Here is a 54,753-nt window from a genome sequence, read left to right as displayed (position 1 = left end):
CCGCGCTCGCAGCCTATGGCGGCGTGCTCACCGTCGATCTCGACGCCATCATCGCCAACTGGCGCAAGCTCGAGAAGACGGCGGTGCCGGCCGAATGCGCGGCGGTGATCAAGGCCGACGCCTATGGCTGCGGCGCCCCCGAAGTCGCGCGTGCGCTGAGCAGGGCCGGCTGCAAGACCTTCTTCGTTGCCACCATCGAGGAAGCGCGCAAGGTGCGCGCGGCTGTGCCGGAGCCCACGATCTACGTGCTTGGCGGCTATTTCCAGAACACCGGCGAGCACTATGCGAAGATCAACTGCCGGCCGGTGATCGGCGATCTCAACGAGCTCGCCGAATGGGACGTGTTCTGCCGCCGCAGCGGCTGGACCGGAGGCGCCGCCGTTCACATCGACACCGGCATGAACCGGCTGGGCCTGACGCTTGCTGAAGCGCAGGCCATCATCCCCCGCATCAATGCCGGCGATCACGGCATCACGCTGGTGATGAGCCATCTGGTCTCGGGCGAGCAGCTCAACAGTCCGGTCAATGCAAGACAACTCGCCGCCTTTCGCGGCATCGCCAGCGAGTTCTCAGGCGTGCCGGCCGCGCTCGCCAACTCCTCCGGCATCTTCCTCGGTGCCCCCTTCCAGTTCGACATGGTGCGGCCGGGGGCTGCGCTCTACGGTGTCAACCCGACGCCGGAGGCCGACAATCCGATGCAGCAGGTGGTCGACCTCAAGGCGCGCATCGTGCAGATCCGCACCATCGATCGCGGCGAGAGCGTCGGCTATGGCGGCACCTGGACCGCACGGCGGCCGACCAAGCTCGCGATCATCGCGGTCGGCTATGCCGACGGCTATTTCCGCGCCGCCAGCTCCAATGACGGCACCCGCGGCGCCGAAGTCATCGTGGCCGGAAAACGCTGCCCGGTCGCGGGCCGCATCTCGATGGACCTGATCGCGATCGACATCACCGACCTGCCGCCGAACGCCGCGCGGCGCGGCCACATGGTGACGCTGCTCGGAGACGGCATCACGGTCGACGAGCTCGCGCATCATTTCGGCACGATCGGCTATGAGGTGCTGACCAGCCTCGGCCACCGCTACGCTCGCATCTACAAGGGCGGCAACGTCGTGGAGCCGCTGGCAAAGCCGGTTGCCGCGGCGGCCGAGCAACCGCCGTCACCGCCACCCATCGAGCAGCCGACAGCCCCGCCGCCGCTGCCGTCCTAGCGGATACACGCGTGCCCCGGATGCAGCGCAGCGCGCCTTCAGCTGTGCGCTTGCGCGCTACGGCTTGTCCGGGACACGAGACTTATTTCTTCTTCCTGCTATCCAGCGCCGCCTTGCAGGTCGCAGTGAGCTGGTCGCGCTTGCCGTTGAGGCATGCGACGATGCCGCCGCCCGGCGCGATGCCGGCGCAGAATTTGTCATAGTCCGCCTTGCACGCGCCGCGCGGATCGGACGATTGTGCCGATACGGCTCCGGAGAACGCGATGACGAGTGCGACGGCAACAAAGCTCAACTTGGACATTGTGTCTCCGGTATCGGAAGGCAGAAGCGTTAGCCCTACATGAAGATTGCGACATTCAACATCAACAACATCAATCGCCGCCTGCCCAATCTCTTGGCATGGCTGCGCGTGGCGAAGCCCGATGTCGTCGCGCTTCAGGAGTTGAAGGCAAGTGATGGCGAATTTCCGGCAGCGGCCATCGAAAAAGCCGGCTATGGCGCAGTCTGGCGTGGACAAAAGACCTGGAGCGGCGTCGCCCTCCTCGCTCGCAACGCCGAGCCGGTGCTCACCCGCGATCGCTTGCCGGGGAAGGCCGATGATCACGAGGCGCGCTACATCGAGGCCGCCGTGCGCGGCATCATCGTCACCAGCATCTACCTGCCAAACGGCAATCCGCAGCCCGGGCCGAAATTCGACTACAAGCTCGACTGGTTCGCGCGGCTCAAGCGCCACGCCAAGAGCTTCATCAAGCAGGATTTGCCGGTGGTGCTCGCCGGCGACTACAACGTCGCGCCCACGGAGATCGACATCTATCCGACCCGGTCATGGGACAAGGATGCGCTGATCCAGCCGAAGAGCCGCGCGGCATTTGCCTCGCTGGTCGACCAAGGCTGGTGCGATGCGATCCGCGAACTGCATCCCGAACAGCGCATCTACACGTTCTGGGACTACAAGCGAAACCGCTGGCCGCGCGATGCGGGCCTGCGGCTCGATCATCTCCTGCTCAGCCCTGCCCTCGCCCCGCGGCTGGTCAAAGCTGGCGTCGACAAGACGATCCGCGGCGAGGATGGCGCCAGCGATCACGCGCCGGCGTGGGTGGAGCTGAAATAGGTCGACGATGCCGTAGCCGTAGGGTGGGCAAAGGCGCATAGCGCCGTGCCCACCATCTCTATCCTCACCGAGGTCGAAATGGTGGGCACGCTAACGCTTTGCCCACCCTACGAAACCGTGCGCTCACCACAAATTCCTGCCGTCGATCACGTTCACCGGAACGGCCTCCAGATCGAAATCGTCGAACAGGCGCGCATTCACGGCGACCTTGGGATTATCGAAATCGGGCTTGCCGGTCGACCAGTCCGGCGACTCCGAATAGGTGCCGCAACCGCAGCTCGCGCAGAAATGATGTTTGACGGTGCGGCTGCCCCAGAGATAGGTCGTGACGTTCTCCGCCGGCGACAGCAGGCGGAACTGTGCCGGCGTGTAATAGGCCCACAGCGCGCCGCGCTTGGCGCATAGCGTGCAGGTGCAGCGCGTTACGCTCGAAGGCGCCTCCGTCACCTCGAACACCGTCTCACCGCAATGACAGCTTGCCTCGACCGGCATGACCCACTCTCCGTTTTGTCAGGAGATGGTCGTAGCCGGCCGCTGCTGCCAACATACTGTCAGCAGCGGGACGCCTAAAACAAAAACCTGAAAAACAACCCCATGCACAGTAGCCGACCCCTGTGCGCTCAATGACTTACGTAAAATCCGAAATTCGATTTGACTCGTCGGGCAAAACACCGGCAGGATGTCACCATCGAAGATCTCCCGTACGGTGGCTGACATGTCCCGTCTCGAATTTGCTCGCATTAACGACGGGTTCCAAGCTTTGTCAGGGAAGATACTGGAGCGCGGCCGGCATCGCGCTCCCTGCCCGCCCCGGCTAAACTCCTGCGATTCCCGGAGCGCGCCCTTGGCCTTTCTCTTCGTCCTCAGCGTCGGCCTCATCGCCGGCACCATTTCCGGCATCGTCGGCACGGGCTCGTCGATCATGCTGATGCCGGTGCTGGTCTATGCCTATGGGCCGAAGGAAGCCGTGCCGATCATGGCGGTGGCCTCCGTGATGGCGAACTTTTCGCGCATCCTGGCGTGGTGGCGCGAGGTCGACTGGCGGGCTTGCGCAGCCTATTCGGTGACGGGCATCCCGGCCGCAGCACTTGGCGCGCGGACGCTGCTGGCGCTGCCCTCGCATGCCGTCGATCTCACCATCGGCATCTTCCTGATCGCGATGGTGCCGGTGCGGCACTGGCTGGCGCGGCACGACCTCAAGGCCAATCTCTGGCACCTCGCCATCGGCGGCGCAATCATCGGCTACCTCACCGGCATCGTGGTCTCGACCGGCCCGCTCAGCGTGCCGCTGTTCCTGTTCTATGGCCTGAGCAAGGGCGCCTTCCTCGCCACCGAGGCGGCCTCCTCGCTCGGGCTCTATTTCGCGAAATCCGTCACGTTCGAGCGCTTCGGCGCGCTAACCGGCGAGGTCTTCGTCAAGGGCCTGATCGCGGGCGGCTCGCTGATGTCGGGCGCTTTCATCGCAAAGCGCTTCGTGCTGCACCTGAAGCCGGAGATGTTTCGCCTGCTGATGGACGCGATCATGGTCGCGGCCGGGCTCTCCATGCTATGGAACGCGACGCAATCGTGAGCAGCAAATGATACACAGTGTAATGGAAAGTGTTTGACATCTCCAGGTTGCGACACGCACTTTGATCTCGGAGCAGCTATACGACCCTGGGATCCCGGGGAAGATTGAAACGATGGGCGCGCTGATATTCGACTTCGATGGTGTGATTGCCGATAGCGAGGCAATCGCGAATGCCGTTCTGGCAGAAACTGTAACCGCCCTAGGTCATTCAACCACGCTGGACCAAGCACTCGCGCGCTATTCCGGCCGACGCTGGAGCGAAGCCGTAGCCGAGATTGAAGCAGCCATTGGAAGGCCCTTGCCGTCCGACTTCTCCAAAAAATTGAAATGCACTACGCTGGAGAGATTCCGAACGGATTTGAAGGAGGTGAGAGGCGCAGCAAACTTCATTAGACGCTTCTCCCACATTCCACGCTGCATCGCCTCGTCGAGCTCCATTGATCGGCTGCAACTGTGTCTTTCCGTGTTGGCATTGGAAGCGGAATTCGTCGATCGCGTTTTTAGCGCCGACATGGTTCAGCGAGGAAAGCCTCATCCCGACATCTTTCTGCTAGCTGCCGACAGGCTGGGCGTGCCCGCAAAGGAATGTCTCGTTATCGAGGATAGCGCTGGTGGGATCGAGGCAGCCGTGGCAGCGGGGATGACCGCCGTGGGCTTGTGTGCAGCCAGCCATATTCGCGCGGGTCATCATCTCAAGCTGAAGAACGCGGGAGCCGTTCATTTGGCGGATTCTTGGTTTGATGTTGAGCGGTTCGCAGTCGAATTCTTCGGACGTTAGATCGATATTCGCATTTCACCGCGACCGCGCGATGTCTGCTCTTTTCAGCGTCATCGCCAGCTTTCCATGCTATGGACGGGCGGTGAAATCGATCTGGTAGCGACTGATTCCGAATGGCCAAATCCACCCTCTCCTTCGTCTGCCAGAACTGCGGCGCGGCCTATAACCGCTGGCAGGGCAAGTGCGAATCGTGCGGCGAGTGGAACACGCTCGCCGAGGAGGACACCAGCGGCAGCGTGCCGGTGTCGATCCGCTCCAAGCGCAAGGGACGGACCTTTGCGCTGGAGAGCCTCGCCGGGAAAAGCCCGGATGCGCCGCGCCTATCATCAGGGATGACCGAGCTCGACCGCGTCACCGGCGGCGGTTTCGTCCGCGGCTCGGTGCTCCTGGTCGGCGGCGATCCCGGCATCGGCAAATCGACGCTGCTGACGCAGGCCACCAGCCTGCTGGCGCGCGGCGGTCACCGCGTCGTCTACATCTCCGGCGAAGAGGCGGTCGCGCAGGTGCGCCTGCGCGCCGAGCGGCTCGGCCTGTCGGATGCGCCGGTACAACTCGCCGCCGAGACCTCGGTCGAGGACATCGTCTCGACGCTGTCGGAGGGCGCGGTCCCCCGGCTGATCGTGATCGACTCGATCCAGACGATGTGGACCGATACGGTGGAATCCGCGCCCGGCACCGTGACCCAGGTCCGCGCCTCGGCGCAGGCGCTGATCCGCTTTGCCAAGAAGACCGGCGCCGCCATCATCCTGGTCGGCCATGTCACCAAGGACGGCCAGATCGCCGGCCCCCGCGTAGTCGAGCACATGGTCGATGCCGTGATGTCGTTCGAGGGCGAAGGCTCGCAGCAATTCCGCATCCTGCGCGCCGTGAAGAACCGGTTCGGGCCGACCGACGAGATCGGCGTGTTCGAGATGACGGGCCTCGGCCTGCGCGAGGTCACCAACCCGTCCGAGCTGTTCCTGTCCGAGCGCGATCTCGGCACGCCCGGCACCGCCGTCTTCGCAGGGATCGAGGGCACAAGGCCCGTCCTGGTCGAATTGCAGGCGCTGGTGGCGCCGACCTCGCTCGGCACCCCGCGCCGGGCCGTGGTCGGCTGGGACCCGAGCCGGCTCTCGATGGTGCTGGCGGTGCTGGAAGCCCATTGCGGGGTCAAGCTGTCCGGGCACGACGTCTATCTCAACGTCGCGGGCGGCCTGCGCATCAACGAGCCGGCGGCGGATCTCGCCGCTGCGGCGGCGCTGGTATCATCCCTGGTTAATGCGCAGTTACCGACCGATGCCGTCTATTTCGGCGAGATCTCGCTGTCCGGCGTGGTCCGCCCGGTGGCGCAGACCCCGGCCCGGCTGAAGGAAGCGGCAAAACTCGGTTTCCAGCGCGCCGTGCTGCCCGAATCGACCCGCGGCGAGACCGGCGGAGACGCCGGACTGTCGCTGAACGCGGTCAACAGCCTGACAACACTGGTCGCCGAAATCGCCGCCCGCGGCTCGCGCCGGGGCGAATCGAACGGGCCGGCAGAGAAAAATGCCACACCAGCAAGATTCCGCCGCGGAGATGGTTAGCCGGAGGTGACGTCGGAGGCCCCCGCCGCTATACAGCCGTCACAAAAGCAGCACGGGATTGCGTGGTTGCGGCCTTGCCGGGAACGCCGTCTGCCCCTCTTTTAGGGCAGCGGCCAAACACCGATTCGCTGAGCACCTTTGAGAGTACGAGCGGACCAGACCAGCCGATGCCAGTTACACTCCTCGACCTGATCCTGCTCGGTGTGATGCTGATCTCGGGCTTGCTCGCGATGGTCCGCGGCTTCATGCGCGAAATCCTGTCGATCGCAGCCTGGGGCGCGGCCGCGATCGTGACGCTGTATTCCTTCTCGAAGCTGCTGCCGACCGCCAAGGCCTATTTCAACAACGACACGGTCGCGAGCGTGGTCGTGGTCGCCGGCGTGTTCGTGGGCACCCTGATCGTGGTCTCCGTGATCACGGTGCGGATCTCCGACATGATCCTGGATTCGCGCATCGGCGCGCTGGACCGCACCCTCGGCTTCCTGTTTGGCCTTGCTCGCGGGCTTTTGATCGTCGTGGTCGCCTTCCTGTTCTTCACCTGGCTGGTTCCGGACAAGCAGCGTCCGGACTGGGTCACCGGGGCCAAGTCCCGCGTGGTGCTCCAGGGAACCGGCGATTGGCTGATGGCCCTCTTGCCCGACGACCCCGAGAACACCATCTTGAAGAGATTCAAGAAAAACAAACCAGATGATGATCAAGCTGAATCCGAGCAGCAGCCTTCGGGCAGTGGCGACGGATACAGTAAACCCGCTCGTGACAGCCTGAAAAAGCTGATCGAGAAACCTGCAGCGCGTTGATTGGCCCTAGAGAAAGGCGCGGACGAGATGCGACACCCTGACCAGGACGCCCAGCTTGATCTCGATCCAACGGCCGGTTTGGGCCCGGCCGCTCTGGAGGTCCAGGACGACCTGGAGGGAGATACGCTCCGCGAGGAATGCGGCGTCTTCGGCATCTACGGCCACCCAGATGCCGCCGCCATCACCGCGCTCGGTCTCCACGCCCTTCAGCACCGCGGCCAGGAAGCCGCCGGCATCGTCTCCTACGACGGCAACCGCTTTCACTCAGAACGCCGCCTCGGCCTCGTCGGCGACACCTTCTCCCGCCACGAGGTCATCGACCGCCTGCCCGGCAACATGGCGGTCGGCCATGTCCGCTACTCCACCACCGGCGCCACCATCCTGCGCAACGTACAGCCACTGTTCGCCGAGCTGAATGCCGGTGGCCTCGCGGTCGCGCATAACGGCAACCTCACCAACGGCCTGACGCTGCGCCGCGAGTTGGTGAAGAGCGGTGCGATGATGCAGTCGACCACCGACACCGAGGTGATCCTGCATCTGGTCGCGCGCTCCAAGCGCAGCCGCTTCATCGAGCGCTATGTCGACGCGCTGCGCGAGATCGAAGGCGCCTATGCGCTGGTCTCGCTGACCAACAAGAAGCTGGTCGGCGCGCGCGATCCGCGCGGCATCCGTCCGCTCGTGCTCGGCGAGCTCGACGGCTGCCCGATCCTGACCTCGGAGACCTGCGCGCTCGACATCATCGGCGCGCGCTTCGTGCGCGACATCGAGCCGGGCGAAGTCATCGTGTTCGACGAGAACGGCCAGGACATCCACAAGCCGTTCCCGCCGATGGCGCCCCGCCCCTGCATCTTCGAATACATCTACTTCTCCCGTCCGGATTCCATCGTCCACGGCCGCTCGGTCTACGAGGTGCGCAAGAATTTCGGCGCACAGCTCGCGCGAGAGAGTCACGTGCCGGTCGACGTCGTGGTGCCGGTGCCGGACTCCGGCGTGCCCGCCGCGGTCGGCTACAGCCAGTTCTCCGGCGTGCCGTTCGAACTCGGCATCATCCGCAACCACTATGTCGGCCGCACCTTCATCCAGCCGACGCAGGCGATCCGCGAATCCGGCGTGCGTATGAAGCACTCGGCCAACCGCGCCGCGATCGAAGGCAAGCGCATCATACTGATCGACGACTCCCTCGTGCGCGGCACCACCTCGAAGAAGATCGTGCGCATGATGCGCGATGCCGGCGCAACCGAAGTGCACTTCCGTCTCGCCTCGCCCCCGATCCTCTATCCCGATTATTACGGCATCGACCTGCCCGACCGCGGCGGCCTGCTCGCCGCGACGCATTCGCTGGAGGAGATGCGCGAGATCATCGGCGCCGACTCGCTCGCCTTCCTGTCGATCGACGGCATGTACCGCGCTATGGGCGAGCCCGGCCGCGACCCCGCCAATCCGAAATTCTCGGACCACTGCTTCACCGGGGCCTATCCGACCCACCTCACCGACCAGACCCAGACCGAGCCGCAGCCGCGGCAATTGTCGCTGCTGGCCGAGGCGAGTTGATCCTGTCGTCCTGGCCTGGTGCGCAGTTGCGCATGGGAGCCAGGACCCATAACCACCGATCTGCGTTGTTCGAAGAGGATGGCCGTGGCCATCTTCATCCAATCATCGCCGTCACGGCGTATGGGTCCCGGCTCCCGTGCGCAATTGCGCACTAGGCCGGCACGACGCTGGATAGAGCTGCTTTAATGACAAAACCCCTCGCCAACCGCATCGCTCTCGTCACCGGCGCCTCGCGCGGCATCGGCTTCGCCACGGCCAAGGCCCTGGCCAAGGCCGGCGCGCACATCGTTGCGGTGGCGCGCACGCAGGGCGGGCTGGAAGAGCTCGACGACGAGATCCGGAAAGGCGGCGGCAGCGCCACCCTGGTGCCGCTCAACCTCACCGATTCCGACGGCATCGCGCGGCTGGGCGCCGGCCTGCACGAGCGCTATGGCAAGGTCGACATCCTCATCGGCAATGCCGGCGTGCTCGGGCCCTCCTCGCCGATCGGCCATATCGAGCTGAAGGCCTTCAACGACGTGATGGCCCTGAATGTCTCCGCGAACTTCCAGCTGATCCGCTGCATGGAGCCACTGTTGAAGCAGTCCGATGCCGGCCGCGCCGTGTTCATCACCTCGGGTGCTGCCAACAAGGCCACCGCCTATGTCAGCCCCTACGCGGCGTCCAAGGCCGCGCTGGAAACGCTGGCCCGCGCCTGGGCGCAAGAGACCGCGAACACGAAGCTGCGCGTCAATCTGTTCAATCCCGGCCCGATCCGCACCCGGATGCGCGCCACCCTGATGCCGGGCGAGGATCCAGCGACGCTCGACACGCCCGAGCAGGTCGCCGAATTCATCGTGCCGATGTGCGCGCCCGAATGGACCGAGACCGGCAAGTTCTACGATTACAAGACGCGCAGCCTGATGAGCTTCCGCGCGCCGGCTTGATTGACTCGGACCGACAACGCAATCTTGACGTTCACGCAAAACGGCAAGTTCGCGGCTCGGATCGACAAGATCGAAAGCGCATCCAGAAATTCAAGCTGACATCGGACGCGCTCAAATAGCGTCTCAACGCATTTTGCCCAAAAGTTAACCGATCGATGACGCTACGACACAGCGTCATCCGGCTTTAGGCGCATTGCCGCCGGCCGTGGGACAGGCTAGAGCCATCAGCCGGAAACGAGGCTCCGCAAGAGGGCCGTCCGCATATTTGACAATGGAGGAAACCTTTCATGACCACGACATTCGCACGCCGCTCCGCGGCCCTTCTGGCCTGTGCCGCTTTCGGTTTTGCCACATCCGCCTACGCGCAGGACAAGACCGTCAAGATCGGCGTGCTCAACGACATGTCGAGCCTCTATGCCGACATCGGCGGTCCGAACTCGGTCGCCGCGGTGAAGATGGCGGTCGAGGATTCCGGGTTGAAGGCCAAGGGCTGGACCATCGAGGTCCTCTCCGGTGACCACCAGAACAAGCCCGACATCGGCGTCAACATTGCCCGGCAATGGATCGACGCCGACAAGGTCGATGCCATCGCAGATACTCCGAGTTCGGGCGTGGCGCTCGCAGTGAGCAACCTCGTCAAGGAAAAGAACTCGGTGCTGCTCAATTCGGGCGCGGCCACCGCCGACCTCACCGGCAAGGCCTGCACGCCCAACACCGTCTCCTTCACCTACGACACCTACATGCTCGCCAACGGCACCGGCAAGGCGCTGACCAAGGCGGGCGGCGACAGCTGGTTCTTCCTGACCGCGGACTACGCTTTCGGCCACGCGCTGGAGCGCGACACCAGCGCCGTCGTCACGGCCACCGGCGGCAAGGTGCTCGGCGGCGTCAAGCACCCGCTCAACACGGCCGACTTCTCCTCGTTCCTGCTGCAGGCGCAGTCCTCCAAGGCCAAGATCATTGGCCTCGCCAATGCGGGCGGCGACACCACGAACGCGATCAAGCAGGCCGCCGAATTCGGCATCGTCTCCGGCGGTCAGAAGCTCGCGGCGCTGCTGCTGTTCATCAACGACGTGCACTCGCTTGGCCTGAAGACCGCGCAGGGTCTGACCTTCACCGAGTCCTTCTATTGGGATCTCAACGACAAGACGCGCGAATGGTCGAAGCGCTTCCAGAAGGTCTCGCCGAAGGGATCGATGCCCTCGATGACGGTCGCGGGCCTCTATGCCGAGATCCTGCATTACCTGAAGGCGATGGACGCGCTCGGCGGCAATCCGCATGACGGCGCCAAGGTCGTCGCCAAGATGAAGGAGCTGCCGACCGACGACCCGCTGTTCGGCAAGGGCCCGCTGCGCGCCGATGGCCGCCGCCTCATCCCGGCCTATCTGTTCGAGGTGAAGAAGCCGGAAGAGTCGAAGGGACCGTGGGACTATTACAAGCTGGTCGCCACCATCGCACCGGAAGACGCGGCCAAGCCGCTCAAGGACAGCGATTGCCCGCTGGTGAAGAAGTAAGCGAGATCCCGTAGGGTGGGCAAAGGCGCCTAAGCGCCGTGCCCACCATCTCTCCGCAACATCGAGATGCGGTGGGCACGCTCCGCTTTGCCCACCCTACGAGACTACGAGACCATCTTCGCCGCCGCCAGCGACCGCATCGCGATCGCCACGCACACCACCATCAGCACCGCCGCAAGCAGGAACGGCGCGCCGGGCAGATGCAGCGGCGCGCTGGCGCCGATGAAATAGGAAAACGTCAGCGTGAACAGGAACGGGCCGACGAGCTGCGACACGCTCTGCACGCTTGCGGTCGCGCCCTGCAACTGGCCCTGCTGATCGGGTGCGACCAGCCGCGTCATCAGCGATTGCGAGGCGGCACCAGAAATGCCCCATAGCGACAAAATGGGAATGCCGAGCCAGGATAGCGGACCGGTCGGCGCAGCGCCCAAGACCACGAAGCCGATCGCGCCACAGCACAAGCCCAGCAGCAGCGCGTTCCGCTCGCCGAGCGCGCGCACGATCGGGCCGATGGCGAGCCCTTGCACCACCATGGCGCAGATGCCGACCATGGCGAGGGTCAGGCCCACGGTCTTGGAATCCCAGCCGTAGCGATAGGTCGCATAAAGCACGAAGGTCGATGGCAGCACGACATGCGCGACCTGCGCGATGAAATTGACGACCGACAAGGCGGCCAGCACCGCATTGGACCGCAGCAGGCGCAGCGCGCCGATCGGATTGGCACTTCGCCAGCGGAACGGCGCGCGCTTATCGGGCGAAAGCGATTCCGGCAGGACGAAGAGCCCATAGAGCGCATTGGCCAAGCTTAGGGCGGCCGAGGCCCAGAACGGCAGGCGCGGATCGATGTCGCCGAGCAGGCCGCCGAGCGCCGGGCCCAGGATGAAGCCGGCACCGAAGGCCGCACCAATCCTGCCGAAGATCGCCGCACGCCGTTCCGGCGGCGTGACATCCGAGATATAGGCGAAGGCGGTCGAGATGCTTGCCGAGGTGATGCCGGAGATCACGCGGCCGATGAACAGCCACACCAGCGACGGCGCCAGCGCCATCAGCACGTAGTCGGCCGCGAGCCCAAAATTCGACAGCAGCACCACCGGCCGGCGTCCGAAACGATCCGACAGCGCGCCGAGCAGCGGCGAGAACACGAACTGCATCAGCGCCCAGGCGGTGCCGAACAGGCCGAAGATACGGGCCGCGTGCGCGGTGTCGTTGTCGACGAAGCTCTCGATCAGCTTCGGGAGGATCGGCATGATCACGCCGAGCGCGAGCATGTCGAGCAGGATGGTGACGAAGATGAAGGCGACCGCGCCGCGCCGGACCGGCGCCGCGCCTTGCGCCATCGCCTCGCCGGCCCCGTCGCTCACGACGGCCGCTTGCGCTTATGCGCGAAGGGATTGGACTTCTCGCGCAAGGTGATGCGCACCGGCGTGCCCGGCAGCTCGAAGGTCTCGCGCATGGAATTGGTGAGGTAGCGCAGATAGGACTGCGGCACCGCATCGGCACGCGAGCAGAACAGCACGAAGCTCGGCGGGCGCGCCTTGTTCTGGGTGATGTAGTTCAGCTTCAGCCTGCGGCCGGACACCGCGGGCGGGGGATTGGCCTGAATCGCCTGCTCGAACCAGCGATTGAGCGCCGACGTCGGCACGCGCCGGTTCCAGATCGCGTAGGCATCCTGGATCGCCTGCATCAGGCGGTCGATGCCCTCGCCCATCAGGCCGGAGACGGCGACGATTGGCACGCCCTTGAGCTGTGGCAGCCAATGGTCGGCATCGCGGCGCAGGCTCGAGATCGCGCCACCGCCCTTGGTCTCCATCAGGTCCCATTTATTGACGGCGAGCACGACAGCCCGGCCCTCACGCTCGATCAGATCGGCGATGCGCAGATCCTGCTCCTCGAAGCGGTTCTGCGTGTCCATCATCAGCACGACGACTTCGGCAAAGCGCACCGCACGCAGCGCGTCGGCGACCGAGAGCTTTTCCAGCTTCTCCTCGATGCGGGAGCGCCGGCGCAGACCTGCGGTGTCGAACACCCGGAAATCGCGGCCCTTCCAATTGATCTCGACCGCGATGGAATCCCGCGTGGTGCCGGCTTCCGGGCTCGTCAGCAGGCGCTCCTCGCCGAGCAGGTGGTTGATCAGCGTCGACTTGCCGGCATTGGGCCGGCCGACGATGGCGACTCGGATCGGGCGCGTCGCCGCCTCTTCCTCCGAGAGCGGCGCGTCGTCCTCGGCCTCGTCCTCGTCGACGGGCTCCGGCATCAGTTGGCTGAGCGCATCGTAAAGCTCGCCCATGCCCTCGCCATGCTCGGCCGAGATCTGGATGGGATCGCCGAGGCCGAGCGCAAAGGCCTCCATCGCACCGGCATCGCCATGCTTGCCTTCGCTCTTGTTGGCGACCAGCAGCACCGGCTTGTTCGCCTTGCGGGCGAAATCGGCGAAGGCGCGATCGGTGGGCGTGAGGCCGATGCGGGCATCGATGACGAAGAACAGCGCGTCGGCCTGCGCAATCGCGGTCTCGGTCTGCTCCTGCATACGCGCGGTCAGCGAGCCCTTGGCACCCTCGTCGAGGCCGGCGGTGTCGATGATGATGAACTGGAGGTCGCCGAGCTTGGCCTCACCCTCGCGGCGGTCGCGGGTGACGCCCGGCAGGTCATCGACGAGCGCGAGCTTCTGTCCGACCAGGCGGTTGAACAGCGTCGATTTGCCGACATTGGGCCGGCCGATGATGGCGATCGTGAAGGACATCGGTCATTCGTGCGCTGCCGGGGCTGCGCCTGTCAATGCAATGGAGAATATCAGCGCGAGAAGCTGCCGCTTGGCAGTGGCGCAGGGAAAGCGCCTTGCGATTGCTGCTGCGTGGTCTGGGTCGGTTGCGCCTGCTGGACAGGCTGTTCTGGCGGCGGCGCGGTGGTGCGCTTGCGGACAATCTTGTGCTTGGGCGGCGGAGCAGCCGTGGGTGGCGCAGCCTCCGGCTGGGCCTCGCCATCGACCTCGCCGGCTGCGGGCGCGGCCGCCGTGGCGGCTGGCTGTCGGGACTTCGTCGCCTTGGTCCCCTTCGCAGGCTTGGCCGGCTCGGGCGGTGGCTCTGCAGGCAGAGCCGCGACGGCAGGCGCGTTCGGGTCCGGCTGCTGCTGCGCGCCCTTGTACATCTCCTTCGGCACGCCCTGCTCGAGGCCCGGCACGCCCTCGGGGAATACCGGCTTGCGGTCACCCGGCAGCTTCTTCTTGGTGTCGAGAAAGTCGAGCATGTCGCTCGGATCGAATCCGCCGCTGGAGCAGCCGCCCAACAGGCCCGTGAAGGCGATCAGGACGGTGGCTGCGATCAAACGTGGCGTGCGGCGCATCTTGTGTCTCGTTTGCGTCAGAGGGCCGTCGTCAGCTTTTGGCGACGGGCGGCAGCAGAGCCTGGAGCGCCTCGGCGCGCGAGCGCAGGCTGGGCGGCGTTTCGCCGTCTTCGGCAATCGCGTCGAGCCATTTGCGGGCCGCAGTCATGTCGTTGTTGCGCCAGGCCGACAACGCCAGCATCTCGCGGGCGCTGTGGCGGAAGGTCGATTTCGGCGCGGCGGAGGCTTCCAGCCGCTGCTGCATGTCGGCGTAGCTGGCGCTGTCGAGCAGCAAGCCGGCGGCCCGGATCTTGGCCAGATCCTGCCATTCGCCACCCACGCTGCGATCGGCGGCAATGTCGTCGTACATCTTCGCGGCGGCCTTGGGATCGCGGCTGGCGGCCTCGCCCGCAGCGCGCAACCGCGCCAGGGTGCGATAGCCGGACGGGGCCTTGGCGGCGAGCTCGGTGAAGGCCTTCTCGGCGTCCGCGTGCTTGTCCTGCTCGGACAGCTCGGCGGCCTTCTCGAAGGCCGCGCCGGCCTCGGCGGCCTTCTTGGACTCGAGATATTGGTAGCCGCGCCAGCCGCCGACGGCGGCCACGATCAGCACCATCAGGGCGATGAAGTAAATCGAATACTTGTCCCACAGCTTCTTGAGCTGTTCGCGACGTACTTCCTCGTCGACTTCGTCAAATAATTCAGACACTTATGCTAATCCCATGCCCGTCCGGGTACGCGCGCCAAAGCGTTCGCGTCAGGAATCCCGTCCCCTCGTGGCGGCGAGGTACCCTAACGATATGGCGGTGGCAAGGCAAAGCCAGCCCGATCAAGGCGTTAACCACCCGGGACAGCCCGGAGCCGCCTGCCCGGCTCAGCTTTCGAGCAGCTCCCGCAACTGCCGTTTCAGCACCTTGCCATTGGCGTTCCGTGGCAATGGCTCGGCGGTGATCGCCATGGTTTCGGGGACCTTGTAGTCGGACAGCCGCTCCGCGCACCAGTCCCGCAGAGCCTCGCTGGCGACCGGGCTACGCGTCACCACCACGGCGTGGACGCGCTCGCCCAGCACCGGGCAGGCCTTGGCAATGATCGCGCTCTCGATCACGGCGGGATGGCCGGCCAGCACGGATTCGACCTCGGCCGAATAGATCTTCAGCCCGCCGCGATTGATCATGTCCTTCTGCCGGTCGAACACCCGGACAAATCCCTCGGCGTCGACCGAGCCGAGGTCGCCGGAGTGCCAGAAGCCTCCGGTGAAGCTCTCGGCCGTGGCCTTCGGGTTGTTCCAATAGCCCTTGATCAAGGAGGCGCCCTGGATCCAGAGCTCGCCGATTTCGCCATGCGGCAGCTCGCGTCCATCCGCTCCCATCGCGACGATGCGCGCGCCCGGGCACGGCAGGCCGACGCTGTCGATATGGCTCTCCGTCAGCTCGCCCGGCATGATGGTCGAGGGCGACGTCGTCTCGGTCGCGCCATAGCAGTTCATCAGCTTCAGGCCGGGAATGTTCGCCTTGAGCTTCTCGATGATCGCGACTGGCATCGGCGCGCCGCCAAAGCCGCCGATGCGCCAGCTCGACAGGTCATAGCCGTCGAAATCCGGCTGCAGCAGGCAGAGATTGTACATCGCCGGCACCATCACGGTGTAGGTGACGCGCTCGCGCGCGGCGAGCTTGAGATAATCGGCCGCCTTGAACTCCGGCATGATGATCAGCGCGCCAGCGCAGCGGATCATGGTCGTGATGTTGGCGACGATGCCGGTGACGTGGCCGAGCGGCACCGCGGCGATCGACCGATCTCTCTCCGTCAACTGCAGGCAGGACACGAACACCATCGAAGAATGGATGATGTTGCAATGGGCCAGCATTGCGCCCTTCGGCTTGCCCGTCGTGCCCGAGGTGTAGAGGATCATCGCGGTGTCCTCCTCATTGACCTCGACCGGCGCAGGCGCCGGCGCGTTGTCGGCGAGCGCGGAGAAGCGCGACCGGGCCGGATCGTCGTCGATGGCGATGCGATGGATCACAGCGGGCACATCGCCCGGATCGGGCAGTCGTTCGGCGAGCGCGGCCTCATGGATCAGGATCTTGGCGCCGCAATCCGTGAGCACATAGGCGATCTCCGGCTTCTGCTGGCGCGTGCTGAGCAGCACCGTGACCAGCCCCTCATGCGCGGCGGCAAACAGCAGCAGCGGAAACTCGATGCGATTGCCAAGCAGGATGGCGACGCGGTCGCCGCGTTGCAGGCCGAGCTTGCGAAGACCGGACGCAATCCGCGCGGTCTGCTCGACGGCTTGTCGCCAGCTCAGGCGGACGTCGCCGCAAATCAGCGCCTCACCATCGCCATTGCGCGCGCAGGCTTCCGCAATCATCGCCCACAGGCTCGATGGCCGATCGCAAAATGCCGGCACCACCCGATCGCCAAAGCGCGCCTCGAACCGCATCGGCGGGATCTGAGATTGCGACCAGTCCATCGAAGGGTCCTCGGCTTGTTGCTCTTGTTATCTTCCGCGCATGGACACCGGGTGTCGTCTTGTGCTGACCGGCTAGACGCCGATCACGGGAACACCGATCACGACAGGGTGGAACGCAAACGCCAGCGCAAGATAAGCGACAACACCGACTGCGATCGCGATCAAATCATTTGTGACACCGCCGACCGGGATCGGCGGGCCGCCGGCATCGGTGCGATGCTTCAGCGTAATGCGATCATACACCGCCCAGCCCAGGAACGAGCCGAACAGGATGATGGAGCCGAGATCGCCGTTGGCGAGCAGATGCGCGGCCGCCCACAGCTTGATGCCGGCCAGCATCGGATGCTTCAGCGTCGCATAGATGCGGCCGCGCAGGTACGAGGCCACCACCAGTATGACCGCGGGCAGCATCAAGGCGAGCGTGATGTGCTTCAGCGCCTTCGGCGGATACCAGACGTCGATCCAGCCGGAGCTGCGGTAATGGGCAAAGCCCCAGATGATCAGCACGAGCCCCGCGAGCGAAACCAGCGAATAGAGGATCTTGTAGGTCCCCTCACCTAGTCGTGCGATTGCCTCAGCGCGCGCCTTTCGTTTCGTCGTGAAAATATGGGCGGCAAAAAACAGCACCAGCCCCAGGATCATGACCACCAGACCCATGACATCCTCCCCTAAAGCAGCCCCCGCCTCTGAGGTATCATCGATTGGCCGCCGGTCGCAACTGATGCGCTATTTTCCAAGCTCGCGATTGTCGACATAGCGGATCGCGATCGGCCTGCCCGCCAACGCGCCGCCGAGTCCGCCAGTGAATTTCAGCGGCAGACATGCCTGCAGCGACGCGTTGATGGCGTTCAGATAGGTCGTGCGGGTGCCGGCCGGCACGCCCGCGGTCGCGTATGTGAGGCGCGGCGGGCCGATCAGGCCACCCGCCTTGTTGAAGCTGAAGCGCACCGACATCTGCATGCCGGCGCGCGCGTTGTCCGATGGCGGCGACCAGCAGCTGCGCAGCTCGGCAAAGAGATCGCCGATCGTGTCGAGATCGTGATCGGGCTTCCGGTATTTGGCGCGGTCCGCCTCGGACGGCACGCTCTCGATCGTGACCTGGAGGTTCTGGCCGTAGGGGTAGTCGATTTCGGGAATGCAGGGGCCGGGCTCGAGCGGGCTGCAGTAGGACGGCGTGCAGGGCGGGCCATCGAGCACGCTGCACGGCTCGTGCGAGAACGGAATGGGGTTGATCTGGCGGGGCCGCGCGTCGGCGGCGACGGTCGATATCGCCAGCAGGAGAAAAACAATGATGCCGCGCCACATGCAGTGAGCTCGCAAGATCACATGAGTTGAAGGTGGCATTGCCTCCAACAACGTCAAGCCTGCGGCTGTTCACGTGCTCGCGTTCAAGTACACTGTCGTCGCCCGGCTTGACCGGGCGACCCAGTACGCCGAGACGGATGTGATTAAATCGAGAGGCCGCGGCGTACTGGATGCCCCGGTCAAGCCGGGGCATGACAGCGGAGGGTGTGCTTGCGCAGCGGAGGGTGTGGGTGTGGCTGCGCAGCGGAGGGTGTGGCTGCGGCGGCCGGGCGCGCGGCCACCCTACCCCTTCTTCTTGACGTCCTTGACGTTGGTGAACTCGATGCCCTCGGCGCGTTCCCTGGTGTAGCCGAGATAGAACTCGTTTCGCGCCAGATAGACTGGATCGCCGTCGACATCGTCGGCGATGCTGGAGGTGTTGGCGGCGATGAAGGTGTCGAGCTTCTTGCGATCCTCCGAGGAGACCCAGCGCGCAAGCTGGAACTCGCTCACCTCGAACTCGACCGGCAGTGAATATTCGGCCTCGAGCCGGGCTTTGAGCACATCGAGTTGGAGCGCGCCGACGACGCCGACCAGCGCGGGCGCACCGTCGCGCGGACGGAACACCTGCACCACGCCCTCCTCCGACATCTGCTGGAGCGCTTCCTTCAGCTTCTTCGCCTTCATCGCGTCGGTGAGACGAACGCGGCGGACGATTTCCGGCGCAAAGCTCGGCACGCCGACGAAGTTGAAATCCTCGCCCTCGGTCAGCGTGTCGCCGATGCGCAGCGTGCCGTGATTGGGAATGCCGACCACGTCGCCGGCAAAGGCCTCATCCGCTACCGAACGATCCTGCGCGAAGAAGAATTGCGGGCTCGACAGCGGCATGCTCTTGCCGGTGCGCACCAGCTTCGCCTTCATGCCGCGGCTGAGCTTGCCCGAACAGAGCCGCGCAAACGCAATGCGGTCGCGATGGTTCGGATCCATGTTGGCCTGGATCTTGAACACGAAGGCGCTCATGCGCGGATCGGTGGCTTCGACCTTGCGCTGGTCGCTGTCCTGCGCGCGCGGCTCGGGCGCGAACTTGCCGAGGCCTTCCAGCAAGTCGCCGACGCCGAAATTGCGCAGCGCGCTGCCGAAATAGACCGGCGTCAGATGACCTTCGCGGAATGCTTCGAGCTCGAACGGTTTTGACGCTTCGGTGACGAGCTCGAGCTCGTCCTTCACCGCTGTTACGTCGAGGTTCGCATTGAGCTTGGCGAGCTCGGCGATCTCGATCTGCTGCGCCGCGCCGGTCTTGGCGCCGCCACCTTCGAGCAGACGCACGCCGCCATTGACGACGTCATAAGTGCCGAGGAAGTCGCGGCCGCGGCCGACCGGCCAGGTCATCGGCGTGGTGTCGAGCGCCAGCGTCTTCTCGATCTCGTCGAGCAGCTCGAAGACATCCCGGCTCTCGCGATCCATCTTGTTTATGAAGGTGATGATCGGGATATCCCGAAGACGACACACCTCGAACAGCTTCCGGGTGCGCGCCTCGATGCCCTTGGCGGCGTCGATCACCATCACGGCGGAATCGACCGCCGTCAGCGTACGGTACGTGTCTTCCGAAAAGTCCTCGTGGCCCGGCGTGTCCAGCAGGTTGAAGACGAGGCCTTCGAACTCGAAGGTCATCACCGAGGTCACGACCGAGATGCCGCGCTCGCGCTCGATCTTCATCCAGTCCGAACGTGTGTTGCGCCGCTCGCCCTTGGCCTTGACCTGGCCGGCGAGGTTAATGGCGCCGCCGAACAGCAGCAGCTTCTCGGTCAGCGTGGTCTTGCCGGCGTCGGGGTGAGAGATGATCGCAAAGGTCCGCCGCCGCGACACTTCAGCAGCAAGCGGGGAACGGGCCGGCGATTCGGCTGCGGTGGTGGCGATGTCGGACATGGCGGGAGCGTTTGGCAGGGAAAATGGGCCTGATCAAGCCTCATTTGGTGATTGCGGAGCCCTCCGGCCAGCCCCATATCGCCCTTTGGGAGGGACGGCCCTCCCGTTCATAGGTCATTGCCTGCGGGGACGACCCTGCCTTGAACTGAGGGTCGTCATGGCCTGGAGCATTTTGTTCGTCGCCGGTCTTCTCGAGATCACCTGGGCCATCGGCCTGAAATATACCGAGGGCTTTAGCAAGTTTGTTCCGTCGGTCGTTACGCTGGCGGCCATGGCCGGCAGCATCATCCTGCTCGGGGTTGCTCTCAAATCACTGCCCGTCGGAACCGCCTACGCAGTCTGGACCGGAATCGGCGCGGTCGGCACCGCGACGCTGGGCATCATCCTGTTCGGCGAGCCCGCGACCGCTTTCCGACTCGCCAGCATCGCCTTGATCATCGCCGGAATTATCGGATTGAAGCTCGTTACTTGACGATCTGGACCGCCCACCAGCTCAGCGCGGCCACCAGGGCCGCGGCCGGGATCGTGATCACCCAGGCATAGACGATCGAGCTCGCGACATTCCAGCGCACCGCCGAGACACGGCGGGCGGCGCCGACGCCGACGATGGCGCCGGTGATGGTGTGGGTGGTCGAGACGGGAACGCCGAGGAAGGTCGCCATGAACAGGGTCACAGCGCCGCCGGTCTCGGCGCAAAAGCCCTGCATCGGGGTCAATTTGGTGATGCGCAGGCCCATGGTGCGGACGATGCGCCAGCCGCCCATCAGCGTGCCCAGTGCCATTGCGGCCTGGCAGGACAGCACCACCCAGAACGGCACGGAGAATTCGCTGCCGAGATGGCCCTGCGAATAGAGCAGCACGGCGATGATACCCATGGTCTTCTGGGCGTCATTGCCGCCATGGCCGAGCGAATAGAGCGAGGCGGAGGCGAATTGCAGGATGCGGAAGGCGCGGTCGACCGCGAACGGTGTCGAGCGCACCGAGGCCCAGGACACGATCGCCACCAGCATCATCGCGAGCAGGAAGCCGACGAGGGGCGACAGCACGATCGCCAGCACCGTCTTGGACAACCCGCTCCACACCGCCGCCGAAATGCCCGCCTTGGCCATGCCGCCACCGACGAGGCCGCCGATCAGCGCATGCGACGACGAGGACGGGATGCCGAGCGCCCAGGTCACGATGTTCCAGACGATGGCCCCGACCAAGGCCGCGAAGATCACCTGGGCGTCGACGATCGAGGGATCGATGATGCCGGTGCCGATGGTCTGGGCGACGTGCAGACCGAACACCATGAAGGCGACGAAATTGAAGAACGCGGCCCAGAACACTGCGAATTGTGGCCGCAACACGCGGGTCGAGACGATGGTCGCGATCGAATTGGCGGCGTCGTGCAGGCCGTTCAGGAAGTCGAACAGCAGCGCGACGGCGATCAAGCCGACCAGGACGGGAAAACCCAACGCAGCATCCACGGCGCGGCCCCTGCCTTAAAGCTTACGCATGATCCGAGCGGAAAACCGCTGCACACTTTTCCGCATCATGCGCTACACTTGCTCGATGACGATGCTGTTGATCTCGTTGGCGACGTCATCAAAGCGGTCGGCCACCTTCTCGAGATGGTCGTAGATCTCAACGCCGACGATGAAGTCCATCGCGTTGCCGTTGCGATGCTTGAGGAACAGCTCCTTCAGCCCGATGTCGTGGAGGTCGTCGACACGGCCCTCCAGCTTGCCCAGCTCTTCCGTGATCGCGCTCAGCATGGCGACGTTCGGGCCGATCGACTGCATCAGCGGCAGCGCGCGTCCCACCAGATTGGCGCATTCGATCAGAAGCCCGCCGATCTCGCGCATCGGCGGCTCGAAGGCGCGGACCTCGAACAGCATCACGGCCTTCGCCGTCTGCTGCATCTGGTCGATGGCGTCGTCCATCGAGGTGATCAGGTTCTTGATGTCGCCGCGGTCGAACGGGGTGATGAAGGTGCGGCGCACTGCCGTCAGCACCTCGCGGGTGATGTTGTCGGCGTCGTTCTCGAACTGATTGACGCGCTGGCAATAGACCGGCGTCTCCTCGCCCCCGTTGAGCATGCCCTGGAGCGCGATCGAGCCCTGGATCACGGTCTGGGCATGACGGTCGAACAGGTCGAAGAACCGTTCTTCCTTGGGCAGGAAAGCACGAAACCATCGCATCATGGGGACAGGCTACCGGTTGGAAATGGCCCGGCCCGGAAGGGCCGTCATGAAACTGTCATAGACCATTTTCGATCCACGCGCGTGTGATCTCGCGCCCGCGGAGCCGGGTCATCCACCGCTTTCAAGCGACCTGTAAACAGATTTAAAATCAGTTACTTAGAGCGATCTCCGGAAGTAATGCGCGATTTCACCGATGACGCCACGGCGGAAGGTGAGCACGCAGATCACGAAGATCCCACCCTGGATCACCGTCACCCACTGGCCGAAGCCCGCCAGATATTGCTGCATGGCGATGATCACGAAGGCGCCGATCACGGGACCGAAAATGGTTCCGAGGCCACCGACCAGCGTCATCAGCACGACTTCGCCCGACATCGACCAGTGCACGTCGGTGAGCGAGGCGTTCTGCGCCACGAACACTTTCAGCGCCCCGGCAAAGCCGGCCAGCGTGCCCGATAGGATGAAGGCCAGGAACTTGTACTGGTCGGTGCGGTAGCCGAGCGAGATCGCCCGCTGCTCATTCTCGCGGATCGACTTCAGCACCTCGCCGAACGGCGAGTTGATGATGCGGAAGATCAAGAGGAAGCCGGCGAGGAAGCCGACCAGCACGACGTAATAAAGCACCGTCGGCTTGGACAGATCGAACACGCCGAACATGTGCCCTTGCGGAATGCCCTGGATGCCGTCCTCGCCGTGCGTGAACGGCGCCTGGAGGTAGATGAAGTAGAGGAGCTGCGACAGCGCCAGGGTGATCATCGAGAAATAGATGCCCTGGCGGCGGATCGAGATGTAGCCGGTCACGATCGACAGCACGAACGCAGAGGCGATGCCGACGAGGATGCCAAGCTCGGGCGGAAGCGCCCAGACCTTCAACGCATGCGCACTGCAATAGCCCGCGGTCCCCAGGAACATGGCGTGGCCGAACGACAGCAGTCCGCCATAGCCGACCAGCAGATTGAAGGCGCACGCGAGCAGCGCAAAGCACAACGCCTGCATCACGAAGAACGGATAGACTCCCGTGAACGGCACCGCCGCCAAAAGCAGGGCCATCACCACGAACACGATCATCTCGTCGCGCATGGCGCGAGGGGTTGTCGGCAGCGTGTCGTCCGTCAGGGTCGTCATGTCAGGCTGCCCTTCCCGTCAATCCCGTTGGCTTCACCAAGAGCACCAGCACCATCAGCACGAACACGACGGTGTTGGAGGCCTCGGGGTAGAAATATTTGGTCAGGCCCTCGATCACGCCGAGCGCAAAGCCGGTGATGATGGAGCCCATGATCGATCCCATGCCGCCGATCACGACCACCGCGAACACGACGATGATGAGGTCGGCACCCATCAGCGGACGCACCTGGTTGATCGGCGCCGAGAGCACGCCGGCGAGCGCGGCAAGGCCGACACCGAGACCGTAAGTCAGCGTGATCATGCGCGGCACGTTGATGCCGAAGGCGCGCACCAGCGTCGGGTTTTCAGTGGCGGCGCGCAGGTAAGCCCCGAGCTGCGTCTTCTCGATCAGGAACCAGGTCGCAAGGCACACCGCCAGCGAGAACACGACGACCCAGCCGCGATAGACGGGTAAGAACATGAAGCCGAGATTCATGCCGCCCCTGAGCTGGTCCGGAATGGCGTAAGGCAGACCGGAGGAGCCAAAGTAGTTCTGGAACACGCCCTGTACGATCAGCGCGATGCCGAAGGTCAGGAGCAGGCCGTAGAGATGGTCGAGCCCGGTCAGCCATTGCAGCATGGTCCGCTCCAGGATCATGCCGAAGATGCCGACGATGATGGGCGCGAGCAGCAACGCCCACCAATAGTTGATGCCGCCGAGGTTCAACAGGAAATAGGCGACGAACGCGCCCATCATGTAGAGCGCGCCATGGGCGAAATTGATGATGTTGAGCATGCCGAAGATCACGGCAAGCCCGAGACTGAGCAGCGCGTAGAACGAGCCGTTGATCAGTCCCACCAGTAGCTGAGCGTATAGAGCCTGCATCGATCTCGTACCCAGTCCCGTTTTGTTGACGACGGTGCCCGCCAGCGGACGCTGTCGGTACTACTTCTTCACCAGCGGACAGGCGCTTTCCGAGAGCGGCCTGAAAGCCTGGTCTGCCGCCGTCGTGCCGATCAGCTTGTAGTAGTCCCACGGCCCCTTGGATTCCTCGGGCTTCTTGACCTCGAACAGATAGGCGGGATGGAGCTTGCGGCCGTCCGCGCGGATCGTGCCCTTGCCGAACAGTGGATCGTCCGTCGGCATTTCCTTCATCTTGGCGACCACCTTGGCGCCATCGTGCGGATTGCCACCCAAGGCTTCCAGCGTCTTGAAATAATGGATCAGGCCCGAATAGACGCCGGCCTGCACCATCGAAGGCATCGCCTTGTTCTTCATCTTTTCGGAGAAACGCTTGGAGAAGGCCCGGGTGCCGTCGTTCAAATCCCAATAGAAGGTTTCGGTGAAGTTCAGCCCCTGCGCCACTTTCAATCCGAGCGCATGGACGTCGGTGATGAACAGCAGAAGCCCGGCGAGCTTCTGGCCGCCTGCGACGATGCCGAATTCCGCCGCCTGCTTGATCGTGTTGGTGGTATCACCACCGGCGTTTGCCATACCGATGATCTTGGCTTTCGACGCCTGCGCCTGCAGGAGGAACGAGGAGAAGTCCGCGGTATTGAGCGGATGCTTGACGCTCCCGATCACCTTGCCGCCTGATTTGACCACCACCGCAGCGGTGTCGCGCTCGAGCGCGTGACCAAAGGCGTAGTCGGCGGTCAGAAAGTACCAGGTGTCGCCGCCGGCCTTCACCAGCGCCTGTCCCGTGCTGTTGGCCAGCATGTAGGTGTCGTAGACCCAGTGGATGGTGTTCGGCGAGCACTGCGCGTTGGTCAGATCGGACGTCGCCGCACCCGTGTCGATCAGAATCGAATTCTTTTCCCTGACGACATTGTTCACCGCCAGCGCCACGCCGGAGTTCAGCACGTCCATGAAGACGTCGACCTTCTCGACATCGATCCACTGCCGCGCGATCGCGGTGCCGATGTCGGGCTTGTTCTGATGGTCGGCGGAGATGAGATCGACCTTCCAACCCTTGGCTGCAAGCCCGGAATCCTCGATCGCCATCTGCGCGGCCAGCGTCGAGCCGGGACCTCCAAGGTCGGCGTAGAGCCCGGAGTTGTCGGTGAGCACGCCGATCTTGATGGTCTTGTCCTGCGCCATCGCGCCGCTTGTCGCGGCAAGCGCCAGCGCGGTGCCGAGCAGAAATGAAGCGATCGACCGGGTGTTCATGCGGCTTCCCTCTCTAAATATTCTCGTTGGTTCTAACTTCTTGGGCAGTTCTAGACGCCGAGATAGGTGTGGAGCTTGTCCATGTTGGCGGCAAGCTCGGCGTTGGAAAAACCGTCAATGATCTTGCCGTGCTCGACCACGTAATAGCGGTCCGCCACCGTCGATGCGAAGCGGAAGTTCTGCTCGACCAGGAGGATGGTGAAGCCCTCCTTCTTGAGTCGCGCAATGGTATGGCCGATCTGCTGGATGATGACGGGCGCAAGGCCCTCGGTCGGCTCGTCCAGCATCAGGAAGCTCGCGCCGGTGCGCAGGATGCGCGCGATCGCGAGCATCTGCTGCTCGCCGCCCGACAGCTTGGTGCCCTGGCTGTTGAGCCGCTCCTTCAGGTTCGGGAACAGGTCGAAGATCTGATCGAGCGGCAGCCCGCCTTCGCGGACCACCGGCGGCAGCATCAGATTCTCGCGCACGTCGAGACTGGAGAATATGCCCCGCTCCTCGGGACAGAACGCGATGCCCATGCGCGCGATCTTGTCGGAGGTCGCGCGGATGATGTCCTGATTGTTGAACTTCACCGAGCCCGAGCGCTTGCCGATGATGCCCATGATCGACTTCAACGTGGTCGTCTTGCCGGCGCCGTTGCGCCCGAGCAGGGTGACGACCTCGCCCGCATTCACGTCGAAGTTGATCCCGTGCAGGATGTGGGACTCGCCGTACCAGGCTTCGAGGTTGCGGACTTGAAGGATGTTTCCGCCGGTCGCAGCCTTTGCCGGAGCCTGGGCGATCGCAGTGTCAGGCATGACCGGCTCCCAGATAGGCTTCCTTGACGCGCTCGTCCTTGGTGAGCTCGGAGTAATGGCCTTGCGCCAGCACCTGGCCGCGCGTCAGCACGGTGATGATGTCGGAGAGATTGGCCACGACGCTCAAATTATGCTCGACCATCAGAATGGTATATTTCGCGGAGATGCGCTTGATCAGCGCCGCGATCTTGTCGATGTCCTCGTGACCCATGCCGGCCATCGGCTCGTCCAGCAGCATCATCTCGGGGTCGAGCGCGAGCGTCGTTGCGATCTCCAGTGCGCGCTTGCGCCCGTACGGCATCTCGACCGCGGGCGTATTGGCAAACTCGCTGAGGCCGACATCGTTCAACAGCTCGCGCGCGCGATCGTTGAAGCGGTTGAGCACGGACTTGGAACGCCAGAAGTCGAACGAAGAGCCGTGCTGGCGCTGAAGTGCGACGCGGACGTTCTCCAGCGCCGTGAGATGCGGAAACACGGCCGAAATCTGGAAGGAGCGAACCAAGCCCATGCGGGCCACATCCGCCGGCGCCATCGCAGTGATGTCCTGCCCCTTGTACAGGATCTTTCCGGCAGACGGTTTAAGGAACTTGGTCAAAAGATTGAAGCACGTCGTCTTGCCGGCGCCGTTCGGCCCGATCAACGCATGAATGCTCCCACGGCGAACCTTGAGCGCAACGTCGCGGACGGCGAAGAAGCCCGCGAACTCCTTGGTCAAGCCTTCCGTTTCGAGAATGAACTCATCGGCCAAACAGATTTCCCCCTGCCCGCGCGACGCGCTGGCCGCGCGTGGCTGTCCTTGTTGACTTCGGCTTTCCGGAGGCCTTGCAGCCCATCCGGAGCGCCGCCTCCCGGCGCGGAATATGCCGGAGGTGACGGGGGTTAGGCAAGGCGGAAAGCTGAGCAGATCAGGCCTCCGGCTGGGATACAAATGCTCCCTTAGTCGGAGATGCTTTTGATGTCGTGCCTGCCCGGCCTCCCGGTTCGCGAAGCACCGGTCATCAAGCCGTCGTTAACGGTCTTTCGTCTCCCGCGCCAGCCTTCATAGAAAATTTTCCCGCGGCGAGGATCATGTGCGGGTTTTGACATGCCGGGAATATTGTTTTGGATTTCGCAAGCACCGCGCCCTCCGTCGTCAAGTCGATCAGGCAGCGTGATCTCCTGAACACGTGGCTGCGACTTTATGCGCGCCAGCAGGTCGCACCGGCGATCTGGGAGTACCAGCCTGCGCGACTCGAGGAAGAGCTGTCCGATCTCATCTATTACACGGTGGACAATTCGACGCCGACGCCGCACCTGACCATCCAGAGCGAAGGCACGCGCATCTCGCGCGCTTATGGAAATACCGGCAAGGGCACCCTGCTGCACGACTATGTCGGACCGCGGCTCGCGCCCTTCGTGATGCCGATCTATCGCGAATGCGTCGCGCGCGCGCTTCCGATCTATAGCGTTGCCGACATCGATGACATCTACGGTCGCATCGTCGCCTATGAACGGCTGCTGCTGCCGTTCCTGACCGAGGACAAGGTCAGCCACGTCATCGCGTCGGTGAAGACCTTCTGCGAAGACGGCGGCTTCGAGATCAAGAATCTGATGCGCGGAAATGACGCGCCGCCGCGTCCGAGGCTGCGCGCCGTAATTGACCGCGACCTCTTTCATCGTGCGCCCGGCCGCATCGCAGCGGCCGATGTGGTCGAGCTCGCCGACCAATCCAGCCCAAGCGTCACCGCCGAGATCATCGAGCTGAACTAACGCGCCTTGGCCCCCACGTTCTTGGCTCCAACTTCCTTTGCATAGATCTCCGGCTTGAAGCCGACCAGCAGCTTGCCGCCGATTTCCAGCACCGGCCGCTTGATCATCGATGGTTGCGCTAGCATCAACGCCAGCGCCTTCTTCTCATCGAGGCCTTCCTTGTCGGAATCGGAATCGGAGAGCTTCTTGAAGGTCGTCCCGGCGCGATTGAGCAACGTCTCCCAGCCGACCTTGTCACTCCACTGCTTGAGCTTGTCCTTCTCGACTCCCGCCGTCTTGTAGTCGTGAAACGCGTAAGGCACGCCATAGCTGTCGAGCCACGTACGCGCCTTTTTCATGGTGTCGCAGTTCTTGATACCGTAGATGATGTTGGGCAAGTCGTTCCTCGCGCATGCGTCGTATCGTGACCGCCGCGTTGTACGAAACTCCGGTTCGCGCGGCAATATTCCCAACGACGCCACTCCCCGAACGGATACACCATGCACGTCACCCACGATCCCGCGGCCGCCGCCTCGCCGACCATCGACTTCAACAGCTTTCTTGCGGTCGATATCCGCGTCGGCACCATCGTCGACGCCAAGCCGTTCCCGGAGGCGCGCAAACCGGCCTGGCGGCTATGGATCGACTTCGGTCCTGCGATCGGCGTCCGCAAGAGCTCGGCGCAGATCACCGAAAATCATCCGCTCGAGTCGCTTGTCGGGCTGCAGGTCGCGGCCGTCGTCAATTTCCCGCCGCGCCAGATCGGCCCGGTCGTATCCGAGGTGCTGACGCTCGGTTTCCCCGATGCTGCCGGCAAGGTCGTGCTGGTGCAACCGAGCAAGCCCGTGCCGAACGGCGGACGGCTGTTCTAGCGGCACACGATCAAGGACCGGGCCGCCGCCTCTATCGGCGTCCCGCAACGGCTTAATCCGCGTTTTTCACGGCATCGGGAGGTCCGGACTTGACCGCGACACCTTTTGGGAATAAAAACGACTGACTAGTCATTTTTTATTTTTTAATCTGCTTAGAAAAAGTTCCCTGCGCCTAGGCTAAAACGATCGATCGGTCAGTTATTTACGGACTACCAAAATGCCCAAGATCAGCGACAAGCAACGCGAAGGCCGGCGCCAGCAGATCCTCGAAGCTGCCCTCGCCTGCTTCGCTGACGACGGCTTTCACCAGACCGGCATGGCCGACATCGTCAAGCGATCCGGACTGAGCCACGGCGCGGTCTATCTCTACTTCCAGAGCAAGGACGATCTGATCGAAGCGCTCGCCGATGACCGGCACCGCCGCGTAGCCGTGCTCAACTCGGTCGCGCAAGGATCGGGCGATCCGATCGAAGGACTTCACGCGCTGATCCGCGTCTATGCGCAATGGCTCACCGATCCCGCCGGCGAAGCGCGGCGTCGCGTCGGCATCCATGGCTGGGCCGAGGCCCTGCGCAACCGCCGCGTCCGTACCAGCGTCGTCGAGGGCATCGACATGCCTCGCGCGCTGATCGTCGCGCTGGTCGAGCGTGGCCAGCATGCCGGCCTCATCAAGCGCGACCTCGGTGCGGAAGCGACCGCGCGCGTGCTGATCGCGATCTTCCAGGGTTTTGTGCTGCAAAAGTGCTGGGGCGAGGATGTTGACGTCGAGGCCTGCATGGCAGCCGTGGCCGGTGTGATCGAGGGCTTTCGCGCCACCAAGTCTGACATGAAGCGACGAACCAGGGCGTGAGCGATGTCCTGGATTCACGACCTCCTCGCTGGCGCCGGTGTCGGCCTCGTGGGCGGGCTGACATCGGGCTTCATGGGCGTGAGCCCGGGTGGCGGCCTCGTGATCTTCTCCGTCCTGCTGCTCGGCGCCGAGCAGCACGTCGCGCAAGGAACGTCGCTGATCGCACAGGTGCCGCCGACGGGCCTTGCGGGCGTGCGCCGCTACTGGCAGAGCGGCAAGCGCAGCCGGTTGCCATGGATCGTCTGGATCGGCCTCGGATTTCTCATCGGTGGCGCCGGCGGTGGTTACGCCGCGGCCGCGGTCTCCGACTCGGTCCTGCAATGGACTTATGTCGTGTACCTCGTCGCGCTGATCGCTCTGCTGATCCTGCGCCGCGAGCGTAAGGACGGGAGCAACGAGGCCGGCGACCGCAATGATCTGCCCTGGCTACCCCTGCTCCTGATCGGCATGCTTGCCGGATTCTCGTCCGGCTTCATGGGCATCGGCGGTGGCCTCGCGATCACCGTCGGCCTCGCTGCGGGTCTTCGCGTCCCGCAGCATCAGGCACAACTCGTCAGCCTCATCTTCTCGATCATCCCGACCACCGTCCCTCCGGCCTGGATCTACTGGAGCAAGGGCTTGATGGTCGGCTGGCCCGCCATCATCGGTATTTTGGCCGGACTCTGGATCGGCACCGATCTCGGCGCACGCGCGGCCAATGGCGTCAGCAAATCGCTGCTGCGCCGGATGATGATCGGCTTCGTCGCATTGATGGCGCTCTACATGAGTTACAAGGCGCTGTTCTAGCCTCACGGCCGCTTCGGAATATTCAGCCCGCGCTGCACGGCCGGACGTGCCAGCCCGCGGTCGAGCCAGGCACCGACCGACTTGAACTGGCTGAATGCGACGAGATCGCCGGCGCCGTAGAAGCCGATGAGATTGCGCACCCAGCCGAGCATGGAGATGTCGGCGATGGTGTAATCGTCATCCATGAACCATTGCCGACCGGCGAGATGCGCCTCCATCACGCCGAGCAGGCGCTTGGACTCGTCCACGTAGCGTTCGAGCGGCCGCTTGTCCTCGAACTCCTTGCCGGCGAATTTGTGGAAGAAGCCGACCTGGCCGAACATCGGCCCGATGCCGCCCATCTGGAAATGCACCCACTGGATGGCCTGGTAGCGGCGTGCGGCGTCTTCCGGCAGAAGCTTGCCGGTCTTCTCGGCGAGGTATTGCAGGATCGCCCCGGATTCGAACAGCGGCAGCGGCCTGCCGCCGGGGCCGTTGGGATCGAGAATCGCCGGGATCTTGCCGTTCGGATTGAGCGAGAGGAATTCGGTCGTCTTCTGGTCGTCCTTGCCGAAATCGACAAGATGGACTTCGTAAGGCAATCCGATCTCCTCCAGCATGATCGAGACCTTGACGCCGTTCGGCGTCGGCAGCGAATAGAGCTGAAGCAGTTCGGGATGTTTCGCCGGCCAACGTTTGGTGATGGGAAAGGCAGATAGAGCGGACATCGGGACCTTTGATGCATGGACTGAGGCGTGCTCAATCTAGGCAGGACGCCGTGCGGCGCAAGTCACTATTCGTCCCTGCGAGCCCTCGCTTATGGCGGCAGCGTTGCCATCGCCACGACCGGAGTCATTGCGTCGTGTTGCAGTCGGTACTCGATGAACCGTTGACCCGTGATCAACAGCAGAGCCGTAAAGGCAATCGCCAGCATCGCGGTCGCCAATTGGCAGACGTCGTACATGGTGTTTTGTCCCTCAACAGTCATTGGCCAACGACCGTTCAAGGACCATGTTCCTCGCCCGCTTGAAAATATTGCCGCATTTTCCCACTCTCCAAGACAAGGGTATCAAGACAAGGCCATCGCACTGTTCCAGCCGCCCGCGCAGGGACCATTGAGCCTTCCAAGCGTTATCGCCGGATGAGCATCGAGAAGCGCGCCCTGCTCGACCATGCTGAGCGGTGTCGCCGTGTCGCCGGCGAACTCGCGCATAACGCCGCCGCGCGGCGGTTGCAGTCAATGGCCGAGGAGTACGAGGAGAGAGCAGCAAGACTGGACGACGATGGCGTTGATGTGAAGCAGAGCCATGCCCGTCGCTGCCACGCGGGAGACGGAAGCGATCGCGAGGGCCACGGAGGCCTCAATAGTTGATCTCCATTCTCAGCCCCCGCGGATCGATCTCGTCGTCGCCGACACGTTGCGTGCTATCGCGCGCCGCGACCGCGCAGGCGCAGGCATCGATGAGATCATCGCGGCCGATACCGGTGCGGTAGCGAAGCGTCAGCCATTTCGGCAGGCGCGTGAATCCGCGCCGCTCCAGGAGCGCGATGCGCTGTTCGCGGCCTTGCGCCGATGTCTTCTTCGCAAGATGGACTCGTCCTGCCAGATTCCAGAAAATCAATTCCGGATGGGCTTCGCCGATGCTGGCTTGCCGCGCCGGCGTCATGATCGCGTCGACGTCCCTAATCTTGTCCCTGATGTTCCAGAGCTGCGCGGACACGCCCCTGCCCTCACCCTCATGCGCCCAATAATGGCGATTGGCCGTAGCCATATCCGGAAACGTCCAGAGGTCGCGGCGCGCGCCGAGAAATACGGCAGGCCCGATCAATTCGCGCGCACGCAGATCGCAAGCGCGATAGCCGCTCGGATTCAATCCGATCGGCATATCGATCATCGCGCGCGCATGCGGCATCGCGAGCAGGCGCGTCAGGCCCGATGAATAATCGAAGCCGTGATCGCCGCGTTCGTCGATCCAGGCCGCGACCCAACCGAAGCGAAATCCATCGAGACCGAGATAGGTTGGCACGTCGTGCGTCCGTCATTTCCAATTTCTCACGCGCGCCGCTTGACGCCGCAAGTTGCGGGCGTATGGGCCGCGCCCCCGCGATCACTTCCGTTCGCGAAAACAGTGAACCCAGTGATGAAGCACAGCTACGAAAGATTTGCGCGTCTGTCGAATGGCCTGCGGCCAATCGATTGCGCATGCTCGGCTCATGGGAGCGATCTTGCCTGACCGCAAGATCGACAGTCCGCTTCTCACGGACCCTCCCGAGCCTGCCGCTCCGGAGGGTTTTTTGTTGCCCGCCGCGCGGCCCATTCAGACATCCCGGCAATGGCCGGAACCGGAGACCCGGATCCCGGGGCTCGCGCAAACGATGCGCGTGCCAAACCGCCTGGACTCGCGTCAACGGCTTCTCTGAGGCACCCCCCGTTGTGTGGATCGCTGCGTCGGAGACGGCGTTTAATTGATGGGCAACGACAACGATCCCGGACGCGGGACTGCGCCCGGAGCCAATGAAACCTCTGACATGAACCGTACGTTCACTCTGTAGTGCGCGCGGGATGTGAAACAGGACTCAAGGCCATGCGACGACCCGATCCCTACATGAAACGCGCCCGCGAGCTCTGCCTCGCCGCCGGCATCGATCCCGACTCGCGCGTCGGCGAAGGACGCGGTCAGCCGGCCTGGTGCTCGTATCGGGACGCTGCGCGCAAGGAGCATCTCGCCCGCGAAGCCAACACCGCCGCGAGCGAGATCGCGAACCTGCGTCCGCAGGAGGCGCGCTTCCAGAACGCGCCGCTGAAGATCTTCGGCCCGCATGAGGAGGCGACCGTGGCGCAGATGCGCAACTGCATGGCCGTCGGCAATGTCGTATCCGGCGTGATCTGCGCCGATGGCCATCTCGGCTACGCCCAGCCGGTCGGCGGGGTCATCGCCTACGAGAAGCAGATCAGCATCTCCGGCGTCGGCTTCGACATCGGCTGCGGCAACATGGCTGCAAGGCTCGACACCCGCTTCGACGACATCGCCAACATCGTGCCAACGATCATCCGCGACGTCGCCAAGACAATCTCGTTCGGTGTCGGCCGCGCCAATGCCGAGCGGGCCGAGCACGAGCTGTTCGACGACGGCGATGCCTGGCGCGAGAGCGACATGGAGGCCTACCGTCAGAAAGCGATGAGCCAGCTCGGCACGGTCGGATCGGGCAACCACTATGTCGACCTCATGCGTGACGAGGACGGCTTTGTCTGGATCGGCGTCCATTTCGGAAGCCGCGGCCTCGGACACACCTCCGCGACGCGCTACCTCAAGGCCGCCGGCGGCAAGGACGGCATGAACGTCCCGCCCGCCGTGGTCGACGAGGAGTCCGAGCTCGGCCGCCGCTACATCGCGGCGATGCAGCTCGCCGGGCGTTACGCCTATGCGGGTCGCGAGTGGGTCGTCGAGCGGGTCCGCCAGATCATCGGCGGCAGCGTGACCGAGAGCGTGCACAACCACCACAACTATGCCTGGCGTGAGACCCACGACGGCAAGGATCTGTGGGTGGTGCGCAAGGGCGCGACGCCGGCGTTTCCCGGCCAGAAGGGATTCGTCGGCGGCTCGATGGGCGACGATGCCGTCATCCTCGAAGGCGTCGACAGTCCGGAGGCCAAGGCTTCGCTGTACTCGACCGTGCACGGCGCCGGCCGCCTGTTCGGACGACGGGAGGCGAAGCGGCGCTTCTCGCGCGCGGAGATGGACCGCTGGCTGAGCGAACGCGGCGTCACCCTCGTTGGTGCCGACCTCGACGAGAGCCCGATGGCCTATCGCCGCCTGCCGGACGTGCTGGCGCAGCACGCCGGCACCGTGCGGGTGCTGCACACGCTGCGGCCGTTCGCCGTCGCCATGGCCGGCGAAGGCGAGTTCGATCCGTGGAAGGACTGACGCAAATGACGGGCGGGAGGCGATGCCTTTCCGCCCGTTTGGCGTTGACGCCGCACACGCCGTACGCGCATCAGCCTCCGGCCGCCTGATAGGCCAGGCGCTTGAACTCGAAGAAGAACGGATTCCAGAAGCCCAGGTAGCGCTGGGTCATCAGCACGCCGGCGGTGTTTGCCTCAGGGCAGATCCACCAATGGGTGCCGGCAAGCCCGCCCCACTGGAATTCGCCAATCGAATTCGGCGGATCGAACGGCGTCGGTGCGAAGGTGACGGCGCCACCGAGGCCAAAGCCCTTGCCGGGGATCGGCCCGAGATTGGCGAAGCGGATGGTCTGGCCGGCGGACAGTTGGTTCGTCATCATCTGCCGCAGCGTCTCCGGCTTCAGGAGCGCATCAGAACCGGGCAGCAGTGCGCGCACCAGCGCCAGCATGTCGGCCAAGGTCGAGACCAGACCGCCGCCGCCGGACAACCGCGGCAACGGCCGCCGATAGGCCTGAGGATAAGGCAGATGATCGGCCCGCGTGAGGCCGGGCTTCATCGGATCAAGCACATCAGCGCCGTTATAGAGTGCGACCAGCCTGCCCTGCTGCGCTTCCGGCACGTGGAAGCCGGTATCGATCATGCCGAGCGGATCGAAGATGCGCGCCTTGAGGAAGGCGTCAAGCGGCTGGCCGGAGACGACCTCGACGACACGGCCGAGCACGTCGGTCGCCACCGAATATTCCCAGCCGGTGCCGGGATGATAGGACAACGGCAGATCGGCAAGCCGGTCGATCATGTCGGCGAGCGGCGTCAGCGGATTGAGCACGCGCGCCTCGTTGTAGCCTTTGAACAGCACCGTGCCGGGATCGAAGATGCCGTAGCTGAGCCCGGACGTGTGGGTCAGCAGCTGGCGGATCGTGATCGGGCCCCTCACCGGCTCTACATCGGCAAGGCTCGCAGCGCCCGGCTTCAACACCTTGCGATGGCCGAGCTGCGGCAGAAATTTCTCGACGGCATCATCGAGCCCGACGCGGCCTTCCTCGACCAGCAGCATGATGGCGCAGGTGATGAAGATCTTGGTGTTGGAGAAGGCGCGGAAGATGTGGTCGGGCCGCAGCGCAGTGCTGCTCTCGCGGTCGGCGAACCCGACGCATTGCTGGTCGACGACATCGCGGCCCCGCAGCACCGCCCAGGATGCACCCGGGATGATCTCCTGATCGACATAACGCTGCATCGCCGTCCGTGCGGCGGAAAAATCTGGTGTCCTGGCGTCCATGTGTTTTCCCCAATGATCGTCGGGTCGGATATAGCGGGAATTCGCGGGAAATGAAGATCCCCCGCGAGCGCTATCCGTCCTTCATGAATGCAGTGACGTGCAGGCGACGCCGAATCCGCATGCCTTGCCGCTGATAGAGCGCGATGGCCGATGTGTTGTGGGAAAACACGTGCAGGAACGGAATTCCGCCGCGCGCCTCGATCTGCCGCGCGACCGCCGCGAGCAGCGCCTGCGCGTAGCCGCGGCCGCGATGATCAGGGTGCACGCAGACGGCCGTCATCTCGACGAACCTTCCCGGCTTCATCCGCTCGCCGGCCATCGCGACCAGCTCGCCGCCGACACGGATACCAAGGAACGTGCCGAGTTCGTGCGTGCGCAGCGCGAATGGACCGGGCTTGGTCAGCTCGGTCAGCGCCATCATGGCGGGCACATCGGCGGGCCCCAGCGTGACGATCTTGGCATCGCGGAGCGGGCTGTCGGCCGGGGAGCCGATCATCTGCTCGCCGCTCTCGGCGAGCACGATTTTGAAGCCGGCGGGGACGTCGACGGGCTCCGGCGTGAACAATGCAGCGACCTGCGAGCCCGACATGAGATCACCGAGCGCGGCGAAGCTCGCCGCCGACATGTCGACCATGTCGGCAAAGGGCGTCATGTCCACGGGATAGCGCAGCGCACGCGGGCCGCCTTCGGCCAGATGTTTCTGGCTGGTTGTCAGCGCGCTCCAAATCGGACGATCCAGCAGCGCCACATCGCTGTCGGACACCGGCCTAGTCCTTGTCGAAGCTGACGATCACCGCCGCATTGGCGATGAGAATGGGGTCGTTGGCCACTTCCGTGGCCGAGGGAACCTCCAGCCCGCCCTTGACCGCGTTGACGGTCACCGTGCCGTAAGGCAGCTCCTTGGCGACCGCTTCCTTGTCGACGGCCTCCGGATTCGGCACGCCGATCGTGACATCGACGAACATGTCATTCGCGGTCTTGCCGATCATCCGGAAAAAGCCGAGGCTCGAATGCCTGATCGCGTCCGACACCGCCCGCTTCGCCGCCTTGGTGGCGTCCCTGCCGTGGACGTCGACGCCCATGCCCATCTCGGTGACACAACGAACGCGAGTCATTTCCTGATTCCTGTCATTGGTTTGGTGATTTGCGAGTGTCGGCGATCGGAGATCGCGACACAAGTGAGATCCTCACGTTGGCAGGAGGTCTCAGCCGAAAGCTCGGTCATTGCGAGCGCAGCGAAGCAATCCAGAGTCTTTTCGCGGAGGCAGCCTGGATTGCTTCACTGCGCTCGCAATGACGAGCGTGGTGAAAGCATCGACTCACGCCTTCAATTTCTCATGCGCCCGCAGCTCATCGACCAGCACGCGCACGTTCTCCGAATAATCGATCGGGATCGAGACCAGGTGCACGCCGCCCTCCTTGAAGGCCGCCTCCAGCGTCGGGCCGAAGCTGTCGATGCTCGCGATACGATGCCCCTTGGCGCCGTAGGCCTTCGCATAGACGACAAAGTCCGGATTTCCAAAGGTCATGCCGTAATCGGCAAAATGATCGACCGCCTGCTTCCAGCGGATCATGCCATAGGCGTTGTCCTCGAGCACCAGCACGACGAGATTGAGCTTGAGGCGAACGGCGGTCTCCATCTCCTGGCTATTCATCATGAAGCCGCCGTCGCCGGCGACCGCAAGCACGCGGCGGTCCGGATGGAGCATCGCGGCCATCATCGCCGACGGCAGGCCGGCACCCATCGTCGCCAGCGCGTTGTCGAGCAGCAGCGTGTTGGCGACACGGGTGCGGTAATTCCGAGCGAACCAGATCTTGTACATGCCATTGTCGAGCGCGACGATGCCGTTCTCCGGGATCACCTGGCGGATGTCGTGCACGATCCGCTGCGGCGTCGGCGGCCAGCGCGCCTCGGTGGCGCGATCGCCGATGTGATTGAGTATCTCTTCGCGCAACGGCAAGAGCGCCGCTGCCTGCGGCAGCTTGCCTTCGAGCCGGTCGGCAAGCAGCTCCAGGCTCGGGCCGACGTCGCCGACGACCTCGGCGTCGGGAAAATAGACCAGCTCGACGCTCGCCGGCGTGTAGCTCACGTGAATCACCTTCGGCCCCGCCGGCCCCATGATGAAAGGCGGCTTCTCGACGGGGTCGTGGCCGATCGCGACGATCAGGTCGGCGGCATCGATCGCGTCATGGACGTAATCGCGTTCGGACAGCGCGGCGGTCCCCATATAGAGATTGGTGCCGCCGGGCACGGTGCCCTTGCCCATCTGCGTGGTGAAGAAGGGAATGCCGGTCCGCCGCACGAAGCTTGCGATGCCATGAGTCGACCGCGGCCGGCTGGTCGCAGCGCCCATCATCACCAATGGGCGTTTTGCGGCCAGGATCATCTCGGCGGCGCGGTCGAGCGCGGCGCGATGGGCGACCGGAATTTCGATTGGATGCACCGGAATGACCGGGGCGGCGGGCACTTCATCGCCGGCGATATCCTCGGGCAATTCGAGATGCACCGGCCCCGGCCGCTCTTCCATCGCGACGCGAAAGGCATCGCGCACCACGGTCGGGATGCTGGAGGCGCTGACGATCTGCCGCGACAATTTCGTCAGCGGCTTCATGGTCGCGACCACGTCGACGATCTGGAAACGCGCCTGCCGGCTGCTCATGATCGGCTTCTGGCCGGTGATCAGGATCATCGGCATCGCGCCGAGATGCGCATAGGCCGCGCCGGTGGACAGATTGAGTGCGCCAGGTCCAAGCGTCGACAGACATACGCCGGGCTTGCCGGTCAATCGCCCATGCGTGGCGGCCATGAAGGCGGCGGCCTGCTCGTGGCGGGTCAGGACCAGCTCGATCCTGGAGGTGCGGAGCGATTCGACGAGATCGAGATTCTCCTCACCGGGTACACCGAAGATGCGGTCGACGCCCTCGTTCTCCAGCGCCGCGACAAACAGGTCCGATCCTTTGACCTTGCGTTCCTGCCCGCTCATGTTGTCCCCGCTCGCTGTGCTGACTCCTGCGTGTCACAGGAAGGGCCTATGGTAGCGGCTCGCGGCGCGGACACAACTCACAAAGCGGCGCGCGACCGCTTTAACATCGTCATTGCGAGCGCAGCGAAGCATTCCAGACTTTTTCGGCGGATAGATTTCTGGATTGCTTCGCTGCGCTCGCAATGACGGAGTGTCGAGTGGCGGCATACCTCCCTCTCGTGTCCCGGACGCGCTGCAACGCTCTTGGCGTTGCAGCGCAGTGCCGGGACCCAGCAGGCCGCGCACTCGCTGATGCATGGGCCCCGGCTCTGCAGCGCATCACTTCGTGCTGCGCAGCGTCGGGGGCACGAGACCGTTACGGCGCGCAGCGCAGTCCGAGGTTTTCCGATTTCCCTTCGCTCTATCCGCGTTGCGAATCTCTTCTGCGAGCTCAGGCGCGCTGCCCTTCCCGGGCCGAAGTTCCTCGCCCAACAAATCAGCACCAAATGGCCGCATATGAGTCCGCAACCTTTGGCGGCGTGGAGGATTCATGGTCAGCGACTCTTCTGTCGCGATCTCAACTGCCAACCTCAAAGGAGTTCACATGGCTCTTCTCGGAAACCTGCTCGGCACGGTCGATGGCCTGCTTGGAACAGCAACGGGTGCGCTGTCAGGCGTCGCCGATGCAGGTGGAAGTGCAACGGCCGGCGCCAGCGGCTCGGTCGATCTGTCCCACACGCTCGATGTGGGAGCGCTGATCGAGACCAACCCCAGCATCGACGTCTCCGCGCCGGGGCTTGCGGGAACCGGCGGCATCGACGCATCGATCTCCGCGCCGACCGCGGTCGGCCTTAGTGCGGACGTCGGCCATCTCGATGTCGGTGGCCTCCTCCACGGTCTGGTCTGAGTAGCAATTCCCCAATGACCGATAGTGACGTGGGGCCTCGGCCCCACGTCACGCCATGCATAGCCGCCAGCGTCCCGGCGCAGGCTCTTTTGACACCTTAAGGACATTCAGATGGCGGCAGCGCTCTTGACGGTCGCGGACGAGGCGGCGGAGCAGCCCTATCGTCGCGGCGACGACGTGCGCGAGGCGCTGAAGAAGCTCTGGCCGCACTTTCTCTGGGCCGGATTGTTCTCGAGCGCGATCAACCTGCTCTACCTCTCTTCACCGCTCTATCTGATGCAGGTGTATAACCGCGTCCTGCTCAACGAAAACATCTCCACGCTCGTTCTGCTCACCCTCATCCTCGCCATCGCGCTCCTGACCATGGCAGGCCTCGACGCCGTGCGCGCCTGGATCCTGATCCGCTGCGGCATACGGCTCGACATGGAGCTGTCGACGCGCGTGTTCGAAGCGCTGGTGGTACGATCGGCCGAGCGCGGCGCTTCGCGTGGCGCCCAGCAGCTGCGCGATCTCGACCAGTTCCGCACCTTCGTGACGGGCTCCGGCATTTATTTTGCGTTCGACCTGCCCTGGATTCCGATCTATCTGCTGCTGCTGTTCTTCATCCATCCTCTGCTCGGCCTCGTCGCCACCATCGGCGCGCTGTTGCTGCTGGGGCTCGCAGGCGTGAACGAGGTCCTGACCCGCAATCCGATGAAGCAGGCCGAGGCGTCCGGCAACCAGTCCTACGTCTTCACCGAGAACGTGCTGCGCCACGCCGACGTGATCCGCGCCATGGGCATGCAGCCGGCGGTCGAACGCAACTGGCAGAGTCAGCGCTCCGCGATGCTGGTGCAGCAGGCGGTCGCCAGCGACAAGAATGCAGTGATGACCTCGTCGATCCGGTTCTTCCGCCTGCTGCTCCAATCCCTCATGCTCGGCGCCGGCGCCTGGCTCGCCATCGACCATGCTATCACGCCCGCGACCATTTTTGCGGCCAGCATCGTCATGGGCCGTGCGCTGGTCCCGGTCGAGCAGGCGGTCGGCACCTGGAAGCAGTTCATCGGCGCGCGCGACGCCTACACGCAGGTGCGCGACCTGCTGGCCACCATCGACCTCTCTACCCCGCAGACCATCGTGCCGAAGCAGCGCAACACGGTCGAGGTGCGCGAGCTCGTCTGCGAATTGCCGTCACGGCCCGAACCGGTGCTGAAAGGCCTGTCCTTCGAGCTCGCGGGCGGGAAAGCGCTCGGCATCGTCGGGCCGAGCGGCTCGGGAAAGAGCACATTGGCGCGCCTCCTGGTCGGCGCGATGGCACCCGCTGCCGGACGGCTGCGCTTCGGCGGGCTCGACTACAATCACTGGGATCCCGTCGAGTTCGGCCGCCATGTCGGCTATTTGCCGCAGGATGTCGGCCTGTTCGCCGGCACCGTACGCCAGAACATCGCGCGCTTCGGCGATGCCTCGACCGACGAGATCATCGACGCTGCCGTTCGCGCCGGCATTCACGACATGGTGCTCGACCTGCCCCGGCAGTACGACACGCGGCTCGGCGTCGGCGGCGTCGGTCTCTCCGGCGGCCAGCGGCAGCGGCTCGGCCTCGCGCGCGCCCTGCTCGGCCGCCCGCCGCTGCTGGTGCTGGACGAGCCCAACGCCAATCTCGATGGGCCCGGCGAAGAGGCGCTGAAGGCCGCGCTGCTCAGCGCCAAGGCGGACGGCGCAGCCGTCATCGTCATCACTCACCGCACCACGATCCTCGACATCGTCGACGTCATGATGGTGCTGCGAAGCGGCATGCTCGACATGCTCGGCCCGCCCGGCGAGGTCTATCAGGCCTTGCAGCAGCAGGCCGCCGCACGGGCGGCCGCATCATGAGCACGCTCGGTGCAACCTATATCGCCGACCGCGAGCGCGCCTATTACGCGCGGCCGGGACGGCCCGCCCTGGTCGGCGCGATCGTGGTCGGCGCATTCGCTTCGGCCATGATGTTGTGGGGCACACTCGCCCCGATCTCGGGCGCGGCGATCGCCAGCGGCAATCTCCAGGTCGAGGGACGACGCCAGAGCGTGCAGCATCCCTATGGCGGAGTGATCCGCCAGCTTCTGGTCCGCGACGGCGCTCACGTCGAAAAGGGGCAGCTGCTGCTCGTGCTCGACGACAGCGATCCCCGCGCCAAGCTGGACGTGCTGGTCGCCGACCGCGACGCCTCGCGTGCGGCGCAAGCGCGGCTGATGGCCGAGCGCGACGGCCAGGCCGCGCCGGAGTTCGGCGTCGATCCGAAGGATGCGAGGCCCGCGCTGCGCCAGGCGATGGCGAACGAGATTGCGATGATGGCCGCGCGAAAGCACCAGTTCGAAGCGGAGACCGCCGTGCTCCGGCGCAAGATCGCCGAGCTGAACGCGCAGATCGACGGCACCCAGGCGCAGCTCACCGGCACCGAGAAGCAACGCGAATTGCTCTCCGACGAGATGACCGGCGCGCAGCATCTGTATGAACAGGGCTACACGCCGAAGACGCGAATCCTGGCCTTGCAGCGCGAGGACGCCAAGCTCCAGGCCGACATCGGCGCGCAGCGCGCCAGCATCGCCGGCATGCAGCAGCAGATCGCGCAGAACGAGGCCGAGATCGCCAAGGCCGAACGCGCCCGGATGAGCGAGATCACCGATCAGCTGCGCTCGACCGAAAACAAGCTGGCCGAGCTCGCCCCGAAGATCGACGCAGCGACCGACGTCGTCACCCGTACGCAAATCCGCGCGCCTGCGACCGGATCCGTGGTCGGGCTTGACGTGTTCACCGAAGGCGGCGTGATCCAGCCGGGCGCAAAGCTCATGGATATCGTGCCATCGGACAATCCGCTGATCGCGGATGCGCAACTCAAGCTGTCCGACATCAACGACGTCACGGTCGGCCGCCGCGCCGAAATCCGGCTGACCGGCGTCAACTATGTCGAGCGGCCCCGCCTTTACGGCACCGTGCGAACGGTCTCGGCCGACCGCGTCACCAACGACAAGTCCGGCGGCCCCGGCTATTACGCCGTCGAGGTCTCGCTGGAGCCTGAGGACGTCAAGAAGTCGCGCATCGAATTGCAATCGGGCATGCCGGCCGAGGTGATCGTGCCGACGCGGCCGCGCACGCTGTTCGAATATCTGTTTGGCCCGCTGCGCGACGAGCTGACCCGCGCCTTCCGCGAACGCTGACGAGGAACAATGGCTGCATCCGAGCAGAACAACCGCCGCGCCGAAAAGGCCGAGATTGCCCGCAACATCACGACGGAAGAGACGGTCGCGTTCATGACCGCTCTGGTCGCCTTCCTGAAGGAGGCCGAGGCCGCCGGACATCATGGCAGCAGCGATGCTCAGCCGAGACCGGTGGATCTGCCGTCCGCCCCCGCGCACCTTGGCGATCCGACGCCGGCTGAGACGACGCCGGGCGACCGCCAACCGATCTCTGGCGATCAGCATGCCGACGCGAGCGCACCTCCGACGGACGAAACGTCAACAGCGCTTCATGCCGACGTCGCGGCTGCCGCCGTGTCGCATGCCGATGGGGGCGTCGATGTCACCGCCACCCGGGACGTCCCGGTCAACGCGACGGCTCCCGCCGACAGTCACGCCGCGCCTCCCATTGCTCCCGTCGCGTCCGATCATCCTGGAGGAATCAGCACCAGCTCCACTCACGCCGAAGTCGCGACCTCCGTCTCCATCGATCCGGCGTCGTCCCTGCACGAGCTCGGCAGCACGATCACGAACCTTGTCGACACCTCGCTGGCGGCGGTGTCGCACACGCTGGACAGTCTGAGCACGACAGTGACCCAGTTGACGTCGGCCGTAACCGGAACGATTGGCCAGCTCACCGACAGTGTCACCGGCCTCGTCGGCGGCTTGCTGCATTCCGTCGGTGGCGACACACATGACGCGTCCACCCCCGACCTGGTCAACGCGCTGGTCACGGATATCGTGAGCACGCCGCCGGCCTCGCACCATGACAGCGCCACGACGCACCATGCCGATATCAGCGGACTCGATACCGCCGGCGCGGTGCCGATGGCGGCGCTGCCACCGCTGACGATGCATCTCGGCTTTCTTGGCCAGCCGAGCGACAGCCACGATATCCACGACGGCGCGTTCTCTGCGCTCGGCGTACATCATTTCTAGGGCATTCCAAATCGACGCCGAGGGCAGTTCGCGTTGACAGCTAGGTATATCTGACTAAAGTCAGACATTATGCTCGACCCCGTCTCCCGCGTCCGCCGCTTCAACCGCGCCGTCACCTCTGCCGTCGGTGCGCTCGACACCTCGTTCCTGGGGCGTGGCCGGCCGCTCGGGGCGGCGCGGGTGCTCAACGCGATCGGGCACGGACGCTCGGACGTGGCGGAGATCCGCGACTATCTCGGCCTCGATTCCGGGCTGATGAGCCGGCTGCTCCGCAGCCTCGAGGACGAAGGGTTGATCGAGACCAACGCGCGTGAGGACGATGCGCGCCGGCGCATGGCAAAGCTCACGCGCGCGGGCCGGCGCGAGTTCGCGGCCTATGAGGCGCTGTCGAACGCGCAGGCCGACGGCATCCTGGCGCAACACTCGCAAGCCGAGGCGCTGCTGGCGGCGATGGACCTGATCGCCTCCGCGCTGACGCGCGAGCGAGTCACGCTGGACGAGATGGACCCGCAAAGCGCGGAGGCCCGCCATTGCCTCGGCGAGTACTATGCCGAGCTCGGGCGCCGCTTCAAGCAGGGGTTTGATGTCTCGCGCTCGCGCGATCCCGATGCCAAGGACATGCGCCGGCCGCGCGGCACCTTCATCGTTGCGATCTCGGACACGCTGCCGATCGGCTGCGTCGGATTGAAGGGCACCGATCACGGCTATGCCGAGATCAAGCGTCTGTGGGTGGCGCCCGCCGCGCGCGGGTTGCGGCTCGGCCGCCGCCTGATGGATGCGACCGAGGACGCTGCGCGCGAACTCGGCATCACGCTGCTGCGGCTCGACACCAACAGCGCGCTGCCCGAGGCCGGCCAGCTCTACCGCAGCACCGGCTGGCGTGAGATCCCGCGCTTCAACGACGATCCCTACCCCGATCTGTTCTTCGAAAAGCAACTGTGACGCCGCGAGGCGAATTCGCCTCTGCTGCGTTGTGCTTGCAGCATGGGAGCTTCCCGATGAACAGCGCCGATCTCGCCGAGACCTATCGCAGCTACATCGCCTGCCTGAACCGGCAGGACTGGCCGGCTCTCAGCCGGTTCGTGCATGACAATGTCGTCCACAACGGCCGGCCACTCGGGCTGTCCGGCTATCGCGCGATGCTGGAGCAGGATTTCCGCGAGATTCCGGATCTGCGCTTCAACATCGCGCTGCTCACCTCAGATCCGCCCACCATCGCCTGCCGGCTGACATTCGACTGCACGCCGGCCGGAAAATTCCTGGGCCTCGACGTGAACGGTCGGCGCGTGTCCTTTTGCGAGCACGTCTTCTATGCGTTCCACGATGGACGGATCCGGCAGGTCTGGTCGCTGATCGACAAGACGGCGATCGAGGCGCAGCTCTGACGCTGCGCCTCGATCTCGAACTTACGCCGGCACCGGTGCCGCCTCGCCTTGCGGCTTTGCGAAGGGGCGGAACGTCATTGCCATCAGGAAGGCGCCGAGGCCCATCGCCCAGGAGGCGATATAGAGCCAGGCATAACTCGAGAACGCGTCGTAGATCAGGCCGCCTGCGAGCGGGCCGGTCGCCATGCCGAGGCTGCCGGCCATCGCGGAGCCGCCGATCACCGTGCCCATCATCTTGAGCGGAAAGTTCTCGCGAATGAGAACGGCATAGAGCGGCATGGTGCCGGCATAGATGAAACCGAAGACGGCGCCGACAGCATAGAACGTTGCGAGCTGATGCGCGAAGACATAGGCGAGCGCGCCGAACGCCTGCAGCAGGAGGCCCGTGACCAGCACCCGCTTGGCGCCGAAGCGGTCGCCGAGCACGCCAAAGGCGATGCGGCCGCCCAGGCCGGCAAAACCCTCGATGCTATAGATCGTCACCGCCGCGACCAGCGGAATGCCGCAGCTCACCGCATAGCTGACGGTGTGGATGATCGGGCCGGAATGAGTGGCGCAGCAGAAGAAGTTGGTGGCGAGCAGGATCAAGAATTGCGGCGAGCGCAGCGCCTCGCCCATTGACAACTCGCCCTGCGCCGCTCCCTCGCCCTTTGGTGCAGCGGCAGCATGCGCGAGCGCCGGCGGACGGCGCACCAGGAACGAGACCGGGATCATGATGGCACCGACCACCAGCGCGACGATCTGCATGGAGGTACGCCAATCGTGGCCGGAGACGAGCCAGGCCGCGAACGGTGCCATCGTCATCGGCGCCATGCCCATGCCGGCCGAGACCAGCGACACGGCGAGGCTGCGTTGGGTCTCGAACCAGCCGGTCACGGTCGCCATCATCGGCGCGAAGATCGCCGCGCAGGCCGCCCCGACCAGGAGGCCGAACACGAACTGGAATACGATCAGCGAGGCCGCATGGCTCGCGGCGAACAGGCTCAGCGCCAGCACGGTCGATCCCGTCAGCACCACCGGCCGCGGCCCGAATCTGTCCGTCAGCGTGCCCCAGACCATGCTGGTGAAGGCCATGGCCAGAAAGCCGATGGTCATCGCGCTGGAGATGCCGGTCACCGACCAGCCGGTGTCCTTCGTGATCGGCTGCAAGAACACCGGCAGCGAAAACATGCCGCCGATCGCGACGCAGCCAAGCAGGCCGCCGGCGGCGACGATCACCCAGCGGTAGGGGGATTGAGTCATTTTGGTCTCCCGTCAGATCTGTCTGGGTGGAAGACGAACGGGAACAGCGCCGGCCGACAGCGCAACGTCATTTTTGCCGCACGCTTTTGTGACCTGCCAATAAAATGTGCGAAAACAACCCCATGCACAGTAGCCGGCCCCTGCCGGATCAATGACTTACGGCGTTGCGACTGCGGTTTGACGCGTCGGGCAAAACACCGACACAATGGCATCATTCGATAGATCCTGATCTCGTCCACGATTTCTGATCGTGACCATCGGTCCGTCCCTCTCCAGACGCGCGCCGCGCGGCCGCGGCACGCGGCTGTGTCCGACCATGCGCCTTGCCATCTGCTCCGTGAATTGCAGGAAATCCATCGATGCCAAAGATCGATCTCGCCACAGTGCCGGCTCGCAAGGGCTCCGGCTATCCCGCGCCCTTCAGGGCCCATGCGCCGACCGCATCCGGCAGCGGCTCGGCAATGCCGGAGGCCTCGAGGATTTCGGCGTCAACCTGATGCGCCTGCCGCCGGGCAATTGGTCGAGCCAGCGGCACTGGCATTCGCACGAGGACGAGTTCGTCTACATCCTCGAAGGCGAAGTGACGCTGATCGAGGATGGCGGCGAAACCGTGTTGCGCGCGGGCGACTGCGCCGCCTTCCCCAAGGCGAGCGGCAACGGTCATCACATGATCAACCGGTCGGATGCGATGGCGGTCTATCTCGAAGTCGGCTCGCGCTCGCAAGCCGACCTCATCACCTGCTCCGACATCGACATGATGAGCCCGGCATCCGACGGCCGGTTCCTGCACAAGGACGGCACGCCGTATCCGGACTAGGTGGGCTCGTGAGCCCGCGCAGCGGGCCATCCGGGTCGGGAGATGCAACGACATGCTGCCCATCTCGCGTTGCCTCTCAGCCTACGGATACGCCCGCCTTTGCCCGGCTAATTCCGAGAGCCAGAATGCGATGCAGCAGGTCCGGGTAGTCAAGTCCGTCATGCCGAGCCGCTGTAGCGAACTCTTGGCTCTTTGCGATCTCGGGATTGGGGTTCGCCTCGATGAAATACGGCGTGCCATCGGCCGTGAGGCGAAAATCGATGCGCGCGTATCCATCGAGCCCAAGCGCCCGGTAGATGCGCTTTGCGGCTCGCTGAATGCGAGCGGTGACTTCGGGTGCGAGGTCCGTCGCCGGTCCGTCGACTATCCCGACACGCTCCTGATAATCGGTATCGTGCTTGGCTTTTTCGGTGGCGATATGCCGTGACCTGCGCCCGCCCATGCTGCCGAACTTTAGCTCCCAAATGGGCAGAACTCGCAGCCGATTATTGCCGAGCACGCCGACATAAAGCTCCCGCCCCTCGATAAACTGCTCGGCGATGGCGGCGGTTTCGCTCCGGTCGTGGATGAACGCGACCCGCTCTGCGAGCTTCTCGTCCGTATCGACGATGGATGCCTGCGAGATGCCGAAGGATCCATCCAGGTTCAGGCTCTTGACGATCAGCGGCAGCGCGAGATGCGCAGGTCGCTTGACCTTGCGGCGCATCGGGAAGACGGCGAAGGCCGGGACCGCGATCCGGCGATGATGCACCAGCGTCTTAGACAGGTCCTTGCCGCGCGCCAGGATCAGGCCACGCGGGTTGCAGCCCGTATACGGGACCTTCATCAGCTCGAGATAGCTCGCGATGTGCTGGTCATAGGCAACGTTATAGTGGAACTCCTCCAGCAACGTGAAGGCCACGTGCGGCTTGAAGCTCTCGATCTCGTCGCGCACCGGCCTGATTTCCTCCTGCGCGCCGAGGGGGCGAACCTCATGGCCGGCCGCGCGCAAGGTGCTCACCACATCATATTCTGTTTTCCATTCGTTGATCTGTTGCGCGGTGTATCCGTCGGTCGAGTCCGGTGGCATGAAGTCCGGATGCATGAGCACCAGAATGCGAAGCCGTCTCATAGTGCGATCCATTTGCGGCGCGATGGGCCGAATAGCGCGTGCATGGTCTTGGCGGTCACGAGGACGGTGAAGTCGAGGACGAGCTTCTGCTCCGGTCCGACGGCACGCAGATCGAGCTCGCGGCAGCGGGAGATCATGTCGTCAAGCACGGCATCAAGGGTGAGCTGGTTCTCGCCCGTCCACCGCGCGACCAATTGCCTGATTTGGGCGCGGTGTCGCCTGATCAAGGCCGAAGCCGGTTTTCCACGTTTATGCCGTGGGTCGGCGGAAAAGAGCCTGGAGAGGTCGCGGTCGTAGGTCTTCGGCGGCGTGAAGGCGTAGAACGCCTGCTTCTTCTTGTAATGGTCTTCGAGTGTTTGGCTGAGCTGGCGCAGCGGGTCGACACGCTCTCGCGTGGTGATCAGCGGTCGCTTTCCCGCAATCTCGCCCATCAGCTCGTCGACATATTCGAGTTTCTTCAGCGCTGGCCAACCGGCATATCGCGTCCGCCAGTTCGAACGCGGCCGCAGCCACACTGCAAAAGTTTCGGCGAAGTCTTCGTCGGGATGGCTCTGCGCGTACCAGAGGCGCAGATGCTGGACATAGCGCCGGCTGGCCGGATTGGGCCGGTAGTAGCGCGGGTAGTGTTTCGATGACGGGCCGAACAGCTGCTGCCAGCGCCGGCGGCGCTGCAATTGGTAGCCGTGCTGCATGGCATGGCCCGCCTCGTGACGGAGGATGGCCATGCACTCGCGCCAAGTTCCACCCTCGACATCGAACATCATCTTCTTCTCGAGCTTCATCAAGCGGGGATGGGCGAGATAAAATGGGATGGCAATGCCGGGAACACCTGCCGGACTAAACCATTCGCTCGAGATCCATGTATGTGGCCGCAGCCGGATGCCCCGCTCTTCGAGCTCTTCGTGGAGAGTGCGGACACAATCCTCGAGCCAAGTGCCTTCAACCGCAACCCTCAGGCTGCTGAGCCGTTGCTTGAGCAACTGATCATCCGACAGCCGTTCCCAATGATATTTCCGGCGTGGCATAGCGGATCTGGAAGTCCTAACAACCCGGTAGCAAGATGATGTCATAGGATGCTGCTGACAACAACTCGACCCTTCGCAACGTGCCGTCGTTCAGCGGCCCGCATCGGCTTCCGGTCATCGGCCGCCGTTAACGTCCAGGCGGGACGACTTCCGGTTTGGGCTCGGAAGCCCAACGCTTGTGAGTACATGCCCTAGTTGGCGAGGCCCTGCTTCCCGATCCAATCGTTGATCAGCCTGGCGATGTCGTCGGAGTTGCGGTCCATCATCATCATGTGGGTGTTGCCCTTGATCCCCATCTTGGGCAGCTCGAACGTATCGACCTTGCCGCCGGCTGCCGCGACCGCCTGCCCCCATCTGGTCGGGTTGACGACGAGCTTCGACCACACCGGGACCTTGTCCAGGAAATCGCCCCACACGATGAGATGCGGCACGCCCTTGAGTTTTGCGGCATCGGCCTTGGCGGGATCAGGCGCGCCTGACGGTTCGATCGCGATCAGCGCCTTGACTTTGTCGGGTGCATTGAGCGCGGCAGTAAAGCCGAAATTGCCGCCCTGGCTGTGCACCACGATGATGCAGGGGCACACCTTCTGCACCAGCGCGTCATAGGCTTTTTGCGTGGCAGCGTCGTTCGTGGCCCAGCGCGGAATGCCCTGCTTGGCGAACTGGTCGAACGCCTCGATCGGGAACTGCTCGCCCTCGAACGCCTCGCGCTTGCCGCCGACCTCGTAGCTCGGCCCGATCCGGAACAGCTCCCACGCTTCCTTCTTGGGCCGGAAGAACGGCTCGCTCTTGAAGATTTCAGGATAGCGCGCCCAGGAGGCGCGGCCGCGCTCGACCGCATCCGAGACGTAGACGTCATAACCGGCATTGAGAAAGAACTGCTGCCAGCCCGGCTTGCCGTCGGGCTTGGTCTCCCAGGTCACGCCGGAGAGGCCGCCACCGTGCCAGAGCAGCAGCGGCAGCTTCGACTTCGGCTGCGCGAGCTTGACGAACTGGACGTACATCTGCTCGACCTCGAACTCGCCGTTCGGATCGACCTTGATCGGCGGCGCGCCGGGCGAGAACACGATCTCCTTGGACGGAAGCCCGTTCAGCGTCTCAGTGCGCCCGCCGACGTGGAAGCTGCCGACCTCCTTGACGAGGTAGTCGGCCGTCGCCGGCGTTGCTGATGCGATGGCTGTTGCCAGTGCGATCAGGGTCCTGCGCATGAGGTGCTTCCTCCGTTCTCGATGTTTCTTGTTGGCAGCATTGTTATGCGAAGCGCCGATGCAGGGCAAATTCGACCGTGCCAACAAAACTCGAAAATCCCCATGCGCGGTAGCCGCTCCTGCGTTCTCAAGGATCTACCTCGAAGTCGGCTCGCGCTCGCAAGACGACCTCATCACCTGCTCCGACATCAACATGATGAGCCCGGCATCCGACGGTCGCTTCCTGCGTACATGGCAGCGCTGCGGCGCCACGTGCTGACGGTGAGCCAGACCGCGGAGACCAGGAAGTAGAACGCGCCGACCGCAGCATAGCCCGCGACGTTCGCGATCGACGGCACTGCAGGCATCGAGGCCTGGAAGATGAAGAAGCCGCCCGCAAGAGCCGACTGGCCACCGCTGAGCACCATGGCCCACTGCGCGCCGAAACGCTTCCAGCGCCGCACGGCCGTGCCGAGCTGAAGCAATCCAGACAGTATCGCCCAGGCCCCGAAGACTCCGAGCACCCAGTTCATGCTCACCTGCAAGGCCAGGATGACCGCGATGGTGGTCGCCAGGCTGACCAGCACGTTCAGGCCCTGCGTGCGGTTTTGGGCCAACCCGCCGCTGCAGAGCGCGTCGAGATAATTGGCCGCGGCGTCCCATGCCGGATAGGCGACGAGCAACGTCGCTGCGCTCACCGCAGACGATGGCGCGATCGCAAAGGCCGCGATGACCCAGGCGACGGAAAACGCCGCACGCAGGAAATAATAGTGCTTTAGCCATTGTGCATGGTCGGCCGTGTCCGAGGCCATCTCACGATCTTTCATTGTCTCTCCTTACCTACTAGTTGGTAGATTCACCGCGAAGCCGAATCACCGTGCCCGCCGTGATGCTTTGCAGCTTGTATCGACCTCGTCCGTCAGTGCCTGGTGGAAAGCCGGTCCAGCAGCGGCCGGGTGATGGTCCCGAACATCTTGGGATCGCCATAGGCGCGCGCCGACAGCATCGCGCCGTGAACGGTCGCCATGAATCCTTCCGCCTCGACCCGCGCGGTGCTGGAGAGCTGGAGTCGCCCCTGCCGTTTGCCGCGCTCCATCACCGATGTCAGCCACGAGGCCAGCGCGCGGAAATGAGCCCGGACCTCGACTGCCACGTCCTCGGGCAGGATCGGAAGCTCGCTGGCAAGGAGCGCACACACGCAGAACGGAGCCGTCGCGTCCTTGATGCACATTTCCCAGTACGCGATGTAGCTTTTGAGCTGCTCGCCGGGGTCTGCGACATTGCGTTCGAGCGCCGACAGTCCCGCCTGGGCCTCCTCGCGATAGCGCGACACGAGGGTGCGGACCAGATCGACCTTGCTGGCGAAATGGTGGTGGATGCTCGGCTTGCGGATGCCGACGATCTCGGCGACGTCGGCGTAACTGAAGCCGTTATAGCCGCCTGCAATGATCAGCGTACGTGCGCAGGCGAGAATGTCGTCGGCCGTGGATGAAGGATTGCTCATATCGAAGTCCTACCTTCCAGTTGGTAGACAATCAAGGTGGGGTGCTTCAATGATCCGTGAATGGTAGGAGCCTGCATGACCATCCGCCCGATCATCCGCTATCCCGACCGCCGGCTCGCCATGCCGGCCCGCCCCGTCACCGCCTTCGACGACGGCTTGCGCGATCTCGCGCAGGATCTGCTGGACACGATGCGTGCTGCGCCCGGCATCGGCATCACAGCGCCGCATATCGGCGTGCCCCTGCGGGTGGTGGTGCTCGAGCTCGACGCCAGGGACGGCCCCCTCACCTATGTCAATCCGGTCATTGAATGGGCCTCGCCCGAGATGATCCTGCACCGCGAAGGCAGCGTCTCGATGCCTGGGGTCAACGACGAGGTGCAGCGCCACGCCCGCGTGCGGATCAGCTATCAGGATCTCGACGGCAATATGCAGACCGAGGAGTCGGAAGGCTTGCGCGCCGTGTGCCACCAGCACGAGATCGACCAGCTCGACGGGATGTTCTGGCTGCAACGGCTGTCGCGGCTGAAGCGCGAGCGGCTGGTGAAGAAGTTCGAGAAGATGTCGCAGGGGTGACCGTGATGTGATGGCGCCTTCCATCCATCGCCACGTCCTCAAGCCCTCTTCCCGCTCCGCTTGGTCATTGGCGCGTTGCGCCGCTCGCGTTTGCCGCGCGCGATCTCCGTCGCCAGCGCGTCCAACTTCGGCTCCCAGAAATTCCTGAACTGGCCGATCCATGCATCCACCGCGCGAAGCCCGGCAACGTCGACCGAATAGAGCCGCCTTTGCGCCTCCGCCCGAACGCTTGCAAAGCCGCTCTCTCGCAGCACCTTGAGGTGCTGCGAGACCGCCGCCTGCGTGATTCCGAATTCGGCCCCGATCACGTCGACGACCTCGCCGGACGCCATTTCCTGAAGCGCCAGCAGTTCGAGAATGCGACGGCGCACGGGATCGGCGAGGACCTCGAAGACGTGCATCAGCTTCCTGTGCCCGGATGCGCGATGTCGGGCGGCATCTCGCCGCGATAGAACGCAATGGTGCGGTCCGAGCGCTCTTTTGCCGAGGCAGGATCGACCCCGCTTGCGACATGCGCTGCGCGCCAAAGCTCGCCGCTTGTCGTCATGAAGTCCTTGCCCTCCGGCGAACCCATCCACGCCTCGGCCGTCTCGTGATCGACCGATGCCCCGGTCGCAAGATAGCACTCAAGTCCCGCAAGAGCGAGATCCCAACCGATACCCACCGCACCCGGTCCGAACTGATTCCAATGATCCTCGATGATCGCGGTATGCTCGAGCGTCAAACGCGCCTGACTACGTTCTGCTGCCAGCCTGACATCGATCCAGCTGACTGCCCCTGCAAATTCCCACGTCGCGGCGAAATGGGTCGGCGGCGTGCACGCCGTGATGGTGCCGCCCGCATTGCCCTTGAGCTGGTACCGTCCGCCGAGCTCCAGGTCACCCTCGACCGGCAGGAACCAGCGCGGAATGCGCTCGCTGCTGGTCACGGCGTCCCAGAGATCGTCGACGCTCGTGTCGTAAAGACGCGTGAGAGTCACCGCGCTCGCCGGTTTTCCGTCTTTCTCAAAATTCCGTACTGAACGCGTGACAAGCCCCAAGACCCTGGCGACGTCGATCTCCATTGCGTTCCTCCCTGTTGCTTTGCGCAGAGAGGAATATCGAGCCGCACTAATATAAGTCAAGCCTTATATTTGTGCGGCTCGTAGTTGCGGCCTGCCCGCTTCCTGCGACCGGACAGGCCGTCGACGGGCGCTATTTCAGCGGCAGAAAGAGGTCCGCGACCGTCTCATGCTCCGGCACCTCCGGGAAGAAGCTCAGCCGCTGGCAATAGATCGGGAAGTCGCGCGCTTCCTCGCCGCTGGCCGGGAGCCAATCGCGATAGAGGTAGAGCGCGGCGGGCTCCAGATTGTCGGTATAGCCGACGACGCGCAGCACGGCGCAGCGCCCGCCGGGGATCTCGCCGGCCTTGATCTTCTCGCCATTGGCCTCAATCGGCCGGTCGGTGCCGACACAAAGGTCGATGCTGTAATCGGAAGGCGAGGCAGGCCGGCGCTCGGAACGCCAGACATTGAAGGTCGGATTCGTCTTGGGGTGCAGGCCCGCTGCCTTGCGCCAGGCGATGAAGCGCTGGATGGTGGCCGGAAGCATCGCCGGGTCGCCCCGGTGCTCCATGATCGCCACCTTGGTGGTGGGCACATCGCGGATCGTCACGTCGTCAGCGGTAAAAGTCGTCTGCATGAGCTTGCTCCTCGCGTTGTCGAGAGGCCCGAAGGCCGCAAGCCACGGCTCCCAGTCGGGAGATTTCCGGAACGACGACGGCGATTGCCCGAACCGTTGCCGAAAGGCGCGGGCGAAGGCATCCGGCGCGTCGTAACCGGCATCCATCGCGATGTCAGTGACATCAAGGGCGTCCATGTAGGCGAGCTGATGCGAAGCGCGCTTCATGCGGGCCAGCTGGACATAGCGATGCACGGATAACCCGAAGGTCGCCGTGAACTGCCGGTGGAAATGAAATTTCGAGAAGGCCGCAACACCGCTCAGGGTTTCCAGGTCCATATCGTCGTCGAGATGCCGGTCGATATGGTCCAGCACCCGTCGCATCCGGTCCTGATAGTTTTGCAGCGCCGCCTTCATCGTCCCTCCTCCGTGGCGGCTGCATCTAGTCGCGTATGGCCGTGGCGTGCTCGACCGATCTTGCGGTTTGGCAAAGATCCGTAGCCCGGATGGAGCGCAGAGAGTGGGCAAGAATTGTGTTTCGCCCCTGATTATATGGCGTAGCCGAGGGTCGGGCGTATTTTTGCTT

At 64.3% G+C, this 54,753-nt stretch carries 57 protein-coding genes and 2 pseudogenes (1 of these 59 only partly in view); 25 read left to right on the top strand and 34 right to left on the bottom strand.

What is annotated here, in order from left to right; translation table 11 throughout:
* A protein-coding gene (gene alr, locus BLV07_RS35165; protein ID WP_091895026.1) for an alanine racemase crosses the window boundary here: on the top strand, positions 1-1,211 show its 3' portion. 70 nt of this gene lie to the left of the window's left edge; 1,211 of the gene's 1,281 nt are visible here — the last part of the coding sequence; its start codon lies off the left edge, out of view; it ends in the stop codon at positions 1,209-1,211.
* 82 nt (positions 1,212-1,293) lie between these two features.
* On the opposite strand, the gene BLV07_RS35160 is transcribed toward alr, so the two are convergent.
* Entirely contained in the window at positions 1,294-1,512 is a 219-nt protein-coding gene (locus tag BLV07_RS35160; protein WP_091895024.1) for a cysteine rich repeat-containing protein, read from the bottom strand.
* A gap of 39 nt (positions 1,513-1,551) precedes the next feature.
* Here BLV07_RS35160 and BLV07_RS35155 point away from each other — a divergent pair, with 39 nt between their 5' ends.
* On the top strand, positions 1,552-2,322 hold the full coding sequence (locus BLV07_RS35155) for an exodeoxyribonuclease III (RefSeq protein WP_091895022.1): 771 nt from the start codon (positions 1,552-1,554) through the stop codon (positions 2,320-2,322).
* Between the two features lie 123 nt (positions 2,323-2,445).
* Here BLV07_RS35155 and BLV07_RS35150 read toward each other — a convergent pair whose 3' ends face one another.
* Positions 2,446-2,814: a GFA family protein gene (locus BLV07_RS35150; protein WP_091895020.1), complete on the bottom strand. Its 369-nt coding sequence runs from the start codon at positions 2,812-2,814 to the stop codon at positions 2,446-2,448.
* 352 nt (positions 2,815-3,166) lie between these two features.
* Between BLV07_RS35150 and BLV07_RS35145 the strand changes: the two genes are divergently transcribed.
* The 7 genes from BLV07_RS35145 (at position 3,167) to BLV07_RS35115 (ending at position 11,017) form a co-directional block, all read left to right on the top strand.
* On the top strand, positions 3,167-3,892 hold the full coding sequence (locus tag BLV07_RS35145; protein WP_091895018.1) for a sulfite exporter TauE/SafE family protein: 726 nt from the start codon (positions 3,167-3,169) through the stop codon (positions 3,890-3,892).
* A gap of 112 nt (positions 3,893-4,004) precedes the next feature.
* On the top strand, positions 4,005-4,670 hold the full coding sequence (locus BLV07_RS35140) for an HAD family hydrolase (RefSeq protein ID WP_143035581.1): 666 nt from the start codon (positions 4,005-4,007) through the stop codon (positions 4,668-4,670).
* Positions 4,671-4,783: 113 nt separating this feature from the next.
* A complete protein-coding gene (gene radA, locus BLV07_RS35135; protein ID WP_091895014.1) occupies positions 4,784-6,229 on the top strand; it encodes a DNA repair protein RadA in 1,446 nt (481 codons plus the stop codon).
* Positions 6,230-6,396: 167 nt separating this feature from the next.
* A complete protein-coding gene (locus BLV07_RS35130; RefSeq protein ID WP_091895012.1) occupies positions 6,397-7,026 on the top strand; it encodes a CvpA family protein in 630 nt (209 codons plus the stop codon).
* A 27-nt stretch (positions 7,027-7,053) separates the two neighbouring features.
* On the top strand, positions 7,054-8,577 hold the full coding sequence (purF, locus tag BLV07_RS35125; RefSeq protein WP_091895062.1) for an amidophosphoribosyltransferase: 1,524 nt from the start codon (positions 7,054-7,056) through the stop codon (positions 8,575-8,577).
* Between the two features lie 185 nt (positions 8,578-8,762).
* The gene (locus tag BLV07_RS35120) at positions 8,763-9,503 is read left to right on the top strand and encodes an SDR family NAD(P)-dependent oxidoreductase (protein WP_091895010.1); all 741 of its coding nucleotides are present in this window, start codon (positions 8,763-8,765) and stop codon (positions 9,501-9,503) included.
* Positions 9,504-9,790: 287 nt separating this feature from the next.
* Complete coding sequence (locus tag BLV07_RS35115; RefSeq protein WP_091895008.1) at positions 9,791-11,017, top strand: ABC transporter substrate-binding protein; 1,227 nt, start codon at positions 9,791-9,793, stop codon at positions 11,015-11,017.
* 104 nt (positions 11,018-11,121) lie between these two features.
* Here the strand turns inward: BLV07_RS35115 and BLV07_RS35110 are convergent, their stop codons facing one another.
* From BLV07_RS35110 to BLV07_RS35075, 8 genes are all read right to left on the bottom strand, one after another.
* On the bottom strand, positions 11,122-12,378 hold the full coding sequence (locus BLV07_RS35110; RefSeq protein WP_091895006.1) for a TCR/Tet family MFS transporter: 1,257 nt from the start codon (positions 12,376-12,378) through the stop codon (positions 11,122-11,124).
* Positions 12,375-13,757 carry a ribosome biogenesis GTPase Der gene (gene der / locus BLV07_RS35105; RefSeq protein WP_091895004.1) on the bottom strand — a complete coding sequence of 461 codons (1,383 nt, stop codon included), beginning with the start codon at positions 13,755-13,757 and terminating at the stop codon, positions 12,375-12,377. Before der ends, BLV07_RS35110 begins: the two co-directional genes overlap by 4 nt.
* 50 nt (positions 13,758-13,807) lie before the next feature.
* Entirely contained in the window at positions 13,808-14,356 is a 549-nt protein-coding gene (locus tag BLV07_RS35100; RefSeq protein WP_091895002.1) for a hypothetical protein, read from the bottom strand.
* Between the two features lie 31 nt (positions 14,357-14,387).
* A complete protein-coding gene (locus tag BLV07_RS35095; RefSeq protein ID WP_091895000.1) occupies positions 14,388-15,041 on the bottom strand; it encodes a tetratricopeptide repeat protein in 654 nt (217 codons plus the stop codon).
* Between the two features lie 165 nt (positions 15,042-15,206).
* Positions 15,207-16,799 (bottom strand): class I adenylate-forming enzyme family protein, encoded by a 1,593-nt coding sequence (locus BLV07_RS35090; protein ID WP_091894998.1) that lies wholly within the window; start codon positions 16,797-16,799, stop codon positions 15,207-15,209.
* Between the two features lie 72 nt (positions 16,800-16,871).
* Positions 16,872-17,456 (bottom strand): NnrU family protein, encoded by a 585-nt coding sequence (locus BLV07_RS35085; RefSeq protein ID WP_091894996.1) that lies wholly within the window; start codon positions 17,454-17,456, stop codon positions 16,872-16,874.
* A 69-nt stretch (positions 17,457-17,525) separates the two neighbouring features.
* Complete coding sequence (locus BLV07_RS35080) at positions 17,526-18,104, bottom strand: UCP034077 family protein (RefSeq protein ID WP_176945958.1); 579 nt, start codon at positions 18,102-18,104, stop codon at positions 17,526-17,528.
* 282 nt (positions 18,105-18,386) lie between these two features.
* A complete protein-coding gene (locus BLV07_RS35075) occupies positions 18,387-20,009 on the bottom strand; it encodes a peptide chain release factor 3 (RefSeq protein ID WP_091894992.1) in 1,623 nt (540 codons plus the stop codon).
* Between the two features lie 157 nt (positions 20,010-20,166).
* Here BLV07_RS35075 and sugE point away from each other — a divergent pair, with 157 nt between their 5' ends.
* Positions 20,167-20,481 (top strand): quaternary ammonium compound efflux SMR transporter SugE, encoded by a 315-nt coding sequence (sugE, locus tag BLV07_RS35070; protein WP_091894991.1) that lies wholly within the window; start codon positions 20,167-20,169, stop codon positions 20,479-20,481.
* Here sugE and BLV07_RS35065 read toward each other — a convergent pair.
* The 7 genes from BLV07_RS35065 to BLV07_RS35035 all read right to left on the bottom strand — a co-directional run bounded on the left by BLV07_RS35065 (position 20,474) and on the right by BLV07_RS35035 (position 27,014).
* Positions 20,474-21,478 carry an inorganic phosphate transporter gene (locus BLV07_RS35065; protein WP_091894989.1) on the bottom strand — a complete coding sequence of 335 codons (1,005 nt, stop codon included), beginning with the start codon at positions 21,476-21,478 and terminating at the stop codon, positions 20,474-20,476. The two genes, sugE and BLV07_RS35065, sit on opposite strands and share 8 nt — an antisense overlap.
* Positions 21,479-21,550: 72 nt before the next feature.
* On the bottom strand, positions 21,551-22,195 hold the full coding sequence (locus BLV07_RS35060; protein WP_091894987.1) for a DUF47 domain-containing protein: 645 nt from the start codon (positions 22,193-22,195) through the stop codon (positions 21,551-21,553).
* Positions 22,196-22,351: 156 nt separating this feature from the next.
* Positions 22,352-23,320 carry a branched-chain amino acid ABC transporter permease gene (locus tag BLV07_RS35055; RefSeq protein ID WP_091894985.1) on the bottom strand — a complete coding sequence of 323 codons (969 nt, stop codon included), beginning with the start codon at positions 23,318-23,320 and terminating at the stop codon, positions 22,352-22,354.
* A gap of 1 nt (position 23,321) precedes the next feature.
* Positions 23,322-24,185, bottom strand: coding sequence for a branched-chain amino acid ABC transporter permease (locus BLV07_RS35050; RefSeq protein ID WP_025035788.1), 864 nt, complete (start codon positions 24,183-24,185; stop codon positions 23,322-23,324).
* Positions 24,186-24,245: 60 nt separating this feature from the next.
* Positions 24,246-25,469, bottom strand: a complete 1,224-nt coding sequence (locus BLV07_RS35045) for an ABC transporter substrate-binding protein (RefSeq protein WP_091894983.1) — start codon at positions 25,467-25,469, stop codon at positions 24,246-24,248.
* Positions 25,470-25,519: 50 nt separating this feature from the next.
* Positions 25,520-26,266 (bottom strand): ABC transporter ATP-binding protein, encoded by a 747-nt coding sequence (locus BLV07_RS35040; RefSeq protein ID WP_091894981.1) that lies wholly within the window; start codon positions 26,264-26,266, stop codon positions 25,520-25,522.
* Entirely contained in the window at positions 26,259-27,014 is a 756-nt protein-coding gene (locus tag BLV07_RS35035; RefSeq protein WP_008551999.1) for an ABC transporter ATP-binding protein, read from the bottom strand. The genes BLV07_RS35040 and BLV07_RS35035 overlap by 8 nt, the downstream gene beginning before the upstream one ends.
* 353 nt (positions 27,015-27,367) lie before the next feature.
* Between BLV07_RS35035 and BLV07_RS35030 the strand changes: the two genes are divergently transcribed.
* Positions 27,368-28,015 carry a hypothetical protein gene (locus BLV07_RS35030; protein WP_091894979.1) on the top strand — a complete coding sequence of 216 codons (648 nt, stop codon included), beginning with the start codon at positions 27,368-27,370 and terminating at the stop codon, positions 28,013-28,015.
* On the opposite strand, the gene BLV07_RS35025 is transcribed toward BLV07_RS35030, so the two are convergent.
* Positions 28,012-28,392, bottom strand: a complete 381-nt coding sequence (locus BLV07_RS35025) for an ArsC family reductase (protein ID WP_091894977.1) — start codon at positions 28,390-28,392, stop codon at positions 28,012-28,014. The two genes, BLV07_RS35030 and BLV07_RS35025, sit on opposite strands and share 4 nt — an antisense overlap.
* Before the next feature lie 102 nt (positions 28,393-28,494).
* On the opposite strand from BLV07_RS35025, the gene BLV07_RS35020 reads away from it, so the two are divergent.
* The 3 genes from BLV07_RS35020 to BLV07_RS35010 all read left to right on the top strand — a co-directional run bounded on the left by BLV07_RS35020 (position 28,495) and on the right by BLV07_RS35010 (position 30,502).
* A complete protein-coding gene (locus BLV07_RS35020; protein WP_091894975.1) occupies positions 28,495-28,866 on the top strand; it encodes a tRNA-binding protein in 372 nt (123 codons plus the stop codon).
* Between the two features lie 217 nt (positions 28,867-29,083).
* Complete coding sequence (locus tag BLV07_RS35015; protein WP_091894973.1) at positions 29,084-29,716, top strand: TetR/AcrR family transcriptional regulator; 633 nt, start codon at positions 29,084-29,086, stop codon at positions 29,714-29,716.
* Between the two features lie 3 nt (positions 29,717-29,719).
* Entirely contained in the window at positions 29,720-30,502 is a 783-nt protein-coding gene (locus BLV07_RS35010) for a sulfite exporter TauE/SafE family protein (protein ID WP_091894971.1), read from the top strand.
* Positions 30,503-30,504: 2 nt separating this feature from the next.
* Here the strand turns inward: BLV07_RS35010 and BLV07_RS35005 are convergent, their stop codons facing one another.
* Positions 30,505-31,209 carry a glutathione S-transferase family protein gene (locus BLV07_RS35005; protein WP_091894969.1) on the bottom strand — a complete coding sequence of 235 codons (705 nt, stop codon included), beginning with the start codon at positions 31,207-31,209 and terminating at the stop codon, positions 30,505-30,507.
* Positions 31,210-31,298: 89 nt separating this feature from the next.
* Complete coding sequence (locus tag BLV07_RS47940) at positions 31,299-31,445, bottom strand: hypothetical protein (RefSeq protein ID WP_176945957.1); 147 nt, start codon at positions 31,443-31,445, stop codon at positions 31,299-31,301.
* A 177-nt stretch (positions 31,446-31,622) separates the two neighbouring features.
* Between BLV07_RS47940 and BLV07_RS46785 the strand changes: the two genes are divergently transcribed.
* Positions 31,623-31,853 carry a hypothetical protein gene (locus tag BLV07_RS46785; protein ID WP_143035580.1) on the top strand — a complete coding sequence of 77 codons (231 nt, stop codon included), beginning with the start codon at positions 31,623-31,625 and terminating at the stop codon, positions 31,851-31,853.
* Here the strand turns inward: BLV07_RS46785 and BLV07_RS35000 are convergent.
* On the bottom strand, positions 31,843-32,508 hold the full coding sequence (locus tag BLV07_RS35000) for a DUF429 domain-containing protein (protein ID WP_091894967.1): 666 nt from the start codon (positions 32,506-32,508) through the stop codon (positions 31,843-31,845). The genes BLV07_RS46785 and BLV07_RS35000 overlap by 11 nt on opposite strands.
* A gap of 558 nt (positions 32,509-33,066) precedes the next feature.
* Between BLV07_RS35000 and BLV07_RS34990 the strand changes: the two genes are divergently transcribed.
* Positions 33,067-34,407 carry an RtcB family protein gene (locus BLV07_RS34990; RefSeq protein ID WP_091894963.1) on the top strand — a complete coding sequence of 447 codons (1,341 nt, stop codon included), beginning with the start codon at positions 33,067-33,069 and terminating at the stop codon, positions 34,405-34,407.
* A 70-nt stretch (positions 34,408-34,477) separates the two neighbouring features.
* Here BLV07_RS34990 and BLV07_RS34985 read toward each other — a convergent pair whose 3' ends face one another.
* The 4 genes from BLV07_RS34985 to BLV07_RS34970 all read right to left on the bottom strand — a co-directional run bounded on the left by BLV07_RS34985 (position 34,478) and on the right by BLV07_RS34970 (position 38,646).
* Positions 34,478-35,662: a serine hydrolase domain-containing protein gene (locus BLV07_RS34985; RefSeq protein WP_091894961.1), complete on the bottom strand. Its 1,185-nt coding sequence runs from the start codon at positions 35,660-35,662 to the stop codon at positions 34,478-34,480.
* Positions 35,663-35,732: 70 nt separating this feature from the next.
* The gene (locus BLV07_RS34980; protein WP_091894959.1) at positions 35,733-36,425 is read right to left on the bottom strand and encodes a GNAT family N-acetyltransferase; all 693 of its coding nucleotides are present in this window, start codon (positions 36,423-36,425) and stop codon (positions 35,733-35,735) included.
* Positions 36,426-36,429: 4 nt separating this feature from the next.
* Positions 36,430-36,777 (bottom strand): Lin0512 family protein, encoded by a 348-nt coding sequence (locus BLV07_RS34975; RefSeq protein WP_091894957.1) that lies wholly within the window; start codon positions 36,775-36,777, stop codon positions 36,430-36,432.
* 204 nt (positions 36,778-36,981) lie between these two features.
* A complete protein-coding gene (locus tag BLV07_RS34970) occupies positions 36,982-38,646 on the bottom strand; it encodes an acetolactate synthase large subunit (RefSeq protein WP_091894955.1) in 1,665 nt (554 codons plus the stop codon).
* A gap of 583 nt (positions 38,647-39,229) precedes the next feature.
* Between BLV07_RS34970 and BLV07_RS34965 the strand changes: the two genes are divergently transcribed.
* The 6 genes from BLV07_RS34965 (at position 39,230) to BLV07_RS34940 (ending at position 45,050) form a co-directional block, all read left to right on the top strand.
* Positions 39,230-39,532 carry a hypothetical protein gene (locus tag BLV07_RS34965; protein ID WP_091894953.1) on the top strand — a complete coding sequence of 101 codons (303 nt, stop codon included), beginning with the start codon at positions 39,230-39,232 and terminating at the stop codon, positions 39,530-39,532.
* Positions 39,533-39,643: 111 nt separating this feature from the next.
* Positions 39,644-41,386, top strand: coding sequence for a type I secretion system permease/ATPase (locus tag BLV07_RS34960; protein WP_091894951.1), 1,743 nt, complete (start codon positions 39,644-39,646; stop codon positions 41,384-41,386).
* A complete protein-coding gene (locus tag BLV07_RS34955; RefSeq protein ID WP_091894949.1) occupies positions 41,383-42,708 on the top strand; it encodes an HlyD family type I secretion periplasmic adaptor subunit in 1,326 nt (441 codons plus the stop codon). Before BLV07_RS34960 ends, BLV07_RS34955 begins: the two co-directional genes overlap by 4 nt.
* Positions 42,709-42,717: 9 nt before the next feature.
* The gene (locus BLV07_RS34950; protein WP_091894947.1) at positions 42,718-43,665 is read left to right on the top strand and encodes a hypothetical protein; all 948 of its coding nucleotides are present in this window, start codon (positions 42,718-42,720) and stop codon (positions 43,663-43,665) included.
* 69 nt (positions 43,666-43,734) lie between these two features.
* Entirely contained in the window at positions 43,735-44,607 is an 873-nt protein-coding gene (locus BLV07_RS34945; RefSeq protein WP_091894945.1) for a bifunctional helix-turn-helix transcriptional regulator/GNAT family N-acetyltransferase, read from the top strand.
* A gap of 56 nt (positions 44,608-44,663) precedes the next feature.
* Positions 44,664-45,050 (top strand): ester cyclase, encoded by a 387-nt coding sequence (locus BLV07_RS34940; protein ID WP_091894943.1) that lies wholly within the window; start codon positions 44,664-44,666, stop codon positions 45,048-45,050.
* 21 nt (positions 45,051-45,071) lie between these two features.
* Here the strand turns inward: BLV07_RS34940 and BLV07_RS34935 are convergent, their stop codons facing one another.
* Positions 45,072-46,292 (bottom strand): MFS transporter, encoded by a 1,221-nt coding sequence (locus BLV07_RS34935; RefSeq protein WP_091894941.1) that lies wholly within the window; start codon positions 46,290-46,292, stop codon positions 45,072-45,074.
* 359 nt (positions 46,293-46,651) lie between these two features.
* On the opposite strand from BLV07_RS34935, the pseudogene BLV07_RS34925 reads away from it, so the two are divergent.
* Positions 46,652-47,109, top strand: a pseudogene (locus BLV07_RS34925) (cupin domain-containing protein).
* A gap of 76 nt (positions 47,110-47,185) precedes the next feature.
* Here the strand turns inward: BLV07_RS34925 and BLV07_RS34920 are convergent.
* The 3 genes from BLV07_RS34920 to BLV07_RS34910 all read right to left on the bottom strand — a co-directional run bounded on the left by BLV07_RS34920 (position 47,186) and on the right by BLV07_RS34910 (position 50,453).
* Positions 47,186-48,220 carry a D-alanine--D-alanine ligase family protein gene (locus BLV07_RS34920; protein WP_176945956.1) on the bottom strand — a complete coding sequence of 345 codons (1,035 nt, stop codon included), beginning with the start codon at positions 48,218-48,220 and terminating at the stop codon, positions 47,186-47,188.
* Entirely contained in the window at positions 48,217-49,245 is a 1,029-nt protein-coding gene (locus tag BLV07_RS34915) for a putative zinc-binding metallopeptidase (RefSeq protein ID WP_091894935.1), read from the bottom strand. The genes BLV07_RS34920 and BLV07_RS34915 overlap by 4 nt, the downstream gene beginning before the upstream one ends.
* 191 nt (positions 49,246-49,436) lie before the next feature.
* Positions 49,437-50,453, bottom strand: a complete 1,017-nt coding sequence (locus BLV07_RS34910) for an alpha/beta hydrolase (protein ID WP_091894933.1) — start codon at positions 50,451-50,453, stop codon at positions 49,437-49,439.
* A 136-nt stretch (positions 50,454-50,589) separates the two neighbouring features.
* Here BLV07_RS34910 and BLV07_RS49135 point away from each other — a divergent pair.
* Positions 50,590-50,679: pseudogene (locus BLV07_RS49135) on the top strand (cupin domain-containing protein); the annotation flags it as partial.
* Here BLV07_RS49135 and BLV07_RS34900 read toward each other — a convergent pair.
* Both BLV07_RS34900 and BLV07_RS34895 read right to left on the bottom strand, forming a co-directional pair.
* Positions 50,642-51,259 carry a DUF308 domain-containing protein gene (locus tag BLV07_RS34900; RefSeq protein WP_091894929.1) on the bottom strand — a complete coding sequence of 206 codons (618 nt, stop codon included), beginning with the start codon at positions 51,257-51,259 and terminating at the stop codon, positions 50,642-50,644. The pseudogene BLV07_RS49135 and the gene BLV07_RS34900 sit on opposite strands and share 38 nt — an antisense overlap.
* 92 nt (positions 51,260-51,351) lie before the next feature.
* Positions 51,352-51,936: a TetR/AcrR family transcriptional regulator gene (locus BLV07_RS34895; RefSeq protein ID WP_091894927.1), complete on the bottom strand. Its 585-nt coding sequence runs from the start codon at positions 51,934-51,936 to the stop codon at positions 51,352-51,354.
* Positions 51,937-52,011: 75 nt separating this feature from the next.
* Between BLV07_RS34895 and BLV07_RS34890 the strand changes: the two genes are divergently transcribed.
* Complete coding sequence (locus tag BLV07_RS34890; RefSeq protein WP_091894925.1) at positions 52,012-52,509, top strand: peptide deformylase; 498 nt, start codon at positions 52,012-52,014, stop codon at positions 52,507-52,509.
* A 38-nt stretch (positions 52,510-52,547) separates the two neighbouring features.
* Here the strand turns inward: BLV07_RS34890 and BLV07_RS34885 are convergent, their stop codons facing one another.
* From BLV07_RS34885 to BLV07_RS34875, 3 genes are all read right to left on the bottom strand, one after another.
* Positions 52,548-52,910, bottom strand: coding sequence for an ArsR/SmtB family transcription factor (locus BLV07_RS34885; protein ID WP_091894923.1), 363 nt, complete (start codon positions 52,908-52,910; stop codon positions 52,548-52,550).
* Entirely contained in the window at positions 52,910-53,572 is a 663-nt protein-coding gene (locus BLV07_RS34880; RefSeq protein WP_091894921.1) for an SRPBCC family protein, read from the bottom strand. The genes BLV07_RS34885 and BLV07_RS34880 overlap by 1 nt, the downstream gene beginning before the upstream one ends.
* 130 nt (positions 53,573-53,702) lie before the next feature.
* A complete protein-coding gene (locus BLV07_RS34875; protein WP_091894919.1) occupies positions 53,703-54,584 on the bottom strand; it encodes an AraC family transcriptional regulator in 882 nt (293 codons plus the stop codon).
* Positions 54,585-54,753: the final 169 nt, after the last annotated feature.

Origin of the sequence: Bradyrhizobium sp. Rc2d (genome assembly GCF_900099855.1) — a bacterium.
Classification (GTDB): domain Bacteria; phylum Pseudomonadota; class Alphaproteobacteria; order Rhizobiales; family Xanthobacteraceae; genus Bradyrhizobium.
Note: the sequence above shows the minus strand (reverse complement) of the source record. Positions and strands in the feature narration are given on the sequence as shown.

Excerpts from the sequence above, each read along its gene's own strand:
- BLV07_RS34890 (WP_091894925.1), top strand. The coding sequence starts at position 52,012 with ATGACCATCCGCCCGATCATCCGCTATCCCGACCGCCGGCTCGCCATG.
- BLV07_RS47940 (WP_176945957.1), bottom strand. The coding sequence starts at position 31,445 with ATGTACGACGTCTGCCAATTGGCGACCGCGATGCTGGCGATTGCCTTT.
- BLV07_RS35090 (WP_091894998.1), bottom strand. The coding sequence starts at position 16,799 with ATGGACTGGTCGCAATCTCAGATCCCGCCGATGCGGTTCGAGGCGCGC.
- BLV07_RS34940 (WP_091894943.1), top strand. The coding sequence starts at position 44,664 with ATGAACAGCGCCGATCTCGCCGAGACCTATCGCAGCTACATCGCCTGC.
- BLV07_RS35015 (WP_091894973.1), top strand. The coding sequence starts at position 29,084 with ATGCCCAAGATCAGCGACAAGCAACGCGAAGGCCGGCGCCAGCAGATC.
- BLV07_RS34990 (WP_091894963.1), top strand. The coding sequence starts at position 33,067 with ATGCGACGACCCGATCCCTACATGAAACGCGCCCGCGAGCTCTGCCTC.
- BLV07_RS35085 (WP_091894996.1), bottom strand. The coding sequence starts at position 17,456 with ATGGGTCTGGTGGTCATGATCCTGGGGCTGGTGCTGTTTTTTGCCGCC.
- BLV07_RS34955 (WP_091894949.1), top strand. The coding sequence starts at position 41,383 with ATGAGCACGCTCGGTGCAACCTATATCGCCGACCGCGAGCGCGCCTAT.
- BLV07_RS34875 (WP_091894919.1), bottom strand. The coding sequence starts at position 54,584 with ATGAAGGCGGCGCTGCAAAACTATCAGGACCGGATGCGACGGGTGCTG.
- BLV07_RS34965 (WP_091894953.1), top strand. The coding sequence starts at position 39,230 with ATGGCTCTTCTCGGAAACCTGCTCGGCACGGTCGATGGCCTGCTTGGA.
- BLV07_RS35120 (WP_091895010.1), top strand. The coding sequence starts at position 8,763 with ATGACAAAACCCCTCGCCAACCGCATCGCTCTCGTCACCGGCGCCTCG.
- BLV07_RS34880 (WP_091894921.1), bottom strand. The coding sequence starts at position 53,572 with ATGGAGATCGACGTCGCCAGGGTCTTGGGGCTTGTCACGCGTTCAGTA.
- BLV07_RS34920 (WP_176945956.1), bottom strand. The coding sequence starts at position 48,220 with ATGAGACGGCTTCGCATTCTGGTGCTCATGCATCCGGACTTCATGCCA.
- BLV07_RS34910 (WP_091894933.1), bottom strand. The coding sequence starts at position 50,453 with ATGCGCAGGACCCTGATCGCACTGGCAACAGCCATCGCATCAGCAACG.
- sugE (WP_091894991.1), top strand. The coding sequence starts at position 20,167 with ATGGCCTGGAGCATTTTGTTCGTCGCCGGTCTTCTCGAGATCACCTGG.
- BLV07_RS34970 (WP_091894955.1), bottom strand. The coding sequence starts at position 38,646 with ATGAGCGGGCAGGAACGCAAGGTCAAAGGATCGGACCTGTTTGTCGCG.
- BLV07_RS35100 (WP_091895002.1), bottom strand. The coding sequence starts at position 14,356 with ATGCGCCGCACGCCACGTTTGATCGCAGCCACCGTCCTGATCGCCTTC.
- BLV07_RS35160 (WP_091895024.1), bottom strand. The coding sequence starts at position 1,512 with ATGTCCAAGTTGAGCTTTGTTGCCGTCGCACTCGTCATCGCGTTCTCC.
- BLV07_RS34985 (WP_091894961.1), bottom strand. The coding sequence starts at position 35,662 with ATGGACGCCAGGACACCAGATTTTTCCGCCGCACGGACGGCGATGCAG.
- BLV07_RS35140 (WP_143035581.1), top strand. The coding sequence starts at position 4,005 with ATGGGCGCGCTGATATTCGACTTCGATGGTGTGATTGCCGATAGCGAG.
- BLV07_RS35005 (WP_091894969.1), bottom strand. The coding sequence starts at position 31,209 with ATGTCCGCTCTATCTGCCTTTCCCATCACCAAACGTTGGCCGGCGAAA.
- BLV07_RS34975 (WP_091894957.1), bottom strand. The coding sequence starts at position 36,777 with ATGACTCGCGTTCGTTGTGTCACCGAGATGGGCATGGGCGTCGACGTC.
- BLV07_RS34900 (WP_091894929.1), bottom strand. The coding sequence starts at position 51,259 with ATGAAAGATCGTGAGATGGCCTCGGACACGGCCGACCATGCACAATGG.
- radA (WP_091895014.1), top strand. The coding sequence starts at position 4,784 with ATGGCCAAATCCACCCTCTCCTTCGTCTGCCAGAACTGCGGCGCGGCC.
- BLV07_RS35075 (WP_091894992.1), bottom strand. The coding sequence starts at position 20,009 with ATGTCCGACATCGCCACCACCGCAGCCGAATCGCCGGCCCGTTCCCCG.
- BLV07_RS35040 (WP_091894981.1), bottom strand. The coding sequence starts at position 26,266 with ATGCCTGACACTGCGATCGCCCAGGCTCCGGCAAAGGCTGCGACCGGC.
- BLV07_RS35130 (WP_091895012.1), top strand. The coding sequence starts at position 6,397 with ATGCCAGTTACACTCCTCGACCTGATCCTGCTCGGTGTGATGCTGATC.
- BLV07_RS35115 (WP_091895008.1), top strand. The coding sequence starts at position 9,791 with ATGACCACGACATTCGCACGCCGCTCCGCGGCCCTTCTGGCCTGTGCC.
- BLV07_RS35045 (WP_091894983.1), bottom strand. The coding sequence starts at position 25,469 with ATGAACACCCGGTCGATCGCTTCATTTCTGCTCGGCACCGCGCTGGCG.
- BLV07_RS34950 (WP_091894947.1), top strand. The coding sequence starts at position 42,718 with ATGGCTGCATCCGAGCAGAACAACCGCCGCGCCGAAAAGGCCGAGATT.
- BLV07_RS35050 (WP_025035788.1), bottom strand. The coding sequence starts at position 24,185 with ATGCAGGCTCTATACGCTCAGCTACTGGTGGGACTGATCAACGGCTCG.
- BLV07_RS35060 (WP_091894987.1), bottom strand. The coding sequence starts at position 22,195 with ATGATGCGATGGTTTCGTGCTTTCCTGCCCAAGGAAGAACGGTTCTTC.
- BLV07_RS35150 (WP_091895020.1), bottom strand. The coding sequence starts at position 2,814 with ATGCCGGTCGAGGCAAGCTGTCATTGCGGTGAGACGGTGTTCGAGGTG.
- BLV07_RS34960 (WP_091894951.1), top strand. The coding sequence starts at position 39,644 with ATGGCGGCAGCGCTCTTGACGGTCGCGGACGAGGCGGCGGAGCAGCCC.
- BLV07_RS35055 (WP_091894985.1), bottom strand. The coding sequence starts at position 23,320 with ATGACGACCCTGACGGACGACACGCTGCCGACAACCCCTCGCGCCATG.
- BLV07_RS35080 (WP_176945958.1), bottom strand. The coding sequence starts at position 18,104 with ATGTGGCGCGGCATCATTGTTTTTCTCCTGCTGGCGATATCGACCGTC.
- BLV07_RS35010 (WP_091894971.1), top strand. The coding sequence starts at position 29,720 with ATGTCCTGGATTCACGACCTCCTCGCTGGCGCCGGTGTCGGCCTCGTG.
- BLV07_RS34885 (WP_091894923.1), bottom strand. The coding sequence starts at position 52,910 with ATGCACGTCTTCGAGGTCCTCGCCGATCCCGTGCGCCGTCGCATTCTC.
- BLV07_RS46785 (WP_143035580.1), top strand. The coding sequence starts at position 31,623 with ATGAGCATCGAGAAGCGCGCCCTGCTCGACCATGCTGAGCGGTGTCGC.
- BLV07_RS34895 (WP_091894927.1), bottom strand. The coding sequence starts at position 51,936 with ATGAGCAATCCTTCATCCACGGCCGACGACATTCTCGCCTGCGCACGT.
- der (WP_091895004.1), bottom strand. The coding sequence starts at position 13,757 with ATGTCCTTCACGATCGCCATCATCGGCCGGCCCAATGTCGGCAAATCG.
- purF (WP_091895062.1), top strand. The coding sequence starts at position 7,054 with ATGCGACACCCTGACCAGGACGCCCAGCTTGATCTCGATCCAACGGCC.
- BLV07_RS35020 (WP_091894975.1), top strand. The coding sequence starts at position 28,495 with ATGCACGTCACCCACGATCCCGCGGCCGCCGCCTCGCCGACCATCGAC.
- BLV07_RS34915 (WP_091894935.1), bottom strand. The coding sequence starts at position 49,245 with ATGCCACGCCGGAAATATCATTGGGAACGGCTGTCGGATGATCAGTTG.
- BLV07_RS34935 (WP_091894941.1), bottom strand. The coding sequence starts at position 46,292 with ATGACTCAATCCCCCTACCGCTGGGTGATCGTCGCCGCCGGCGGCCTG.
- BLV07_RS35155 (WP_091895022.1), top strand. The coding sequence starts at position 1,552 with ATGAAGATTGCGACATTCAACATCAACAACATCAATCGCCGCCTGCCC.
- BLV07_RS34945 (WP_091894945.1), top strand. The coding sequence starts at position 43,735 with ATGCTCGACCCCGTCTCCCGCGTCCGCCGCTTCAACCGCGCCGTCACC.